This window comes from Haloarcula sp. H-hyl6 (assembly GCF_056934455.1).
On the sequence record NZ_JBRIIK010000001.1, the window covers coordinates 1 to 57671 of the forward strand.

The 57671-nt window shown below is 65.7% G+C and carries 49 protein-coding genes (1 of these 49 running past the window's edge); 15 read left to right on the plus strand and 34 right to left on the minus strand.

Features of this window, described 5'->3' with window-relative positions:
• The 3 genes from Hhyl6_RS00005 to Hhyl6_RS00015 all read right to left on the minus strand — a co-directional run.
• Window positions 1–180, minus strand: a 180-nt coding sequence (locus Hhyl6_RS00005; RefSeq protein ID WP_483737162.1) for a DUF8022 family protein, incomplete at its 3' end; no start/stop codon positions are given.
• Window positions 180–1760, minus strand: a complete 1581-nt coding sequence (locus Hhyl6_RS00010; RefSeq protein WP_483737163.1) for an acyl-CoA carboxylase subunit beta — start codon at window positions 1758–1760, stop codon at window positions 180–182. The genes Hhyl6_RS00010 and Hhyl6_RS00005, both read right to left, overlap by 1 nt.
• Before the next feature lies 1 nt (window position 1761).
• Entirely contained in the window at window positions 1762–2505 is a 744-nt protein-coding gene (locus tag Hhyl6_RS00015; protein WP_483737164.1) for a beta-ketoacyl-ACP reductase, read from the minus strand.
• A gap of 247 nt (window positions 2506–2752) precedes the next feature.
• On the opposite strand from Hhyl6_RS00015, the gene Hhyl6_RS00020 reads away from it, so the two are divergent.
• The 6 genes from Hhyl6_RS00020 to Hhyl6_RS00045 are packed head-to-tail and all read left to right on the plus strand — an operon-like array spanning window position 2753 to window position 10420.
• On the plus strand, window positions 2753–3916 hold the full coding sequence (locus Hhyl6_RS00020) for an alpha-1 4-glucan-protein synthase (RefSeq protein ID WP_483737165.1): 1164 nt from the start codon (window positions 2753–2755) through the stop codon (window positions 3914–3916).
• Window positions 3917–3958: 42 nt separating this feature from the next.
• Window positions 3959–5125 carry an extracellular solute-binding protein gene (locus Hhyl6_RS00025; protein WP_483737166.1) on the plus strand — a complete coding sequence of 389 codons (1167 nt, stop codon included), beginning with the start codon at window positions 3959–3961 and terminating at the stop codon, window positions 5123–5125.
• A 1-nt stretch (window position 5126) separates the two neighbouring features.
• On the plus strand, window positions 5127–6743 hold the full coding sequence (locus tag Hhyl6_RS00030) for an ABC transporter permease (RefSeq protein WP_483737167.1): 1617 nt from the start codon (window positions 5127–5129) through the stop codon (window positions 6741–6743).
• 1 nt (window position 6744) lies between these two features.
• A complete protein-coding gene (locus Hhyl6_RS00035) occupies window positions 6745–7881 on the plus strand; it encodes an ABC transporter ATP-binding protein (RefSeq protein WP_483737168.1) in 1137 nt (378 codons plus the stop codon).
• Complete coding sequence (locus tag Hhyl6_RS00040) at window positions 7878–9881, plus strand: ArnT family glycosyltransferase (protein ID WP_483737169.1); 2004 nt, start codon at window positions 7878–7880, stop codon at window positions 9879–9881. The genes Hhyl6_RS00035 and Hhyl6_RS00040 overlap by 4 nt, the downstream gene beginning before the upstream one ends.
• On the plus strand, window positions 9878–10420 hold the full coding sequence (locus Hhyl6_RS00045; RefSeq protein ID WP_483737170.1) for a gluconate 2-dehydrogenase subunit 3 family protein: 543 nt from the start codon (window positions 9878–9880) through the stop codon (window positions 10418–10420). The genes Hhyl6_RS00040 and Hhyl6_RS00045 overlap by 4 nt, the downstream gene beginning before the upstream one ends.
• A gap of 1 nt (window position 10421) precedes the next feature.
• Here the strand turns inward: Hhyl6_RS00045 and Hhyl6_RS00050 are convergent, their stop codons facing one another.
• The 14 genes from Hhyl6_RS00050 to Hhyl6_RS00115 all read right to left on the minus strand — a co-directional run bounded on the left by Hhyl6_RS00050 (window position 10422) and on the right by Hhyl6_RS00115 (window position 25906).
• Window positions 10422–11135 (minus strand): dolichyl-phosphate hexose transferase, encoded by a 714-nt coding sequence (locus Hhyl6_RS00050; RefSeq protein ID WP_483737171.1) that lies wholly within the window; start codon window positions 11133–11135, stop codon window positions 10422–10424.
• Between the two features lie 50 nt (window positions 11136–11185).
• Window positions 11186–11962: a helix-turn-helix transcriptional regulator gene (locus Hhyl6_RS00055; protein WP_483737172.1), complete on the minus strand. Its 777-nt coding sequence runs from the start codon at window positions 11960–11962 to the stop codon at window positions 11186–11188.
• Between the two features lie 307 nt (window positions 11963–12269).
• Window positions 12270–13322, minus strand: a complete 1053-nt coding sequence (trmB, locus tag Hhyl6_RS00060; protein WP_483737173.1) for an HTH-type sugar sensing transcriptional regulator TrmB — start codon at window positions 13320–13322, stop codon at window positions 12270–12272.
• Window positions 13323–13368: 46 nt separating this feature from the next.
• Window positions 13369–14514 (minus strand): ABC transporter ATP-binding protein, encoded by a 1146-nt coding sequence (locus tag Hhyl6_RS00065; RefSeq protein WP_483737174.1) that lies wholly within the window; start codon window positions 14512–14514, stop codon window positions 13369–13371.
• A gap of 147 nt (window positions 14515–14661) precedes the next feature.
• Window positions 14662–16035, minus strand: coding sequence for an ABC transporter substrate-binding protein (locus Hhyl6_RS00070; RefSeq protein ID WP_483737175.1), 1374 nt, complete (start codon window positions 16033–16035; stop codon window positions 14662–14664).
• A 271-nt stretch (window positions 16036–16306) separates the two neighbouring features.
• On the minus strand, window positions 16307–17371 hold the full coding sequence (locus tag Hhyl6_RS00075; protein WP_483737176.1) for a glucose 1-dehydrogenase: 1065 nt from the start codon (window positions 17369–17371) through the stop codon (window positions 16307–16309).
• Between the two features lie 57 nt (window positions 17372–17428).
• Window positions 17429–18514 carry a Gfo/Idh/MocA family protein gene (locus Hhyl6_RS00080; protein ID WP_483737177.1) on the minus strand — a complete coding sequence of 362 codons (1086 nt, stop codon included), beginning with the start codon at window positions 18512–18514 and terminating at the stop codon, window positions 17429–17431.
• Window positions 18515–18554: 40 nt separating this feature from the next.
• Window positions 18555–18761, minus strand: a complete 207-nt coding sequence (locus Hhyl6_RS00085) for a DUF8005 family protein (RefSeq protein ID WP_483737178.1) — start codon at window positions 18759–18761, stop codon at window positions 18555–18557.
• A gap of 9 nt (window positions 18762–18770) precedes the next feature.
• On the minus strand, window positions 18771–19967 hold the full coding sequence (locus Hhyl6_RS00090) for an ABC transporter ATP-binding protein (protein WP_483737179.1): 1197 nt from the start codon (window positions 19965–19967) through the stop codon (window positions 18771–18773).
• A gap of 7 nt (window positions 19968–19974) precedes the next feature.
• Entirely contained in the window at window positions 19975–20973 is a 999-nt protein-coding gene (locus Hhyl6_RS00095) for a carbohydrate ABC transporter permease (protein WP_483737180.1), read from the minus strand.
• 1 nt (window position 20974) lies between these two features.
• On the minus strand, window positions 20975–21955 hold the full coding sequence (locus Hhyl6_RS00100) for a carbohydrate ABC transporter permease (RefSeq protein WP_483737181.1): 981 nt from the start codon (window positions 21953–21955) through the stop codon (window positions 20975–20977).
• Window positions 21956–22032: 77 nt separating this feature from the next.
• Window positions 22033–23556 carry an extracellular solute-binding protein gene (locus tag Hhyl6_RS00105; RefSeq protein ID WP_483737182.1) on the minus strand — a complete coding sequence of 508 codons (1524 nt, stop codon included), beginning with the start codon at window positions 23554–23556 and terminating at the stop codon, window positions 22033–22035.
• A gap of 241 nt (window positions 23557–23797) precedes the next feature.
• The gene (locus tag Hhyl6_RS00110; RefSeq protein ID WP_483737183.1) at window positions 23798–24874 is read right to left on the minus strand and encodes a TrmB family transcriptional regulator; all 1077 of its coding nucleotides are present in this window, start codon (window positions 24872–24874) and stop codon (window positions 23798–23800) included.
• A 57-nt stretch (window positions 24875–24931) separates the two neighbouring features.
• Window positions 24932–25906 carry an aldo/keto reductase gene (locus Hhyl6_RS00115; protein ID WP_483739650.1) on the minus strand — a complete coding sequence of 325 codons (975 nt, stop codon included), beginning with the start codon at window positions 25904–25906 and terminating at the stop codon, window positions 24932–24934.
• Window positions 25907–26023: 117 nt separating this feature from the next.
• Between Hhyl6_RS00115 and Hhyl6_RS00120 the strand changes: the two genes are divergently transcribed.
• The 3 genes from Hhyl6_RS00120 (at window position 26024) to gfcR (ending at window position 27790) form a co-directional block, all read left to right on the plus strand.
• A complete protein-coding gene (locus Hhyl6_RS00120) occupies window positions 26024–26830 on the plus strand; it encodes a DUF8054 domain-containing protein (protein WP_483737184.1) in 807 nt (268 codons plus the stop codon).
• 147 nt (window positions 26831–26977) lie between these two features.
• Window positions 26978–27118 (plus strand): hypothetical protein, encoded by a 141-nt coding sequence (locus Hhyl6_RS00125; RefSeq protein ID WP_483737185.1) that lies wholly within the window; start codon window positions 26978–26980, stop codon window positions 27116–27118.
• 24 nt (window positions 27119–27142) lie between these two features.
• Window positions 27143–27790, plus strand: a complete 648-nt coding sequence (gfcR, locus tag Hhyl6_RS00130; RefSeq protein ID WP_483737186.1) for a transcriptional regulator GfcR — start codon at window positions 27143–27145, stop codon at window positions 27788–27790.
• On the opposite strand, the gene Hhyl6_RS00135 is transcribed toward gfcR, so the two are convergent.
• From Hhyl6_RS00135 to Hhyl6_RS00165, 7 genes are all read right to left on the minus strand, one after another.
• Window positions 27791–29494, minus strand: a complete 1704-nt coding sequence (locus tag Hhyl6_RS00135) for a glycoside hydrolase family 13 protein (RefSeq protein ID WP_483737187.1) — start codon at window positions 29492–29494, stop codon at window positions 27791–27793.
• 75 nt (window positions 29495–29569) lie between these two features.
• Complete coding sequence (locus tag Hhyl6_RS00140) at window positions 29570–31285, minus strand: glycoside hydrolase family 13 protein (RefSeq protein WP_483737188.1); 1716 nt, start codon at window positions 31283–31285, stop codon at window positions 29570–29572.
• A gap of 3 nt (window positions 31286–31288) precedes the next feature.
• Window positions 31289–32944, minus strand: a complete 1656-nt coding sequence (locus Hhyl6_RS00145) for a glycoside hydrolase family 13 protein (RefSeq protein ID WP_483737189.1) — start codon at window positions 32942–32944, stop codon at window positions 31289–31291.
• 111 nt (window positions 32945–33055) lie between these two features.
• Window positions 33056–34135 (minus strand): M24 family metallopeptidase, encoded by a 1080-nt coding sequence (locus tag Hhyl6_RS00150; RefSeq protein ID WP_483737190.1) that lies wholly within the window; start codon window positions 34133–34135, stop codon window positions 33056–33058.
• A 49-nt stretch (window positions 34136–34184) separates the two neighbouring features.
• The gene (locus Hhyl6_RS00155) at window positions 34185–35294 is read right to left on the minus strand and encodes a Gfo/Idh/MocA family protein (protein ID WP_483737191.1); all 1110 of its coding nucleotides are present in this window, start codon (window positions 35292–35294) and stop codon (window positions 34185–34187) included.
• A 12-nt stretch (window positions 35295–35306) separates the two neighbouring features.
• On the minus strand, window positions 35307–36275 hold the full coding sequence (locus Hhyl6_RS00160; protein WP_483737192.1) for a sugar phosphate isomerase/epimerase family protein: 969 nt from the start codon (window positions 36273–36275) through the stop codon (window positions 35307–35309).
• Window positions 36276–36317: 42 nt separating this feature from the next.
• On the minus strand, window positions 36318–37808 hold the full coding sequence (locus Hhyl6_RS00165; RefSeq protein ID WP_483737193.1) for a methyl-accepting chemotaxis protein: 1491 nt from the start codon (window positions 37806–37808) through the stop codon (window positions 36318–36320).
• A 103-nt stretch (window positions 37809–37911) separates the two neighbouring features.
• Between Hhyl6_RS00165 and Hhyl6_RS00170 the strand changes: the two genes are divergently transcribed.
• From Hhyl6_RS00170 to Hhyl6_RS00185, 4 genes are all read left to right on the plus strand, one after another.
• Window positions 37912–39111 (plus strand): ABC transporter substrate-binding protein, encoded by a 1200-nt coding sequence (locus tag Hhyl6_RS00170; protein WP_483737194.1) that lies wholly within the window; start codon window positions 37912–37914, stop codon window positions 39109–39111.
• 51 nt (window positions 39112–39162) lie between these two features.
• The gene (locus Hhyl6_RS00175; protein ID WP_483737195.1) at window positions 39163–40413 is read left to right on the plus strand and encodes a mandelate racemase/muconate lactonizing enzyme family protein; all 1251 of its coding nucleotides are present in this window, start codon (window positions 39163–39165) and stop codon (window positions 40411–40413) included.
• Between the two features lie 190 nt (window positions 40414–40603).
• Window positions 40604–43372: a PAS domain S-box protein gene (locus Hhyl6_RS00180; RefSeq protein ID WP_483737196.1), complete on the plus strand. Its 2769-nt coding sequence runs from the start codon at window positions 40604–40606 to the stop codon at window positions 43370–43372.
• Between the two features lie 46 nt (window positions 43373–43418).
• Window positions 43419–43931, plus strand: a complete 513-nt coding sequence (locus Hhyl6_RS00185) for a hypothetical protein (protein WP_483737197.1) — start codon at window positions 43419–43421, stop codon at window positions 43929–43931.
• Here Hhyl6_RS00185 and Hhyl6_RS00190 read toward each other — a convergent pair whose 3' ends face one another.
• The 9 genes from Hhyl6_RS00190 to Hhyl6_RS00230 all read right to left on the minus strand — a co-directional run bounded on the left by Hhyl6_RS00190 (window position 43932) and on the right by Hhyl6_RS00230 (window position 53359).
• Window positions 43932–45500, minus strand: a complete 1569-nt coding sequence (locus Hhyl6_RS00190; protein WP_483737198.1) for an AMP-binding protein — start codon at window positions 45498–45500, stop codon at window positions 43932–43934.
• On the minus strand, window positions 45493–46296 hold the full coding sequence (locus tag Hhyl6_RS00195; protein WP_483737199.1) for an alpha/beta fold hydrolase: 804 nt from the start codon (window positions 46294–46296) through the stop codon (window positions 45493–45495). Before Hhyl6_RS00195 ends, Hhyl6_RS00190 begins: the two co-directional genes overlap by 8 nt.
• 55 nt (window positions 46297–46351) lie before the next feature.
• The gene (locus Hhyl6_RS00200; protein WP_483737200.1) at window positions 46352–47365 is read right to left on the minus strand and encodes a 3-oxoacyl-ACP synthase; all 1014 of its coding nucleotides are present in this window, start codon (window positions 47363–47365) and stop codon (window positions 46352–46354) included.
• Window positions 47362–48498, minus strand: coding sequence for a branched-chain amino acid ABC transporter permease (locus Hhyl6_RS00205; protein ID WP_483739651.1), 1137 nt, complete (start codon window positions 48496–48498; stop codon window positions 47362–47364). The genes Hhyl6_RS00200 and Hhyl6_RS00205 overlap by 4 nt, the downstream gene beginning before the upstream one ends.
• A 184-nt stretch (window positions 48499–48682) precedes the next feature.
• Window positions 48683–49672, minus strand: a complete 990-nt coding sequence (locus Hhyl6_RS00210) for a branched-chain amino acid ABC transporter permease (protein WP_483737201.1) — start codon at window positions 49670–49672, stop codon at window positions 48683–48685.
• The gene (locus Hhyl6_RS00215; RefSeq protein WP_483737202.1) at window positions 49669–50367 is read right to left on the minus strand and encodes an ABC transporter ATP-binding protein; all 699 of its coding nucleotides are present in this window, start codon (window positions 50365–50367) and stop codon (window positions 49669–49671) included. The genes Hhyl6_RS00210 and Hhyl6_RS00215 overlap by 4 nt, the downstream gene beginning before the upstream one ends.
• The gene (locus tag Hhyl6_RS00220) at window positions 50364–51164 is read right to left on the minus strand and encodes an ABC transporter ATP-binding protein (protein ID WP_483737203.1); all 801 of its coding nucleotides are present in this window, start codon (window positions 51162–51164) and stop codon (window positions 50364–50366) included. Before Hhyl6_RS00220 ends, Hhyl6_RS00215 begins: the two co-directional genes overlap by 4 nt.
• Window position 51165: 1 nt before the next feature.
• Window positions 51166–52587, minus strand: coding sequence for an ABC transporter substrate-binding protein (locus Hhyl6_RS00225; RefSeq protein WP_483737204.1), 1422 nt, complete (start codon window positions 52585–52587; stop codon window positions 51166–51168).
• Between the two features lie 67 nt (window positions 52588–52654).
• A complete protein-coding gene (locus Hhyl6_RS00230; RefSeq protein ID WP_483737205.1) occupies window positions 52655–53359 on the minus strand; it encodes a helix-turn-helix domain-containing protein in 705 nt (234 codons plus the stop codon).
• Window positions 53360–53609: 250 nt separating this feature from the next.
• Between Hhyl6_RS00230 and ppc the strand changes: the two genes are divergently transcribed.
• Together ppc and Hhyl6_RS00240 are read left to right on the plus strand one after the other, a co-directional pair.
• Window positions 53610–56306 (plus strand): phosphoenolpyruvate carboxylase, encoded by a 2697-nt coding sequence (gene ppc / locus Hhyl6_RS00235; protein ID WP_483737206.1) that lies wholly within the window; start codon window positions 53610–53612, stop codon window positions 56304–56306.
• 94 nt (window positions 56307–56400) lie between these two features.
• A complete protein-coding gene (locus tag Hhyl6_RS00240) occupies window positions 56401–56850 on the plus strand; it encodes a universal stress protein (protein ID WP_483737207.1) in 450 nt (149 codons plus the stop codon).
• A 145-nt stretch (window positions 56851–56995) separates the two neighbouring features.
• Here Hhyl6_RS00240 and Hhyl6_RS00245 read toward each other — a convergent pair whose 3' ends face one another.
• A protein-coding gene (locus tag Hhyl6_RS00245) for an anaerobic glycerol-3-phosphate dehydrogenase subunit C (RefSeq protein WP_483737208.1) crosses the window boundary here: on the minus strand, window positions 56996–57671 show its 3' portion. Its footprint extends 692 nt past the window's final position; 676 of the gene's 1368 nt are visible here — the last part of the coding sequence; its start codon lies off the right edge, out of view — the gene reads right to left on this strand; the stop codon is at window positions 56996–56998.

A 57671-nucleotide genomic window follows, 5' to 3' on the forward strand; every position in this document is an offset into this window, starting at 1 on the left:
CGCACGCTGTCGGTCGGAGAGGTGTGCGCCGACGGCCGCGGAGATGGCGGCCGCTTCCGACGGCGAGGCGTCGTGGGGTATCGAGACGGCCAGTTCCTCGTCCTCGACAGTGACGGTCACCGTCTCGGGTGCCCCCTCTGGGGACTGTTCGGCCGCTTCGGGTGGTTCGAGCGACGACATCAGAGCGGGATGTTACCGTGGTCCTTCGGCGGCGTGTCTTCGCGCTTGCGCTTGAGCAGGTCCAGGTCGTCGATGAGGCGCTTGCGCGTGTCCTTCGGTTCGATGACGTCGTCGAGGTAGCCTCGCTTGGCCGGTCCGTAGGGGTGGGCGAACTCCTCGCGGAAGTCGTCCATGAGTTCCTGCCGTTTGGCGCCCGGGTCGTCGGCGTTGGCAATCTCGTTGCGGTAGAGGATGTTGACGGCCCCCCGCGGTCCGAGCACCGCCATCTCAGACCCGGGCCACGCGTAGTTGACGTCGCTGCCGAGGAACTTCGAGGACATGACGATGTACGCCCCACCGTAGGCCTTCCGGACGACCACCGAGAGCAGCGGTACCGTCGCCTCGGCGTAGGCGTAGATGAGTTTCGCCCCGCGGCGGATGATGCCGTTGTGCTCTTGGTCGGTGCCCGGCATGAACCCGGGCACGTCCACGAACGTCAGGATGGGGATGTTGAACGAGTCACAGAACCGGACGAATCGAGCGCCCTTCTCGGCCGCGTCGATGTCCAGCGTCCCCGCGCTGACCCGCGGTTGGTTGGCGACGACGCCGACCGACTGGCCGTCCATCCGGGCGAACCCGGTGATGACGTTTCGCGCCCAGTTGCCGTGGACCTCGAAGAACGACTCCTCGTCCACGATGCTGCCGACGACCTTACTCATGTCGTAGGGTTTGCGAGGGGCCGAAGGGACGATGTCCGTCACCTCCGGCACCTCGCGGTCGGGTTCGTCCCACGGTTCGACTCGCGGCGGGTCCTCCATGTTGTTCTGCGGGAGGTACGACAGCAGTCGTCGGATGTTCTCCAAGGCCTCCTCCTCGGAGGGGTACGAGAAGTGGGCGACGCCGGACTTCGTGGAGTGGGAACTCGCGCCGCCGAGTTCCTCCTTGGACACCTGTTCGCCGGTGACCGTCTCGATGACGTCCGGTCCCGTGATGAACATGTGGCTGGTGTCCTGCACCATGAAGGTGAAGTCCGTCAGTGCGGGCGAGTACGTCGCGCCGCCGGCACACGGCCCCATGATGGCCGAAATCTGGGGGATGAGGCCGCTGGCCTTCGTGTTGCGCTCGAAAATCTTGGCGAACCCGACCAGCGAGTCGACGCCCTCCTGAATCCGGGCCCCGCCGGAGTCGTTCAGGCCGATGACCGGGACGCCGTTCTCGATGGCCTTGTCCATCACCTTGCATATCTTGTCGGCGACGACCTCTCCGACGGACCCCCCGAGGACGGTGAAGTCGTGCGCGAAGAGGAACACCTTCCGGCCGTCCACCTCGCCGTAGCCCGTGACCACGGCATCGCCGGGGAAGCGTTTCTCCTCCATCCCGAAGTTCGTCGAGCGGTGTTCGACGAACGGGTCCACCTCGTTGAACGACCCGTCGTCGACGAGGAAGTCGATGCGCTCGCGGGCGGTCATCTTGCCCTTCTCGTGCTGGGACTCGATGCGCGCCTCGCCCCCGCCGAGTTCGGCCTCCCGTCGCTTCTCGCGGAGTTCCGCTATCGGGTCGCTGGTCGCCTCGTCCTCGTCTGGCTCTTCTTGCTGGCTCATCTTACCACTCCATCCCGCCGTTGACGCCGAGTACCTGTCCGGTCATGTAACTGGACTCCTCGCTCGCGACGAACCGCACGATGCCCGCGATGTCCTCGACGGTTGCGAAGCGGTCGAGCGGAATCTCCCGGAGAATCTTCTCCTGTACCCGTTCCGGGACCTCCTCAAGCATGTCCGTCTTCACGAACCCCGGTGCGACGCAGTTGGCCGTCGACCCGGTGTGTGCGAGTTCGAGGGCGAGCGTGCGCGTGAAGCCGAAGAGACCCGATTTCGTCGTCGCGTAGTTCGCCTGCCCGATGTTGCCCTGTTGGCCCACGACGCTGGAGATGTTGATGAGACGGCCGTGTTCGGCCCCCATGATGTCGTCGTAGAACGCGTCCGTGCAGTTGAACACGCCGCCGAGGTTGACGTTGATGACCGTGTCCCAATCCTCGCGGGTCATGTTCTCGAACTTCTTGTCGATGGTGATGCCCGCGTTGTTGACGAGGACGTCGGCCGGCCCGAACTCGTCGGCGACCCGTTCGCGCATGGCCTGCACTTCGGCGGCTTTGGCGACGTCCGCCTGTGCGGCGATGGCGTCCCCGCCCTCCTCGCGGATACTCTCGACGACCGCCCGGGCCTCCGCCTCGGAGGAGCGGTAGTTGACGACCACGTTCGCACCGTGCCTCCCGAGGTCCTTGGCGATGCCCCGTCCGATTCCGCGTGACGACCCGGTGACCACGCAGGTCTGATTGTCGAGGTTCATGATTCGTCGGTGTGACCCCCGTTACTTGATGCACTCATCTCTCGACTAGGTGGGCAAAGCACAGCCAAATAATAGTTCGCCTTAGACGCCTTTAATCGGCGTCGCGTGAATATAATGACCTTGGGTCGGGTTCACAACGTGACGGCGGAGTTACAGACCCACGAGGGAAGCAAACAGCGCCGCCGCACGTCTTCGGCCGGCCTAAAACGACACGCTCTTTAGGGCGGCCTAAAGACGTTGGCCCAAGATGAGCGAAGACATCTGCGTCGTAGTGCCGACCATACGGAACCACGAGTGCATGCGCACGTACTTCCAGAACGCGCGAGACCACGGCTTCGACCTCGACAGACTGTTCGTCGTCCTCGTCACGGAGGACTTCTGTGACACCGACGCCATGGCCACGATGCTGGACGAGGAGGGCGTCTCCGGTGCCGTCTTCGACGGGGAGGCACGCGACGCGTGGTTCGAGGAACGGGGCGTCGCCGAGTACGACCACCTGATTCCAGCGGCCAGTCACGCACAGACCTCGTTCGGTCTCCTGTACCTCTGGGCGAACGACTTCGAGTACGGCGTGTTCATCGACGACGACACTCTCCCGCACGAGGACGTGGACTTCTTCGGGACGCACATGGAGAACCTCGCCTTCGAGGGCGAAATCGAGGCCGTCAGCTCCGACGAGGACTGGGTGAACGTTCTCTACCAGAACGAGGACGACCACGGCCTCTACCCACGCGGGTACCCCTACGCCGCGATGGACGAGACGGTCGAGACGGAGCAGAGCCACGTCGACGAGGTGGTCGCTTCGCAGGGCCTCTGGACGAACGTCCCCGATTTAGACGCCGTCCGCATCCTGATGGACGGGGACCTGCGGGGGCAGGCACAGACCCGGACGGACGCCGGCGACTTCGGCGAGGACTTCGTCGCCGCGGAGGGGAACTACCTCACGGTCTGTTCGATGAACCTCGCCTTCCGACGCGAAGTCGTCCCGGCGTTCTACCAGTTGCCCATGGACGACAACGAGTGGGACGTCGGCCGCTTCGACGACATCTGGTCGGGCCTGTTCCTCAAGCGGGCCTGCGACGTCCTCGGCAAGCAGATTTACAACGGCGACCCACTGTGTGAGCACAACAAGGCCCCGCGCTCTACGTTCTCCGACCTCACCAACGAAGTTCACGGCCTCGAACTCAACGAACACGTCTGGGAAGAGATAGACGCGGTGGGCGAGGACGCGGACTCCTACGAAGCGGTGTTCGAGGCGATGGGTGAGCGACTCGCCGAGGGCGACTACGAGGACTGGGAGAACGGCGCCTTCCTCAACTACTGCGGGGAGTTCATGTTAGACTGGCTGGACTGTCTCGACGAACTGGCGACGGCCGAGGCGGACCGTGTCCCGGCCGCTGCAGACGACTAAAACGCAAACCATTTAGGTAAACCTAAAACAATACAACAAACGATGACTGACTCTCACGACGACACGGGGACGTCACGACGGCGGTTCCTCGCGCTGGGCGGTGCCACGGCCGCCACCGCCGTCGCTGGCTGTTCTAACCTCTCTCTGGGCGGTAGCGACGGGAACGGCGGAACGGGTGCGGTCTCCCTCTCGGACTTCCGGGGGTCCGGCCCGATGGTCCAACAGCGAGACGCGCCGGGCGGCACCTCCATAGAGGACCTACCGGACCTCGATGGCGAACTGACGGTGTACCTCGGCGGCGGCGAAGGTGGACTCTACCTCGACCTCATCAGCCTGTTCGAGCGGAAGTACGAGAACTTCACGACGAACCACCGCCTCGAACCCTCCAGCGACCTCGCGAACACCATCATCGAGGAGAACGAGGCCGGTGCGAGTCGCGCCGACGTGTTCATGTCCGTCGACGCGGGCTCTCTCGGTGCGGTCGCCAACGCCGGGGCGACGGCGGCGCTCCCGGACCAGGCCCTCTCGGCGGTTCCGTCGGAGTTCCAAGACGACCAAGGGCGCTGGGTCGGCATCGCCGGCCGTGCGCGTGCGGTCCCGTACAACACCAACCGACTCTCGGCTTCGGACATCCCCAGCAAGGTCCAAGAGTTCCCGAACACGGCCGCGTTGCAGGGCGCGATGGGGTGGGCGCCCACGTACAGCGCCTTCCAGTCGTTCGTCACCGCGATGCGACTCATCCGGTCCGACGAGGAGACGAAGTCGTGGCTGCAGGGGATGCTGAACCACGGCGTCACCGAGTACGACAACGAGTTCCGCGTCTCGAACTCCGTCGCCGACGGGGAACTGGCCGCCGGGTTCGCCAACCACTACTACGCGCTCCGCGTGCAGGCCGCCCGAGAGTCGACGCCGCTGGAACTGGCCTTCACCGAGGGCGACGCCGGCGCACTGGTCAACGTCTCCGGTCTTGAGATAATCGACGGCACCGACGCCTCGGACCTCGCGGCGAACTTCGTCCGCCACGTCCTCTCGGCGGAGGCACAGGAGTTCTTCGCCACCCGGACGTTCGCCTACCCGATGATTCCGGGCGTGGACCCGGTCGGGGACCTGCCGCGCATCGACGAACTGAACCCGCCGGACATCGACCTGACCGAACTGGCCGGCGTCGCGGATACGGTCGACCTGATGCGGGAGGCGGGCGTGCTCTGACATGGGCGCCAGTGACCGCTTCGAGCGGATACGGGAGCAAGCGGCCGTCGAGGAGAGCGACGGGTCCGCGCCGACGACGCTCGCGGTGGTCACGCTCGCCATCTCGCTGCTGTTGTTGTCCCCCATAATCTGGGTGCTCATCCACGCCGCGGAGATGCCGTTCGGTCGCATCGTCGACCTCGTCCTCAGCGAAACGGCGACGAGTGTCACCGTCAACTCGCTTGTCCTCGTCGCGGCGGTCACCGGCGTCTCCGTCCTCATCGGGGTGCCGCTGGCGATTCTCACGGTCCAGACGGACCTCCCGTTCAAGCGCTTCTGGACGGTCACCTCCGCGCTACCGCTGGTCGTGCCGAGTTACATCGGCGCGTTCGCCTTCGTCTCGGCGTTCGGGCCGCGCGGGGAACTCGCAGACCTCCTCGCGCCGCTCGGCGTCGAACAGATACCGACTATCTACGGACTGCACGGCACCGTCCTCGTGCTGACGCTCTTTACGTACCCCTACGTGTTTCTCACCACGCGCGCGTCGCTCCTCTCGTTCGACGGGACGGTCGTGGAGGCGGCCCGCACGCTGAACCACACGCGCTGGCAGGCGTTCAAGCGCGTCACCTTCCCGCAGATTGCGCCCGGTATCGCCGCCGGTGCACTGCTGGTGGCGCTGTACGCGCTCTCGGACTTCGGGACGCCGGCAATCATGCGCTACGACGTGTTCACACGCATGATTTACAACGAGGAGCAGGCCCGGAACTTGGACGCCGCCGCCGTCCTATCGATGCTCTTGTTGGTGATGGCGATGGGCATCCTCGCCGTCGAGTCCCGCATCAACGCGAGTCGGGACGGAGCGTACGTCAGCAGCGGAGACCGACGGCCCGGCGAGATTCGCCTCGGCTACTGGAAACTGCCGGCGATGCTGTTCTGTGCGGCCATCGCGAGCCTGTGTCTGGTCCTCCCCGTCGGCATCCTCACCCAGTGGCTCCTTCGGTCGGGGTCCCCCTCCGGCGGCGGATTCTCCTTCGGTCTCTCCCACGTGACCAACTCGGTGCTGTTGGCGGCCGGGGCCGCGGCCATCTGCGTGGTCGTCGCTCTCCCCATCGCGTACCTCTCGGCCCGCGGTGACACCGGCATCTCGTCGCTCCCGGAACGGGTCTCGTACGTCGGCTACGCCGTCCCGGGCGTGGTCATCGGCCTCTCGCTCATCTACCTCGCGCTGCGGTTCGTCCCGTTCCTCTACCAGAGCGTCATCGTCCTCGTGTTCGCGTACGTCGTCCGGTTCCTCCCACAGGCCGTCGGGACGACCGAATCCTCGATACTGCAAGTCGACCCGAGCTACATCGAGGCCGCTCGGTCGCTGGGCTACGCGCCGGTTTCGGCGTTCCGCGAAGTCGTCTTGCCGCTGGTCGCCCCCGGTATCGCCGCGGGCGCGGCGCTGGTCTTCCTGACGACGATGAAGGAATTGCCGGCAACGCTGATGTTACGCCCGACGGGGTTCGAGACTATCGTCACGTACATCTGGCTCGTCCGGGGCGCGGCGTATCAGGGACAGGCGGCCGTCCCCGCGCTGATTCTGGTCGGCGTGTCGGGACTATCGATGCTCGTCATCTTACGACAGGAGGGAAGCTAACATGGCAAAACAACAGACATCCCAACGGCTCGCTGAGTTCGAGACGGTCGAAACCGCCGTCTCCGACCCCGAAAGCACGGTGTTGGAGATGGACGGCGTGAGCAAAGACTACGGGCAGGAAGTAGCCGTCGAGAACCTCTCCCTGGAGGTCAAAGAGGGCGAGTTGCTGACCTTGCTCGGCCCGTCCGGGTGCGGGAAGACGACCACGCTCCGGATGATTGCGGGCCTCGAAGAACCGACGGAGGGGACAATCTCCATCGCCGACGAGACGGTGACCGGCGACGCCGACGGCGCCTTCCGGAAACCCGAGGAGCGCGACGTCGGCATCGTCTTTCAGGACTACGCGCTGTTCCCCCACCTCTCCGTCGCCGAGAACATCGCGTTCGGCCTGACCGAGATGGACGAGGTGGACACCGACCGCCGGGTCGACGACCTGCTGACGCTCGTGGACCTCGAAGCCCACCACGACAAGATGCCCAGCCAGCTATCGGGCGGGCAACAACAGCGGGTCGCGCTCGCACGCTCGCTCGCGCCCGAACCGGACGTGCTCCTCCTGGACGAACCGTTCTCGAACCTCGACGTCCGACTGCGCGTCGAGATGCGCGAGGAGGTCCGCAAGATTCTGAAGCGGGCCGGCGTCACCGCTATCTCCGTCACCCACGACCAAGAGGAGGCGCTGTCCATCAGCGACCGCGTGGCCATCATGAACGACGGCAACATCGCGCAGGTGGGCGACCCGGCGAAGGTGTTCGAGAACCCCGAGAGCCGCTTCGTCGCCAGTTTCCTCGGGCAGGCGAGCTTCCTCTCGGCCCGCGTCACCGAAGACCAGCTAGAGACGGGCCTCGGGTCGTTCGACCTCGAACTGCTCAACGGCCCCATCGAGGCCTACGACGGGGCGATGATAGACGTCCTCGTCCGCCCCGACGACCTACAGGCGGTCCCGACCAGCGAACCGAAGGCCGACGGCTACGTCGTCCACCGTCAGTACAACGGCCCGTCGTTCATCTACCGGGTCGAACTCCACAGCGGCGACGTCGTCCACTGCATGCACAACCACGTCGAGACGTTCGAGGCCGGCCAGCCAGTCGAAGTCGACCTCGCCGCCGACCACGAACTGGCTTGGTACCCGACGGAATGAACCGGTTGCGGCGACCGCGGGCGCAGGCCGCGGTCGTCGTCGTCCTCGGTGGCCTCCTCGTCTTCGCCGTCTCGAACCTCGTCTTCCCGTACCACACGAGCAACCACGACGAGGCGGTCTACCTCCAGCAGGCCGCCATGTTGCTGGAGGGGCAGGTGTTCCTCCACCCGCCGGTCGACGGCGCGTTCCGCCCGTGGTTCTTCGTCGAGAGCGACCGGGGCCTCTACTCGAAGTACACGCCGGTCCCCGCGGCGATGTTCGCCGTCGGGAAGCTACTGGGGGGCTACCGCCTCGCCCTCGCAGCAATCGCCTCCGGAACGCTCGCCGCGACCTACCACACCGTCCGCGAGGCGTTCGACCGGCGGACCGGCGTCGTCGCCAGCGCCCTCATGCTCGCGTCGCCGCTGTTCCTCGTGAACGCCGCCGTGTTCCTCTCGTACGTCCCAGCGACGTTCTGGAACCTCGCGTTCGCCGCCAGCTACCTCCACGCGGACCGAACCGGGAGCGGACGGACTGGGGCACTCGCCGGGGCCTGCGTCGGCGTCGCCTTCTTCACCAGACCCTATACGGCCGTGTTGTTCGCGACGCCGTTCGTCCTGCACGCGCTGTGGTCGCTCCGGTCGTTCGACCGCCCCGTGGTCGAGCGAGTGGGTCTCACCGCGCTGTTCGGCCTCGTCGGAGTCCTCGTCGCGCTGGGTTACAACGCCCTCACGACGGGCGACCCGCTGGTCTTCCCCTATCAGGCGTTCGCCCCGAACGACGGCCTCGGATTCGGAGAGCGGTCGATTCTCGGCTACTCGCGGCAGTTCACGCCGGCGCTGTCGCTCACGGCGAACGCGGAACTCCTCTCGAAGTTCGCCACCCGCTGGGTGGTCGCCGGACCGCTCGGGACGCTGGCGGCCCTCGTGGGACTACTCGCCGTCCACCGGCGCGGGTTCGACGCACGGCAACTCGCTCTCGCCGGGGTCTTCCTCACCGTCCCGCTGGGGAACCTCTACTTCTGGGGGACGGTCAACATGCTCGGCTCGCTCTCGGACCCCACGGACGGCCTCGTCCGATTCCTCGGCCCGTACTACCACGTGGACCTGCTCGTCCCGTCGGTCGCTTTCGCCGCCGTGGGCGTCCTGTGGTTCGCTGGCTGGCTTCGGGCGGTGGCCGGGCGTCGTGTCTCCGACGGCCGGGTTCGGCCGGTCCTCGCGGCGCTCACGGTCGTCTGTGCAACGGTGGGCGGGGGTGCGGCGGTCGCGGCCGCCGCGGAGCCGGTAGGTGACAACTACACAGTCACCCAGCAGTACGAAGAGGCGTACGCCCCATTCGAGGACCTCGACGTCTCGAACGGCGTGGTGTTCCTCCCAACGCCGTACGGCGACTGGCTGAACCACCCGTTCCAGCCGCTTCGCAACGACCCCGGCTTCGACGGCGACACGGTCTACGCCATGCAGGAGCGGCAGTTCGCCGTCGTGGACAGCTATCCCGACCGGCGGTACTACCGGTACGCCTACCGCGGCGAGTGGGTCCCCTACCTCGGCCAGCCAGTCGAGCCCACGCTCCAGCGCGTCCGGCACGCCGAGGGGGAGACCGTGACGACCCGAATCGAGGCGACGGTGCCCGAGCAGGCGATTCTCACGTCCATCCGCCTCACGAACGGCGAGGAGAATAGCTACACGACGATTCGGGGGACGGCCCCGCTCGACCTCCGTCTCGTGACCGACGCGAACGCGACCCGGCTCCGGGGGCGCGGCGTGAACCAGACGGTCGCCGTCCCGACGCCGGACCGGGGGACCGTGACGCTCGTGGCGTTCGTCGACTACGGAACCGGGTCGGGATTCAAGTACCGCGTCGCGCTCCCGGTCGACCAACGGGGCGGCGGAGTGCAAGCGCTGACGCCGCGACTGGAGGTCTGTTGGTCCGAACGGCGCTGTGGCGGACAGGCCGCCTACGTCCCCGGCACGCACCGCTACGGCATCGAGATGAACGCGACGGTGGAGGGAACCTCGTGACGGACTACGAACTGACGAGGCGCGACGCGCTGAAAGCCCTCGGCGCGGCGGGCGTCACCGTCGCCGGCGGCGCGGCCGCTCTGTCTTGGGCGGACGCGCCCAAGGAAGAAGGCCCGGCCTTCGGTGACCACGAGGGCCGGACCGTGCAAGCCGTCGCGTCGGTCGTGTACCCGAGCGAGGTCGAGGGCGTCGAGGCGTTCGTGGAGTCCTACGTGGCCGGCCGACTCCGCGAGGACCCGACCCGGGCCGCGGCGATGGCCGACGCCGTCGCGGCACTCGACGGGTACGCGCGGGAGTGGGAGGGCGGCGACTTCGCCTCGCTTGACCCGGACGAACGGGACGAGACGCTCCGGGGGATGGGCGTCCACGTGACGACGCCGGACCCGAACGGCGACCCGCGACAACGGGTCCGGTACTACCTCGTGAACGACCTGCTGTTCGCGTTGTACAGTTCCCCGACGGGCAGCCGACTCGTCGGCATCGAGAACCCGCAGGGCCACCCCGGCGGTACCAGAAGCTACCGACAGCCGCCGGAGTGAGTCAGCGGAACCGCTCTTGCAGGGCGACGCGGACGATGGACTTCGCGATTGCGGCCCCGCCGGAGAAGGGGTCGAGTTTGGTCTCGCCCTTCCGCTCGTCGTACTCGATGGGGCGTTCACGCACGTCGTAGCCACGCATCAGCGGCCGCATCAGTAGCTCCGCGGAGAGACCGGTGTTCTCCGTCCACCGTATCTTCTGGACGACCTCGCGCCGGTAGGCCCGCATCCCCGTCGTCGTGTCGTGGACGCGCCTGCCCATCAACACGCTCGCCAGCAGTGCGAACAGTTCGTTGCCGAGTTTGTTCATGCCGGGCATCTCGTCGGCTCCGTAGTAGAGGCGGTCACCGCTGACGACGTCTGCGCCGTCGTTTATCTCCTCTAAGAAGTCCGGCAGGCGCTCCATCGGATACGTGTCGTCGCAGTCGGTGGTGACGACGACTGGACGGTCTGGAGTCAGGACGGCCTCCCGGACGGCGACGCCGTACCCCTGTGGCTCCTGTTCGACGACGGTGGCACCGTGCTCGCGGGCTATCTCGGGGGTCCGGTCGCTCGACCCGTCGACGCAGACGACTTCGGCCCGCCCGTCGGTCACGTCGTGGATGTCTTCGAGAACGGTCCCGATGGCCTCCGCCTCGTTGTACGTGCCCATCACGACCGCCAAATCGTCGAACGTGTACGCCGTCTCTTCGGCCGTATCGGCCCTCTGAACACTCATTACCGGTGACTCTCTGCTGGGGCCCCTTGAGCTTTTAGGTTCGCCAAAATCTAATCGTCCGACAGGTACGCCGAGAGCGGGGTCGCCCCATCCCAGACGGACTCGAACAGTTCGCGACCCCACGTGACTGCGTCGTCGGACTCCGAGAAGACCTTCGCGTCCGGCCAGTGTCTGCCGTGTTCGGGCAGAGTCAGGATGGTCCACTCGTCGGAGACGCCGAGGGCGAACGGGACTGTGGTGACGCGGACGGACGTCTCCTCGTACGTCCGGGGAAACGGTCCATCGTCCATCGACAGCAACACCTCCTCTACGACCCGTCGGCCGACGAGCAACCGAGACGCCTCGTTGTCGGGCATCGCCTCCTGATACTCCTCGTGGTAGACGGGCGAGATAATCTCGCAGTCGTCGACGCCGCTTACTTTCTCCACCACCCACGGGACCAGTCCTCTGAGGTCCCGTTCGGTACTACGCACCACCTCGTACGGTCCTAGTTCGGGGAGGCGACAGCGAAACTCCTGTGGGAGCACGCTCGTATCGTGGTGCTCCCAATACGTGGGTTCGGCGGCGAGCAACCTGTCGGTCGCTCGCTGTCGCTCCAACGTATCGCCGACGAGACGTCCCGTCCCGGTCAGTCGCCACCCGTCCGTCGTCTCGGTGACGACGCCGCGCGTTTCGAGGTTCGAGAGCCCCTCGTAGACTGCAGACTCGCTCGCGTCGATGTCTCGAAGCAACTCTTCGGTCGGGCGAGCGCACTCACAGAGTGCATCGACGAGGGCCGACCGAACCGAGGACGAACCAACGTAGTCGACGCGCGAATCTGTCGGCATCGTTCGTACCGAATCGGTGATGACCGCGATGATACATATCAGTTTCCATCAGGTTCGGACTGTTCCACGCCTCGCGAGTCACTCCACGCCGCGTAGAGAGTTCCTGTTGGCGATAGTCCTATCTTTTTGTTTGGGTAGTGTCTACTTTCGGTGCTGTCCGACCAAGGCCACGTCCCCGCTGACTCCGAGGACTGACTGTGGTCTCTCATCCACCGGGATGGCGGGCAGTGGCTGCGGCAGTACTCGGACGCCGTTTGCCCGACGGCGGCCGGCTGTGGGTTACCCCACGGCCCTCATTGTCCTTCGGTCAGGCCGTCGGCGGTTCGTCGCGCCCGACTTGAATCTCGTAGGCCTCGATGTCTTCGTAGGTCGCCACCTGTCCGCCGACGTCGACGGGACCGTCGTCCGTCTGGACGACGAGCGTCGCAACCTCCCGGTTCGGTCCGAAGGACGCTTCTTCCACTTTCCCCTGAACCACCCAGTGGTCGCCCGTCTCCACGTCGCGCCCTTCGATAGTCGCGTAGAACTCGCCGTCCAACGCCGTCAAGTCGGAGATACAGCGCCTGATGGTGCCGTACCGCCGCGGGAAGGGCAGTTCCATGCCGTCGGAGGCGATGACCTCCGCGGTCGTCCAGAGGACTGTGTTGAGGAACCCGGAGACCAGAAAGCCGAGTTCCGAGCGGTTGAAGATGACGCCGTACCGGTCGGTGTCGCCGCGGATGGACTCACGCGTGGCGTACATGGAGTAGTTCCCGTCTGCGACGGCGACCATCGGCGTCGTGATACCGCGTCGGCCCTTGACCGTCGTCGCGACCGACTGATAGTCGAACGAATCGGGGTCGGGGGCGTCGGACGCCGGGGAGAGCAGAATCTCGGTGGCGATGCCGTCCGCCCGTCGTTCGGACAGTTGCGGTTCGAAGCGCTCCAACAGCGACGGGGTGAGCGAGAGAGTCAGTTCGTACTCCGCCGACTCGATGATGTCGTCGAGGTAGCGGAGGATGGTCGGCCGCGACTTCACGAGCGAGACGGCCTCCGGTTCGCGGGCCGGCGCGGTGTAGCGAGTCGAGAGGTCGTCGACGAGGTCGTCGAGCGAGTCCTGAATGTCGCCGAAGGCCTCTCTCGGGTCGATGGCGAGCACCTTCATCGGGCGGGACTCCTTGAGTTCGACGAGGCCGACGTCGCTCAGACTCCTGACCGTGTCGTACACGCGTGGTTGCGGGATGTCGGTGTTCTCCGATATCTCCGAGGCTGTCAGTTCGCCGTGTTGGAGGACGGCCAGATACGCCGCAATCTCGTACTCACCGAGATTGAAGCGTGTGATGACCTGCTCTAGTGACGCCTCCAAGTCGTCACCTGACATGGCCGGCAGTTCGCCGGTCCACTACAAAGAAGTTCGGCTATCGCCTTTACCGCACGGGCGGCGACTCGGCGGCTTCGAGTTCCCGGTTGTGCAGTGCGGTTCCCGAGGACCGGTCGAAGACGTGAATCGCGGACTCGGGGAACTCCGCGACGAGGTGCTGACCGGAGTCGACGCTCTTCATCCCGTCGAGGACGGCCGTGAAGGGGTTGCCCTCGGTGACGTCGCTCCCTTCGAAGACGAGGTGGACGACGTTCTCGTCGCCCATCGGTTCGACGACGTCGACCACCGCACGGTACTCGTGGGCCGACTCGGCCGCGGACTTCAGCCGCACGTCCTCCGGTCGGATGCCGAGGACGAGGTCCGTCTCCCCACCGAGAGACGACCGGGTCGACTCCGAGAGTTCGTACTCGAAATCGTCGGTGACCAGCGTTGACCCCTGCAACTCCGCGTCGAAGAAGTTCATCGACGGTTCGCCGATGAAGCCGGCGACGAACAGGTTGTTCGGCTGGTGGTAGCACTCCAGCGGAGTCGCACACTGCTGGAGGATGCCGTCGTCGAGGATGGCGACGCGGTCGGACATCGTCATCGCTTCCACCTGATTGTGGGTGACGTACACCGTCGTCACGCCGAGGTTCTCCTGTAGCTGCTGGAGTTCCGTCCGCATCTCCGCCCGCAGTTTGGCATCCAGATTCGCCAGCGGTTCGTCCATCAGGAACACCTCGGGGTCACGGACGATAGCCCGGCCCAGCGCGACCCGCTGTTGCTGGCCACCGGAGAGGTCGCTCGGCGGCCGTTCGAGGAGTTCGGGGATGCCCAACAGTTCCGCGGCCTCCTCGACGCGCGTGTCGATTTCGTCGTCCGGCATGTCCGTGGACTCCTCCAACCCGAAGGCCATGTTCTCCCGGACGGTCATGTGCGGGTACAGCGCGTAGGACTGGAACACCATCGCCACGTCCCGCTCACGCGCGGAGACGTCGTTTACCACCTTGTCGTCCAGTCGAATTTCCCCCTTCGATATCTGTTCGAGGCCCGCAATCATCCGGAGCGTCGTGGACTTCCCACAACCGGACGGGCCGACCAATACGAGAAACTCGCCGTCGTCGATGTCGATGGAGACATCGTCGACGGCGACTATCTCCTCACCGTCGTCGTCGAATATCTTGGTTACGTTGTCGAGTGTCAGACCTGCCATCGCTACTTCCCCATTGAGTTACGTCGGTATGTAATCTTTCGATGCCGTCTGGACGCTCCCAGACTCGTGCCGTCTGAACGCCACCGGTGACCGTACATTCCCTTCGCTATCCCGGTCGCGTCGAAAGAATCGGAGTTCGAGACGGCCTTACAGGTTGCTGTAGGCGTCGACTATCTGGCTGATGACCTCGTCGTTCGAGGAGCCAGTGATGAGCGCGCTGATGGCCGAGGCGACGCCGGACTTGACCGACGGCTTGACCGCCAGACCGTGCTGGAGGGACGGCGGCTGCGCGTCGGAGTTGCCGAAGTCCTCGATCTGGTCCTTGGAGAACTCGTTGAACGGCTCGGTGTTCGCGTCGGTGCGCGGCGGGATGGACCCCTTCTTGGGGTTGAACAGCTCCTGCCCCTCCGTGGTCCCACAGTAGCGGCACCACTTGGTCGTCGCGTCGGGCGACGGGTTGGCGGTCGGGTAGGGGAACGAGTCCATGTTCAGCATGTAGTTCCCGTCCGTGCCGGGGAAGGTGATGTGGTCCCAGTCCTCGCCGTAGTTGAAGCCGTCCGTTCCGACGTAGGTGCCAGCCGCCCAGTCCCCTTGGTGGATGAAGCCCGTCTCGCCGTTGATGACGCCGCTGTTGGCCTCGGTCCACGAGATGGACCCGGCGTCGCTCGGGTAGTACTCGCTGTAGTCTCGGACGATGTCCAGCGCGCTCGCGATGGCGTCGCGGTTGGCCTCGATGTTGCCCTCGACCCACGTCGCGTTGTAGGTGTCGGCGTCCGTCAGACCGAGGAAGATGGTCGCGAACATCTGGACCGTGGACCACGCAGAGCCGGTCTGGTGGGCCATTCCGGTGTACCCAGCGTCGGAGACGGCCGCCAGCGCGTCCGTCACGTCCGACGGCGTCTCGAGGGAGGACGGGTCCACACCCGCGTCCTCGATGACGCTGACGTTGTAGAACAGGTTGTTGATGCGGTGGATGTTCAGCGGGACGGTGACGTAGTTACCGGCCGGCTGAGCCGCGTCCTTGACGCCGCCGAGGTAGGCGTCCTTCATGCCGTTCTTGCTCCAGACGGACTCCTCGATGTCTTCGAGGAGGTTCGCATCGGTGAACGGGATGAGCGCCTTGCCGGGCCACTGCTGCCACGTGCTGGGGTGGCTGCCGTTCTGGACGCGCGTCCGGATGTTGGTCTGCAGGTTGCTCCCTGCGCCACCGGCGACGAGGTTGTCGTCCGTCGCGACGTTCGGATAGGCCTCCTTGAAGCCCTCGAACAGCGCGTTGATTGCCTCGTTCCCGTCACCCTCGCCCCACCAGTGGGCGACTTCGAGGGTGGCCGTCTGGGTGGTCGTGTCGCTGCCACCGTCACTGCCGTCGCCACTGGAGCCGTCACCACTGGAACCGTCGCCGCTGCTGCCACCGTCGCCGCCGTCGCCACCACAGCCAGCGAGCGACGCGGCACCAGCCGCGCCAGCGATGCGAAGAGCGTTCCGTCTTGTAAGCCGCTTGTCAGAGTTTTCGTCAGTCATGGTTGCACCAATACCTCACCATTTCTTATTGAGGATTCACACTTAATACTTCTGTATGACAACAGTGTCTATTTTACCCTCCGATTTTCGCTCGAAATACGCACGCTGTCTTGCGGTTACGTCTTTATTCCCGGCCGAGTTAATAATTCAGATGACAGGATATGTAAAGATAGTTACTATTAATTCCGAATCGTGGGGCGTGGAATTTGGACCTCCCTACCCTGATACTCAATGCCCGACCGGGAGCGCAGACCGCTCGGGGCGCGACTGATTACAGCGCGTCGAACTCGACGACCGCCTTGATTTGCTCGTCGTCGTCCTCGAACGCGGGCGCGACGTCCTCCGGGTCGGCGACGGTCGTGATGAGGTCGTCGAGAAGCCACTGCGGCATGTCTTCGAGCGTCTCGACGGCGTACTCGAAGTGCTTGATGTGGGAGTTGACTGTTCCGACGAGGCACTTGTTGTGCAGGACGATTTCGTTGTGGAGGGACCCGCCGTCCACTTCGAAGTCCCACGGTTCGGGGATGCCGAGGAGGGCACCTACGCCGTTCGGCGCGAGGGCGTGGACAGTCTCGATGGCGTGCGGTGCGAAGCCGGTCGCCTCGTAGACGTAGTCGAGGGGTTCGTGAGCGTCGGGAATCTCGTCGACGGACGTCTGCCGGGAATCGACGTACGTCGCGCCGAGTTCCTCGATGAGGTCGATAGTCGGGTCCGGTCGGTCGCGGCGGCCGACGCAGTAGGTCCGGTCGAACTCCTCCCCGAGCATCCACAGCGTCAGCAGACCGAGCGAGCCGTTCCCGAGGACACAGGCCGCCTCGGGGCGCCACTCGAAGGGTTCGCGGGTGGCGAAGGCGTGTTCGTTCGCCTTCTCGGTGATGGATATCGGTTCGACGAAGAGGCCGTACTCCGCGAGGGACTCCGGAATAGGGACGAGGTAGTCCGCGGGCGACGTGAAGTACTCGGCCATGTAGCCGTGGCCGCCGACGATGCCGCGTTCGACGTACTCGCCCTCCGGAGCCATGTCCGGTTCGCCGCGACGGAAGTACTCGTTCGTGCGGCCGTCGGGTTTCCGTCGGACGGTCGGGACGACCACTTGTCCCTCGTCCAGACCGGTGCCGTTGGGGTCCTCGACCACGCCCACCGCCTCGTGACCGAGCACCATGTAGTCCTCACCCTCGGGAAAGCCGCCGTGTGCACCGGAGATGACCTCGTGGTCGGTCCCGTCGACACCGACTCGGAGCGTCCGGACGAGCGCCTCACCATCGCCCGGGACGGGTCGGTCCACGTCGAGCAACTCCGGTTCGTCCCCCTCTTTTGTCACACCAATCGCTTTCATAATCTATCGGACTGTGAGAGTACTCGGGATTAAGTCTTTCTTCACCGCTTGCGAGGCTCACTCGAAGGAGACGGCGCGGCCGTCTTCGCTCGACCGATAGATGGCGTCCATCACCCGCTGGACGGTCAACGCCTGTTGGACGGTGTTGGTCTCCGGGGGGTCGCCGCTCGCGACAGCCTCCACGAAACGCTGCTGTTCGAGTGCGTGCGGTTCGTCGTCTCGCGTCTCTATCTCGCTCGTCCGGTGGTGCATCACGCCCGTCGTCTCCGTCTCGTACAGTTCCAGCGAGCGGTCGGCGAGGTCGAGGCCCGCCCCCGCCTCGTCGCCCCGGACGTAGTACTGCTGGCTGTCCGGGCGGTTGGTGGCCCACGCGACTTCGAGGGTGACCGTCGACCCGTCGGCACAGCGGATGAAGGCGCTCGCCGAGTCGTCGACGGAGAACTCTGCGGCCCCGTGGTCCTCACCCCACATCGAGACGTACGCGTAGTCCTCCTCGGTACCGAACTGGGCCCGGGTCTCACCCGCGACTTCGACCACGTCGGGATAGCCGAGGATGTAGAGGGAGAGGTCGATTGCGTGCGCTCCGATGTCGATGAGGGACCCGCCGCCGGCGATGGGTTCGCGCGTGAACCACGACCCGCGGCCCGGGACGCCGCGCCGGCGGATGTAGTCCGCTTCGACGTGGCTGACGGTCCCCAGCGTCCCCGCGTCTCGGTACCCGACGAGGGCTTGCACGGGGTTCGCGAACCGGTTGTGGAACCCGACCATGCAGAACCCGCTGGCAGAGGCGGCCGCCTCGGCGATTCGCTCGGCGCTCGACAGCGTGTGCGCCAAGGGCTTCTCGACGAGGACGTCCAAACCGGCGTCGAGTGCCCCGACGACGTACTGCTCGTGGAACTTGTTGGGCGTGGTCACGACCACCGCGTCGACGGTGGCGTAGAGGTCAGCCGGGTCCTCGTAGACGGTCGCGTCGAACTCGTCTGCGAACGTCCGGCGTGCCTCCGCGTCGACGTCCATGCCCGCGGCGACGACGTCGCCGAGACCGGCTTGCTGGAGGCGGTCACAGTGGACGTGTGCGATGTTACCGAGGCCGACGAACCCGAGTCGGACTGCCGAAACGTCTGTTGTACTGTCTGCTGTCACGGTCTGCACGCAACAGACGAGGCGAGAAAAGCGTCTCGGGTCAGTACAGCTGTTTCTCTCGTTCCTCGCGCTCCTCTTCGCGTTCCTGCTTGGCCTTCTCGGCCCGCATGCCGCGCCGGTACTTGACGAGCCCCGGAATGATCTTGTTCTTCAGGTCGAGGACGAACGACCCGATGCCGTACGCCCAGAAGAAGAACAGGACCAGCATGAGGGTGAACCAGACGAGGCCGGGTAGCTGGTCTTGCATCGTGTGTTCTCAGTCGTCGGATTCCGCCTCGCTGCCGGCCGCGCCGCCGCCCGTTCCGACCGGTTCTAGCTTGTGGACGATGGCGTCGCCGGAAGCGGTGTCGAAGATGTGGATGTTCCGTCGGTCGATAGCCACCTCTATCTCGTCTTCCTCCTGAATCTCCGAGTCCGGTTCGATGCTCATCAGGAGTTGGTTGTTGGTCGTCAACTCCTGGTCCATCGACGTCTCGCTCTCGTCCAACAGCATGTAGGCGAATATCTCGTCGCCCATCGGTTCGAGGATGTCCACGCGCGCCGAGATGAGGGACGTAGGGTCCCTGACCTCGGTCCGCTGTTCGCCCGGATAGATGTCCTCCGGGCGGATGCCGATGGTCACCTCGTCGCCGACGCCGACGCCGTCTACCGTCGCCGGGTCGAACGCCAGCGAGAAGTTCGGCGTCTCGATGGCGTTCTCGGAGACGGTCCCCGAGACGAAATTCATCGACGGCGACCCGATGAAGCCGGCGACGAACAGGTTGTCGGGTTCGTTGTAACAGGTCAGCGGCGGGTCTATCTGCTGGAGACTGCCGCTGTTGAGGACGGCGATGCGGTCCGAGAGGGTCATCGCCTCCTCCTGGTCGTGCGTGACGTAGATGATTGTGGTGTCCAGTTCCTTGTGCAGGCGCTGGAGTTCCGTCCGCATGTGGACTTTGAGCTTCGCGTCAAGGTTCGCCAGTGGCTCGTCCATCAGGAACACGTCCGGTTCACGGACGATTGCACGGGCGATGGCGACGCGCTGGCGCTGGCCGCCGGACATCTCGTCGGGCATCCGGTCGAGCATCCCCTCTAGCTGGACGATTTCGGAGGCCCGCTCGACCCGGCGGTCGATTTCGTCCTGCGGGTAGTCCCGCAGACGCAGGCCAAAGGAGATGTTGTCGTAGACGTCCATGTGGGGGAACAGCGCGATGTTCTGGAACACCATCGCGATGCCGCGGTCCTTCGGCGGGAGGTTCGTCACCTCGCGGTCGCCGATGTAGACCTCTCCCTCGGTGGGGATGGTGAGGCCGGCGATTGTCTCCATCGTCGTCGACTTCCCACACCCGGAGGGACCGACGAAGCAGATGAACTCACCGTGGTCGATGTCGAGGTTCATGTCGTCGACGGCGGTGACGATGTCACCTTGGTCGTCGTAGCGTTTCGTGACGTGTTCGAGTCTAACTCCTGCCATTGTTGTATTACTCCTTGAGTGCGCCTGAGGTCAGTCCACTGACGATGCGTTCCTGTGCGACGATGACGAGGATGACGACGGGGAGGACCCCGACGATGCTCGCGGCCGCCATGAGGTTGTACTGCGTGGTGTACTGGGTCTGGTAGCTCAGAATCCCACCGACGATGGGCGACCACTTCGCCGCCTCCGGCGACGTCGCCATGATGGAACTGAAGAAGTACTCGTTGTACACCGCGATGAAGGTGAGCACGGACGCGGTGGCGACGCCGGGCGCCGACAGCGGCATGATGACCCGGAACAGCGCCCCCAGTCGCGTGGTCCCTTCGACCCGTGCGGCGTCCTCCAGTCCATCCGGAATCTGGCCGTAGAACGTCGTCAGGATGAAGATGGACAGCGGCATGAACAGCGCGCTGAACGGCAGCACCATCGACCCCGGCGTGTTCAGCAGGCGCGGCGGCGTGAACAGCGGGATTTCCGTGAACGGAACCGTAATCGGTGCGTTCCCGGCGAACGCCTGGAAGAGCGGGATGACGAACGCGGCCGGCGGGAAGTAGCTAATCGCGAGGATGCCCAGCATCAGGAGCGCGCGGCCGGGGAACCGGAGCCGACCGAACACGTAGCCCGCCAGACTCGCGACGAACAGCACGATGACGGTCGTCGTGACAGCCAGCGCGAAGCTGTTCAGCATGTAGAGGTGGAACGGCACCTGCTCGAACACCGTGACGAACGCGGCCGGATTGAACCCCTTCGGCACCGGCAGCGGGAACGTCCCGCTGACGCCGAACAGGTTGATGGTCGGGAGGTAGCTCCCTGCCAGCAGACTCCCTTCGGGGGTCACCGCGAGGACGGCGAGCCAGTAGAAGGGGAACAGCGTCGTCACGAGGAAGAACACCATCGCTGCGTAGAACAGCGCTCGGTACACCTTGTCCGGGTTCTGGATGGCGCTCTGGGTCCACCGCGCCAGCGGGCCACCGCTGTCGTCCGAGTCTTGGGTTGTCGTAGCCATGTTAGATCGCGTCCTCCCCTTGCCACACGATGATGCCCATCACGACGATACCGATGATGGCCGCGGTCACGAACGCGATGGCGGCCGAGGTCCCCTCACGGGTGTTGAACGTGGCGACGACCATACAGGACAGCGACGGGACGACGGCGCAACTCGACACGGTGTCGATGATGCCGTAGACCCGCATCGCTTGGACGGAGCGGAACAGCACTGCGACCCCGATGGTCGGCAGGATGAGCGGGAAAGTGATGAGTTTGAACTGCTGCCACTTGGTCGCGCCGGCGACCTTGGCCACGTCGTAGAGGCCGCGGTCGATGCTCTGCAACCCGGCGAGGATGAGCAGGGCCATGAACGCCGACGTCTTCCAGATGTCGGCGACGATGATGATGAACGTCGCACTCGGCGTGTCGTTCAGCGTGTTCGTCGGGGCCAAGAGGCCGAGGTCGGCGAGCGGCGGGGTCGCGAACCCGACGTTCGAGTTGAACATCAGGAAGAAAATCATCCCCTGAATGACGATTGGCACCGCCCACGGGATGATGATAGCGGCGCGGACCCATCGGCGACCGTAGAAGTCCTGGTCGAGGATGAGCGCCTGTCCGAGGCCGATGAGCGTCTCGAAGAGCACGCTCACCACGGCGAAGATGATAGTGATGACCAGCGCGCTGTTGAGCAGGCTCCTGAACTGCAGGTTCGCCGGCAGGAACGTGGTCCCACCCGGGAGGAACCGGTTCTTCTCGCCCGTGAACAGGCCCACGTAGTTGTCGATGCCGACGAACTGGATGCTGGTCAGGTCCGTCGAGACGGCGTACAGCGACAGCTCGAACGTTCGTAACAGCGGATAGAGTGCGACGACGCCGAGCAGGACGAACACCGGAATCAGCAACAGGTACGCGTACTGCGTGTCGCTCAAGTTCTCCATCCACCGCATCAGGTTGACGAGAGCACCCGAGCGTTGCGACTCTCTGCCTGTCTCTGTACTCATCCGTTCACGTCCCTCCGTGTTGGGTCCGCTCCATAATCAATAATCACTTAGGTCTGTTGTAAAACTAGGCGCTGGGATTACGACGACTCGGTGGCCTCGAGGTCACTCTGGAGCGTCGCCATCGCCTCTGCGGAGGAGGTCTCCTGACCGACCGCGCGGTTGGCCTGCTGGGCGATTTTGCTGGACTGGTCGCTCCAGACGGCAGTGACCGGGCGCGGCATCGTGTTGTTCCCGGCGACCTGCAGGGTGTCCATGTAGCGGCCGACGACGGGCACGTTCCGGGCCTCGTCGGAGTTGAACAGTTCGGGCCGCGGCGGCAGCCACCCCTGAATGGACAGGAGGGTGAGCTGGAAGTCCGGCTGCATCGCGGCGCGGACGACTTCGGTCACGGCGTCCTTCTGGCCGCTGTTCGGGTTGACCGTCATGTGCCAGCCACCGAGAGCGGCCGTCGTGCCGCCCGTTCCGGGCTGTGCGGCCTCGCTCTCGGGGACGGCGTACGGAATCGGCATCGCGCCGAGGTTCTCGCCGAGCGCGGGGTCCTCGGTCTCCTCGGGGTTCCGGCCGGTGAGCGCGAGCGAGTAGGGCCAGTTGCGGTGGAAGACTGCGTTCCCCTCCGCGAACGGTGCGCGGGCGGACTCCTCGGTCCAACCGAGAATCTGCGTCGGCGTGAAGCCGCCGCCGTAGCTGCTGAACTGACCGCCGAAGTCCTCGTCGTGAACGAACTTCCGCATCATGTTCAGCGAGTCGATGACCTCGGGTCGGTCGACCGTGATGGGGCGCTCGCCGACCGGACCGAACAGGTTCTCGCGGCCGCCGAAGTAGGCGCCGCCCCACGAGGACATGACCTCGTTGAACGTACAACAGGAGGTCCCCTCGTAGATGTCCCACTGGGTGGTGAAGCCGAAGTCGACGTCGGAGTTGGACTGCACGTCGGCGGCGATGTTCGACCACTTCTCCCACGTCATCGGCTCGGTGGCCCAGTTGTTCGACTCGGGGCTGTAGCCGGCCTCCTCGACGAGGTCCTTGCGGTACTGCATCGTCGGGAAGTCCGGGAACACCGGCACACCGTACAGGTCGCCGCTGCTCGGGTCACGCGCGGTGTCGGTGAACGAACTGAAGTAGTTCTCCGAGACGTCCGACAGGAGTTCGTCCGAGAGGCTCTCGCTGAGGTTCTGGAGTTGGCCCCGCTGGATGAAGATGTTCGTCCACCCGTTGTCCATCAGGAACATGTCCGGGTCCGTCTCCTGTGCGCTCAGGAGTCGGTTGTAGTTAGCCCGGGCCTGTCCAGTGTCCTGATTACGCGGGACGAACTCGACTTCGATGTCCTCCGGGAGGCCGTTCTCGCGGAGCGCCTCCTTGATGGCCGGCCCGTTGTTCTGGACCGCCACCGGGTCGAAACCCCAGCGGACCGTCGTCGCGCTCCCGCCGCCGCCGTCGCCAGTGGACCCCCCGTCGCCGCCACCGCCGCCGTCGCCACCACCGACGAAATCGGCACAACCTGCGAGCCCCGCGGCCACGCCAGTCGCACCTGCTGCCCGGACGAATCGTCGCCGGGAAACGCCTGATGAGCTGTCACCGTCGTTCGTGCCATTGTCCGACATGTCTACTCTGTGGTTACCGGGCCAGCACTTAAAGGTTATCCATAATTAACCACAGGTGTTGTTAATAGACTGTGAGCGGACCGTCAAAAACGAACATTCCTGACAGTTCAGCGGTGAAGACAACTGTCGATATATAATATTTTGGTAATACAAAACGATAGTTTGTGACTACGCGCCGCTCAAACGCGTGAACTTTCGTACTGTTTATTCGACCACACGGCCGGGACCGTGGCGGTCCGGGTCACTCGTACTCGACGCTCTCGATGGTTATCTCGGTGGCTTCGATTTCCTCTAGTACGGCACCCCAACCACCGATTTCGTACGTCTTTCCGTCGACGTCGAGCGTCGCGCTGATGCGTCCGGCGAGTTGTGCCAGCGGAACCGGGTCTGTCCGGCCGAGGGAACTACCGGTGTAGTCAACTCCGGTGAGAACCCCGGTCAGTTCCACTTCCGCCTTCGTGTCCGTCTCGTACCCGCGTACGGTGGCCGCTATCCGCGCGCCCTCCTGCAAAAGCGGTTCGATGTCGCGGACGGCGTGGCGGAGGTCCACGTACGTCGTCGGCGTCTCCGGCGTCCGCTCCGTGTAGAGGGTGTCCCATATCTCCCAGAGACAGGTGAGGAAGAACCAGTGGAACAGGTAGGTGTGGGTCCGGTCGTTCACGAGGACTCCGTACTCGTTGACGGAGTGGCGGTGCGGGGCGAAACACGTCCACGTCCGGTCGACCAGGACGAGGAACGGCGCGGGGATGTCCCGGTGGCGGGCCTCCGTACAGGTCCCCTCGATGTCCGCGACGTCCGGGACGTCGTCGTCGGGTTCCGTACAGATGCTGAGTTTGATGTTGACGCCCCGTTCGTGGGCCGCCCGCAGTTCGGACCGTAACTCGTAGAACTGCGCTGGGTCGACGCCGAGTTGTATCTGGTTCTCCGCCGATTCGATGAGGTCCCGTGCCCTGTTGAGGACGGTGTCGAACCGCTTGACGATGCTCACCTCGTGGTCGGATATCTCCGGTTCGTTCCATCGGTCCTCGATGGTCTCGGCGGCGTCGAGGTACTTGTCCGAACGCGACCGGAGGTCTTCGAGGACGCCCTCGGGGTTCCGTGCTCGGGCCGTGAGGCTGTCCTGCTGGAACGTCTCGATGTAGCCCTTCGATTCGAGGTCCCTGAGAACGTCGTAGATGCGCGGGTCCGGGACCTCGCAGGACTCGGCGACGTCGGTCGCTGACGCCGTCCCGAGTTCGAGTAACGTGACGTAGGCCTCCGCCTGATAGGGCGAGAGACCGGCGTCTTCGAGTATCGATGTCAGTTCGTGGTCGTCCATGTGTTTGTGGGGGGTCGTTGTCTGGGTTCGGGGTAGGTATCCATCTGTCAGTTCCTGTCAGTCCTTGCCCTTCACAGGCCATTGGGGGTACTTCGGCCCTTCGATACGGTCGAGTTCGTCCGGAGAGAGGTCGACGTCGACGGCGGCGACGTTCTCCTCCAGATGTTCCATAGTTCGGGGACCGACAATCGGCGCGTCGACGACGTCCTTGTGGAGCAACCACGCGAGACTCACCTGTGCCGGGGTCGCGTCCTTCGCCTCGGCGACAGCGCGTATCTCGTCGAGGACGGCCCAGTTCTCCTCGGTGAAGCGGTTCGCGGTGTACTCGTCGTCGCTCGCCCGTCCCGACTCGGGGGCGCTGTCTCTGTCGTACTTGCCGGCGAGGAAGCCCCCAGCCAGCGGAGACCACGGAATGACGCCGACGCCCTCCTCGGCACACACCGGGAGCAGGTTCGCCTCCTCGTGTCTGTCGACGGCGTTGTACTCCGGTTGCATACAGACGAACCGCTCGTAGTCCTCGATGTCGGCCGTGTAGAGCGCCTTCTGGAACTGCCAGTTGGCCATGGTGCTCGCTCCGATGTACCGGACGTAGCCCTCGTCGACGAGGTAGGTGAGGGCGTCGAGTGTCTCCTCGATAGGCGTGTCCTCGTCCCACCGGTGTATCTGGTAGAGGTCGACGTAGTCGACGCCGAGGCGATCCATGCTCGCGTGACACTGGTCGATGATGTGCTTCTTCGAGAGGCCGCCGCCGTTCGGTCCGTCGAACATGTCGAAGTAGACTTTCGTCGCGAGAACCAGTTCGGACCGGTTGTACGAATCGACCACGCCGCCGACGATTTCCTCGCTCTCTCCGCCGGAGTATGCGTTGGCCGTGTCGAGAAAGTTGACGCCGAGGTCGAGGGCGCGACGGAGTATCTCTCGACTCCGGTCCTCGTCGTCGAGCATCCACGGTTCACTACTGCCGAAGTTCATCGTGCCGAGGCAGAGTTCGGACACCTCCAGTCCCGTCGAACCCAGCCTCGTATACGACATCTCTGTATCAGCCATGAGGGTATGTAACAACACCTGTTGTTAAAAAGTTTGGTGGACTGTCACACGCCACCGCCCCGAGGGGAAGGCTAATACTGCGGCGCCGACAGAGATTCCCTGATGCCGGATTTGGACTCGTTCCGAGAACCCGAACACACCGGGTCGAACAGATGCTGGCCGTGTACGCTGGTAAACGCGTTGTTCGTCGCCCTCGTCGTCGTCTGGATGCGAGTCCGAGGACGACGGTTGGCGAGCCTCGCTGTGGCGACGGTGGGCGTCGCGGCGATATACCTTCGCGGGTACGTAGTCCCCTATACGCCCCAGTTCGCTCCGCAACTGGTCGACGCCTCGCCGCTCCCGAACGACCTGTTCCACGACGCGGACCGACGAGCGCCGTCGGAGGAACGGGAGTCGCTGACGGAGGCGGAACTGGACGGCGAGACGGTGTTGTCGGAACTGGCGGCGGCGGGCGTCCTCGAAGCGGACGCCGAGATGCTCCTGCTGTCGGACGCCGTCGAGACGGCGTGGCGGGAGGAGATGGACCGGCTAGCGACGCTCTCACTCGACGCGCTGGCCGACGAGGCACGCCGGACGATTCCGGGCGTGTCGGAGACGGCGACGTTCGAAGACGGGGCCGAGTGGGTCGTCGTGGGAGAGGGCGGGGAACTCGTCGCCCGCCCGGTGGTCGTCGCCGAACTCGCCGCCTACCGCGCCCTCGACGGCTACGTCGCCGACGAGGGCGTCCGTCTGGCGGGGGCACAGTCTTTCCGGATGTTCCTAGACGACTGCCCGGTGTGTGACACGCCGCTCGTCGAATCGTCCGAAGTGTCGTGCTGTGGGGGGTACACCAAGCCGAACCAGTCGCCGGACGACATTCTGGTCTGTCCCGACTGTGAGCAACGCCTCTTCACGTTTCCCGGCGAGTGAGAGTGACGTCGGACCCGGCGGGGGAGAACCCCGTCCGGGTACGGCGAACTGGTGACAACCAAGGTATCCGGCCTGACGGACCGGAGTGGTGGGTGGTGGGGTGGCCGGGTGTGCGACGGTGGTGGGGAGAGCGAGGACGTGGGAGCGATGGCAGTCGCAGACGCCCTCGGTGGTGCCGTCCGCGCCGTTCGGCCACGAACGACGGACACGACCCAGCCGGTGCTGACTATCAACGGCTGTTGTAAAAAGATTTCGGCGGGTGAATCGGCCGAGAGCATTGCCTATTAAGTCCTGCCACTCGGAGAGACGTGTATGAAGAACATCGACGACCTCGTCGACAGCGCCGCGGACTTGGCCGAGCGTGGCCTCTCCAAGGGTGAAATCGCGGACGAACTCAACGTCTCCCGTGAGACCGCCAGTTGGCTGGTCGAGCGGAGCGGCGCGGGGACGGCACCGAGTCCGTCGACGGCGAGCGGCCCCCACGACATCCACGTCGACTGGTCCGCGGTCGGCCGTGACAGCAACCGCCTCCACCACGTCGGGTGTGCGATGGCCGACCTCCTCTCGAAGCAGGGCGAAGACGTCGACCTGACCATCGGCATCGAGAAGGCCGGCGCACCGCTGGCGACCACGGTGGCCCGGCAACTCGACACCGACCTCGGGACGTACGCCCCGACGAAACACCAGTGGGACGACGACGACAGCGGGACGAGCGACGGGACGTTCTCCCGGAACTTCGCCCAGATTCGCGGACGCGACTGCTACGTCGTCGACGACACCATCACCAGCGGCAACACGATGTCCGAGACGGTGGACGCGATTCGAGAGCAGGGCGGCAACCCCGTCGCCTGCGTCGTCCTCGCGGACAAGCGCGGCCTGGAGGACATCCGCGGCGTTCCGGTGTACTCGCTCCTGCAGGTCATCCGCGTCGGGAGCGACGACGAAGAGGTCGAAGAGTAACTAGCCGAGGTCGTAGATTCGCGCCTCGTAGGGCTGGAACGTCGTCCCGTCTCGCTGGTCGTAGTTCCCGAACAGGACCGGACTCTCAACGCCAGATACGTCCCGCGGTTCGTCCTGCCAGTTCAACACCACCAGCACCACGTCGTCCCCCAGCGTCCGCCGGTGGGCCCAGACGTTCGGGTACTCGTCGTCGGGGAGGACGTACTCCGTGTCGCCGTAGACGAGGACGTCCGATTCGGAACGCAACTCCAGCAGTCGGCGGTAGTAGTGGAAGATGGAGTCGGGGTCGGCCATCGCTCGCTCGGCGTTGATGCGGTCGTAGTCGTCGTTGACCTGAATCCACGGCTCACCGGTCGTGAACCCGGCGTTCTCCGAATCGTCCCACTGCATCGGCGTGCGGGCGTTGTCGCGCGACCGGTTCCTGACGAAAGGGGCGATGGTCTCGTAGGGGACGTCGTGGTCCCGCGTGAGGATGTCGACCTGTCCGCGGGCCTCGACGTCCCGTATGTCGTCGGGACTCTCCCAGTCGGCGTTGGTCATCCCTATCTCGTCGCCCTGATAGAGAAACGGGGTCGCTCGCTGGGTCAACAGGAAGGTGGCGACGAGTTTCGCAGACTCGCGGTGGTAGTCGTGGTCGTCGCCGAACCGGGAGACGGCCCGCGCCTGGTCGTGGCTGCCCATGTAGAGGCAGTTCCACTCGTCGCCGACGCCCTCGTCCCAGTGGCGGATGGCCTCCTGGAGGTCCGCGAGGTCCATCGTGTTCAGCATCTCGTCGAGTTCGGCGTCGCTTGCGGTGCCGAGTTGCTCCATCCCCACGTAGTCGGGACTCCACTTCCCGCCGGGGCCGTAGGTGACGTCCATGTGGTCGAAGTGGACCACCATGTCGACGCCGTCTTCGTAGTACTTCTTGGCCTCCTCCGGGTCGGCACCGGGCGTCTCGCCGATGAGCATGACGTCGTAGTTGCCGTACGTCTCGTCGGCCATCTCCTGCATGAACTCGTGGATTCGCGGCCCGTTGAAGTACAGGTCCATGTCGAACCAGTCCTCGCCGGTGTCGGCGTCCGGCAGGCCGTGCGGTTTCGAGATGCAGGAGATGGCGTCCATCCGGAAGCCGTCGATGCCCTTCTCGAGCCAGAAGTTCATCATGTCGTAGATGGCCTCGCGAACGTCCGGGTTCTCCCAGTTGAGGTCCGGTTGCTTCTCGTCGAAGAGGTGGAGGTACCACGCCCCCCGCGTCTCGTCGTACGACCACGCAGGGCCGCCGAACAGCGAAATCCAGTTGTTCGGCGGGTCGTCCGGGTCGCCGTCGCGCCAGACGTACCAGTCGTCCTTCCCGCCGTCTGGGTCGCGTGACTCCTGAAACCACGCGTGTTCGTCCGACGTGTGGTTGACGACGAGGTCCATCACCAGTTTCAGCCCCCGGTCGTGGACGTCGTCGAGGAGGCCCTCCCAGTCGCCCATCGTCCCCATCTCGTCCATGATGGAGCGGTAATCGCGGATGTCGTACCCCATGTCGACGTTCGGGGAGTCGTAGACGGGGCAGAGCCACACGACGTCGACGCCTAACTCGTCGAAGTAGTCCACTCGGTTCCGGATGCCCTGCAGGTCACCGACGCCGTCGCCGTCGCTGTCGTTGAAGCTCCGGGGATACACCTGATAGACGGACGCCTCCTTCCACCACGCGCGGTCGATTTCACTGCTCATCGTCGGTGTGATTGGTACCGTGTCTCATGCGTTCGGTCTGTCTGATACTGGAGTTGTCAGTCCAAAAAAGTGCGCTCAGTCGAGTTGATAGATTCGCGCCTCGTAGGGCGACAGCGAGACGACCCCGGGGTCGTCGTCCGCTCGCTCGTAGTTCGACACGACGAGGGTCGCGTCCTCGTACTCCACAGGGACGTCGACCGTCGGTTCCTCGTCGAAGAAGTTCAACACGACGAGGAATCGCTCGGTGCGCCCGTCCTCGACGAGCGTTCGCGTGTAGGCGTACACCGACTCGTGCTCCGGGAGGACGTCCTCGTAGTCGCCGTAGACGAGGGCGTCGTGGGCGTCCCGCAGGTCAACGAGGTCACGGTAGTAGTTCAGTACCGAGTCGGGGTCGTCTTCGGCCGCGGCGACGTTGACGTCGTGGTGATTCGGGTTGACCTGAATCCACGGTTCACCCGTCGTGAAACCGGCGTTCTCCGAATCGTCCCACTGCATCGGCGTTCGGGCGTTGTCACGCGAGCGGTACCCCACGACGTCTTTCACGTCGTCGTAGCTCTCGTACTCCTCGGCTTCGAGGAGTTCCTCGGCGTGGTTGATGGCGTCGACGTCGCGCATGTCGTCTATCGACTCCCACGGCGCGTTGGTCATGCCAAGTTCCTGCCCCTGATAGATGTAGGGCGTCCCGCAGAGAGTCAGCATGAACGTCCCGAGGAGTTTCGCCGACTCCCGGCGGTAGTTCACCGGGTCGCCGTACCGCGAGACGACGCGCGGTTGGTCGTGGTTCTCCCAGTAGAGCGCGTTCCACCCCTCGTCTTCCAGACCGTTCTGCCAGCGGCCGATGATGGTTTTGAGTTCGGTCAGGTCCCAGTCGCCGACGGCCCAACGTTCGTCGCCGTCGTAGTCCAGTTTGGTGTGCTGGAAGTGGAAGGCCATGTCGAGGGGGCCGTCCGCGTCGGCGTACTCCCGGGCGTCCTCGACCGTCAACTGCGGCATCTCGCCGACGGTCATGACGTCGTAGTTCGAGAGGACCTGTTCGTCCATCGCCTCCAGGTAGTCGGTCATCTCCGGACCGTCGATGAAGTGTTCGGAGCCGACCCACTCGCTGTCCGGGTCGCCGTCCGGCAGGCCCTCCGCCTTCGAGAGGAGGTTGATGACGTCCATCCGGAAGCCGTCGATGCCCTTCTCTAACCACCACTCGATGGTGTCGAAGACGTCCTGCCGCACGTCCTCGTTCGTCCAGTCGAGGTCGGGTTGGGAGGTGTCGTAGAGGTGGAGGTAGTACTCCTCGCGTTCCTCGTCGTACTCCCACGCAGAGCCACCGAAGAACGACTCCCAGTTGTTCGGCGGCCCCTCCCCGTCGGCGTCGCGCCAGATGTAGTAGTCCTCGTACTCTGGGTCGCCCTGTCGTGACTGGAGGAACCACTCGTGGTTTCGGGAGGTGTGGTTGACGACGAGGTCCATGATGAGTTTCATGTCCCGGTCGTGGACCTCCTCCAGCAACCGCTCCCAGTCCGCCATCGTCCCGAACTCCTCGTAGATGGCGCGGTAGTCGCTGATGTCGTACCCGTTGTCCTCCTGCGGGGAGGCGTAGACGGGATTGAGCCAGATGACGTCGACGCCCAGCGAGGCCACGTAGTCGAGTCGGTCGACGAGACCCTGTAGGTCGCCGACGCCGTCGCCGTCGCTATCGTTGAAGCTCCGGGGGTAGACTTGATAGACTACCGCTTCCTTCCACCAGGCACGTTCGTCGTCCGATACCGTCTCGTCGGGTGTCGTCCGTTGGATAGACATAGTTCAGTTCAGGGTGTGGACGCGCGCTTCGTAGGGTCGCAGAGTGAGGTCGGCGTCCGTCACGGTGGGGGCGTCGTCGTAGTTCGCGATGAGGAGGTCGCCGGTCTGTGCCGCGTCGTCGACGCTCACGCTCGTCACCGTGTCCGAGAAGTTGAGCGTCACGAGGACGGCCTCCTCGTCCAGTTCCATCCGGTAGGCCCAGACGGACTCGTGGTCGGGGAGGAGCAACTCGTAGTCGCCGTAGACGAGGACGTCGTGGGCGTCCCGCAGGTCCACGAGGTCACGGTAGTAGTGGAGGATGGAGTCCTCGTCGGCCTCCGCCGCGGCGACGTTGACGTCCTCGTGGTCGGGGTTGACCGAGAGCCACGGGTCGCCGTCAGTGAACCCGGCGTTCTCCGAGTCGTCCCACTGCATCGGCGTCCGGGCGTTGTCGCGCGAGCGTGCGCGAACGATGTCTGCAACCTCGTCGAACCCGTCTATCTCCCCCGCTTCGATGGCCTCCTCCACCTTCCCGATGGACTGGAGGTCGTCGAGTTCGTCGAGGCTCGACCACGGGTAGTTGGTCATCCCTATCTCCTGTCCCTGATAGACGTAGGGCGTCCCGGAGAGGGTGAACAACAGCGTCCCGAGAAGTTTGCCCGACTCCCGCCGGTACTCGTCGTCGTCGGCGAACCGGGAGACGATTCGTGGCTGGTCGTGGTTCGTGAGGTACAGCGAGTTCCAGCCGTCGAGTTCGGTCTGCCAGTGTGACACGATGGCTTTCAGGTCCGAGAGGTCCCACTCCGCCGGCGAGAGCCATCGGTCGCCCATGTCGACGAGCATGTGTTCGAAGTGGAACACCATGTCCATCGGGCCGTCCTCGCAGACGTAGTCGCTGGCCGTCTCGACGTCGATGTCGATGCACTCGCCGACGGTCATCGCGTCGTAGTCGTCGTAGGTCGCCTCGGCCATCTCCTCGAGGTAGGCCTGCGCGTTCGGACCGTCCGCGAAGTGTTCGATGCCGACCCAGTCCTGAGAGGGGTCGCCGTCTGGCAGTCCCTCGGGCTTGGAGACGAGGTTGATGACGTCGAGTCGGAAGCCGTCGATGCCCTTCTCCAGCCAGAAGTTCATCAGGTCGTGGACGTCTTCGCGCACGTCGGGGTTGTCCCAGTTGAGGTCGGCCTGCGTCTCGTCGAACAGGTGGAGGTACTGCATCCCGGCCTCCTCGTCGTACTCCCACGCGGACCCGCCGAACCCGCTCTTCCAGTTGTTCGCGGGAGTCTCGCCCTCGCGCCAGAAGTAGTACTCCCGGTAGCCGTCCTGGTCGCGGCGGGACTTCTTGAACCACTCGTGCTCGGTCGAGGAGTGGTTCACAGCGAGGTCCATGATGAGTCGCATGTCCCGGTCGTGGACCTCCTCGAGGAGTCGCTCCCAGTCCTCCATGGTGCCGTACTCCTCGTGGATGGCCCGGTAGTCGCTGATGTCGTAGCCGTTGTCCTCCTGCGGGGACTCGTAGACGGGGTTCAGCCAGATGACGTCGGCGCCGAGCGACGCGACGTGGTCGAGTCTATCGATGATGCCTTGCAGGTCACCGACGCCGTCGCCGTCGCTATCGTTGAAGCTCCGCGGATAAATCTGGTAGACGACCGCCTCCTTCCACCACGCGCGTTGCTCGTCCATACACCTCTGGCTAGTCTAATCCGTCACTTAAATCTATGCATTGCACAACAACGGGTGTTGTAAACAGATTCGGTGGCGGGCGGCGCGGTTTCCCGATGCAGTATCCGGTGTCTACCGCGAGAGCACCCCGTGCCGCGAGAGTTCGAGGTCGTAATCGACTGCCTCGACGGTCACCGTGGGCCAGTCGCCCGTCGCAGAGAGCGTCTCGACGCCGGTTTCGCCGACGAGGTGCGTGTCCTCGCTCTTGGCTCCCTGGACTGTCGGGTTCCACGCGTACCCCTGCGGGAGGACGACTGGTGCCTCGTGGTCGGGCGTACCGATCCACTCGCGGCCCGCGAACCCGGCGGCGCCCCCTTGGTGATGGTTGCGCCACTCGCCGTCCCATCCCACGGCGTCGTAGGCGGTCTGGACGGCCTCGAACACGGCGCCGGCGGTGCCACCGACCGACCCCACGGCCTGCGTCGCGGCCAGCGCCGTCGTCTCGACGCGCATCGCCGCACGGGTCCGCTCTTCGAGCCACGACGGGGCGTCGAACGCCACCGTGCGGGTGCAACTGGTGTGCAGGCCGCCCCGTTCGGCGGTCACCGAGAGGAGCGCGTACGACCCCAGTTCCTCGTCTTTCGGCGTGTAGTGACGGTACGTCTGGGCGCGCTCACCGCCACCGACGAGGACGACGGGCGCGGACGCGTCCGCCTCGGACAGCGCCGTCCGCAACTCGGTGGCCACCGCTCGCTCCGTATCGTCCGGGGCCGTCCGGCGTGCGACGGACTCGACGGCGGCGGCCACGTCTTCGCTCAGGGCTCGGTACTGCTCGACTTGAGCGTCCGTCAGCGGTTGCCGGAGCGCGCTGGCGTCGACTGTCTCGAACCCCGGCACGTCGAAGTCGGCGGCGGCGGGCGTCGGACTCACCGACGCGACGGCGTCGGCAAGGCCGCCGTCGTACCACTCGAACGTCTCCACGTCCACCCCCGAATCGAGTTCCTCGTCGCGGAGGCGCGGGGCTTCGATGTTGTCGGTGACGACGGTCACGCCGTCGCCGTCGTAGCCAGCGGCCGCGACGCCGATGTCACCTGCGGCGTCTACGACGTTGTCGCCGCCGGTCAGCCACGCGAAACTGCTCGGTCGTGCGAACCACACTGCCTCCAGTCCCTCGTCGGACAGGTACGCGTCGAGACGGGATTCGTTGGACATACCGCACCAAGGGAGGGGACGAGACAAAAATGGGGCGGCCGGCGACGCGTCAGGCCACGTCGACCCACTCTCGGCGGTCGTCGCTCCGCTCGACGGCGTCGAGGACGCGCTGAACCGCGAGTCCGTCGGCGAAACTCGGCGTGTAGGCACCCCCCTCGGCCACCGCCGAGAGGAACTCGTAGTTCTCGTGGACGAACGTGTGCTCCCACCCGATGACGTGCCCCGGCGGCCACCAGTGGTCGAGATACGGGTCATCCGGGTCGGTCATCAGTATCGTCTCGAACCCGCGTCCGTCCTCCCGCAGGAGTTCGAGTTCGTTCAGGCGTTCGAGCGAGAACCGCAGACTCCCCTTCGAGCCCTCTATCTCTATCGTGTGGTCGTTCTTGTGGCCGTTGGCGAACCGCGACGCCTCCAGCGTCCCCATCACGCCGTTCTCGAAGGCGACCTGCGCCGAGTAGGCGTCGTCCACCGTGACCGGGCGCGTCTCGTCACCGCCCTCGACCGGCCGCTCGTCGACGAACGTCCGCAGGTGCCCGCTCACGCTCTCGACGTCGCCGACGAGGAACCGTGCGAGGTCGATAGTGTGAGCGCCCAAGTCACCGAGTGCGCCGCTGCCGGCCATCTCCGCGTCGTTGCGCCACGACCACGGCGCCTCGGGGTCGGTCAGCCAGTCCTGCAAGTACCGCCCGCGGAAGTGGCGAATCTCCCCCAGTTCGCCCGCGTCGATGAGTTGCTTCGCGTACTGGATGGCCGGGATGAACCGGTAGTTGAACGCGATGCCCGCCGGCACGTCCGCACCGGCGGCGGCCTCAGTCATCCGCTCAGCCGTCTCCAGCGTCGGTGCCAGCGGCTTCTCGCAGAACACCGGCGTCCCGGCCTCCAGCGCCGCGATAGACGGTTCGGCGTGGACGTGGTTCGGCCCCAGATTGTAGAAGACGTCCACGTCGTCAACGACGTCGCGCCAATCGGTCGCCGTCCGCTCGAAGCCCAATCGGTCGGCGGCGTCCGCGAGGGCGTCCTCGTCGCGCCCGACCAGCACGTCCCGGTTGACTGCGGGCGCGTCCTCGAAGAACATCGGCAGGCGCGCGAACGCGTTCGCGTGCGCCTTGCCCATGAAGCGATACCCCAGTACGCCGACGTCGAGTGGTTCTGTGGTCATTGTCGGGAATGGTTATTCGGCCCAGTAGGCGTCGCCGGGTTGCGTTTCGAAGACGGCGCGGTCGAGGACGTCGACGGCCTTCTCCAGTCCCTCGCGCGCACTCGTGAGCGAGTCCTCGTGTTCGATGGAGAGTGCGCCGTCGTAGCCGACCATTCGCAGGGTGGAGACGACGTCCTTCCAGTGGCTCTCGTCGTGGCCGTAGCCGATGGAGCGGAACAGCCACGAGCGGTCCGCTTCCTCCGTGTAGCCCGTCGTGTCGAGGACGCCCTTCTCGCGGGCGTTCTCCTCGTAGACTTTCGTGTCCTTGGCGTGGAAGTGGTGGATGGCGTCGTGCTCTCCGAGCAGTCGGATGGCTGCGGTGACGTCGATGCCCTGCCAGTAGAGGTGCGAGGGGTCGAAGTTCGCGCCGATGCGGTCGTTCGTGGCCTCCCGAAGTTCGAGCATCCCGTGGGGTTCGTACACCAGCATGTTGGGGTGCATCTCGATGGCGACGTCGACGCCGTGCGCGTCGGCGTGCGCTGCGAGGTCCGACCAGTACTCGACGGCGACGTCCCACTGGTACTCGTGGGCGTCGGCGTGTTCGCCGGGCCACGGCGCGGTCACCCAGTTGGGCACCTCGTCGTTCGGGCCGCCGGCGGGGAGCCCCGAGAAGCAGGTGACGGCGTCCACGTCGAGTTGGTCGGCCAGTTCGATGGCTTCCCGGAGCTCCGTGTCGGCCTCGCTGGCCCGCTCCTCGTCGGGGTGGAGCGGGTTGTTGTGTGTCGCCAGCGCGCTCACGTCCATGTCGTACTCTGCGAGGAGGTCACGAAGGTCGGCCTGTGCCGCCTCGTCGTCCAGATACTCCGCACGCGGGAGGTGGTCGTCGCCCGGGAACCCGCCACAACCGAGTTCCACCGCCCCGACGCCGATGCCGTCGAGATAGGACAGTGCGTCTTCCAGCGATTGCCCACCGAGTGGTACGGTCAGTACACCGATTTGCATACGGCGATTTACAACAGGTGTTGCGATAAAAATTCGGGGCCGTCAGTCGGACGTCTCGTAGCGCTCGAACAGCGTGCTGAGTTGCTGGGCGCGCATGGTGAGCATCCGGACGTTGACGTACATCTCGCCGAGCGCGAGGTTCTGCTCCTCGGCGATGGCCGCGACGTGTTCGGCCTCCTCGACGTTCTGCCGGGACGTCTTCGCCACGTCGTCCGCGATGGAGGCGACCTCCTCGGAGGTGGCCGCTTGGTCGTCCGTGGCGTTGCTAATCTCCTTGACGCCGGAACTGGTCTCTTGGACGTGCTCCATGATGGACTCCAGCGCCTCCAGCCCCTCGTCGACGGCTTCCTGTCCCTCCTCGACGGACTCCTGCATGTCGGTTATCTCGTCGACGGCGTCGTCGGTCTGGTCCTGGATGTCCTCGATGAGGTCCTCTATCTGGTTCGTGGCGTCTTTCGTCTCCTCCGCGAGCGACTTCACCTCGTCCGCGACGACGCCGAACCCGTTGTTCTCCGCGCCGGAAGAGGCGTGTGCGGCCTCGATAGAGGCGTTCAGCGCGAGGATGTTCGTCTGCTCGGCGATGTCGTCGATGAGGTCGACGATTTTCCCCACCTCGTCCATCCGTTCGTTGAGCGTCTGGACCGTCTCGACGACGTCGTCGGTCCGGTCGACGGTGGTGACCATCGTCTCGTGGGCCTCGCGGCCGGCCTCGATGCCCTCGACGGTCCGCCGTTCGGTCTTGTCGGCCATCTGGGTCACTTCGTTCGAGGAGGCCGCAATCTCCTCGATGGTCGCGGACATGTCGGACATCTCCTCGCTGATGGTCGAAATCTGCTGGTGCTGTTCGTGGAACACGTCCGCTATCTCTTGGACGGTCCCGGCGACGCTCTCGGAGGCCTCCTTGACCGCCTGCGTCGCGGCGGTCACCTGCTCCGAGGAGTCGGCCACGTCGTCGGAGAACTCCCCGGCCGTGTCGATGGTCTGTTCGAACGCGGCGGCCATCTCGTTGAACTCCTCTGCGAGTTGGTTCAGGGCGACCGACGGCGTCTCCCCGTCCATCCGCCGTCTGAGGTCCCCCTCGCTCGCCGCGTCGAGGGTCGCACAACACGCGTCGAGGTAGCCGTCCAGTTCGTCGGCCGAGAGGTCCCCCGAGGTAGCCACGCCGCCATCCGTCGTGGCCGTCGGCCTGCCGCCCCTCGGCGTGACACCCGTCCGCAGGTCTTTCAGTTCCGCGCGCGCCGCGGTCAGGTCCGCGACGAGTTCGTCGCGGGTCGTCCGGGTACGCGCCAACTCTGCTTCGAGTTCGTCACGCTCCGCGGAGAGGGCCGCCGATTCCCCGTGGAACCGCTCACGTTCGGCGCGAACGTGACGGACGGTGTAGGCCGCACCGCCACCCGCGGCCACGACTCCCACCCCCGACAGCAGGGGTTCCACGCCGGCCGGTGCCCATCCGACCACGAGTATCTGATACAGTGCGTGGACGAACTGTCCCACCACGGCCAGTTCCACGCCTCGCTGTTGCCAGTCAACCATACGCCCCATTTTACAATGGGTCATATAAATCATCATGTCCGAATAATCACGTGTGAGAACGGGCGGGGAAATTTCATAACGACTCGATAGAGACAACGCCAGTATGTCAGGCTCAACGCCGGCCCGTGGTGGGGCGAGCGGTGTCGAGTTGCTACACCGGTTGGTGGGTGGCGACGGCGGCGCGGCGCTAGACGCGCTGTTAGAGGGGTTCCAACGACGACATCCGGACGTCTCGCTCGGCGACGTTGCCGACGAGAACCTCAGTCTGGAGGTCAAGAGTCGCATCCTCAAGGAGACTCCCCCGGACGTCTGGATAGAGTGGCCCGGGAAGAACCTCGTCCCCTACGACGACGCGGGCGTACTGGGGGACGTCACGCCTGTCTGGGAGCAGGGGGACATGGAGTCGAACTATCTGGAGGGGCCCCGCGAAGCCTCGAAGTTCGACGGCACGTACCGCGCCGTCCCGCTGAACATCCACCGCATCAACAACCTCTTTTTCAACGTCGACCTCGCCGAGTCGGCGGGCGTGGACCCCGGAGCCATCGACAGTCCGCGTGCGCTGGCGGAGGAACTCGAGCGTATCGAACAGGAGACGGCCCACACGGGGATGCTGTTCCCGATGAAGAACCCGTGGACGGTCCTCCAGATGTGGGAGACGGTCCTGCTCGGCGAACACGGACACGACACGTACCGCGGCATCACCGACGAGTCGGCCTCGGCCCACCGGCGGGCCATCGTCGACGCCCTCGACATCGTCAAGCGGTACGCCGAGGTGGCCACCGACGACAAACTCTACATGGCCCTGACCGACGCAAACGACCGCTTCACGGACGGCGAGTCCGTGTTCTTCCATCAGGGTGACTGGGCCGCCGGGGCCTACACGGAGTCCGACCACTTCGACTACCACGACGACTGGGACCACGTCCCGTTCCCGGGCACGGAGGGCCTCTACGCGATGAACATGGACGCGGTCATCGCCGCCGACGTGACGGAGAACCCGGAGGCAGTCTCGACGTTCCTCGCCTACGCGGGGTCCGCCGACGGACAGCAGCGGTTCAACCAGCGGAAAGGGTCGATACCACCCCGGACCGACGTGGACACGGGCACGTTCACGCCGTTCCTGCAGGAACAGCAGTCGGCGTTCCAGCAGTCCCGCGCGCAACCCCTCTCGATTACCCACGGCCTCGGCGTCAGGCCGGGCCAACTAATCGAACTCAAGACGGCCATGTCCACGTTCGTCTCGACGTGGGACGAGGAGGCCGTCGCGGACGACGTCGTCGCCGCATTCGACACCAGAGCGTAGGCCGCGACTGATTCCTCTACACTTTTGTAACGGGCGTAGCAAGCCACCCCCATGGGACTGGCGAACGACATAGATTACGCTGACCTGCACGACCCCAACGCCGAGTACACGATGCGAGACCTCTCGTCGGAGACGATGGGGGTCACGGCCAAGCGCGGTGGTGGGCGAGACGTCGAGATTACCGACGTCCAGACGACGATGGTCGACGGCAACTTCCCGTGGACGCTCGTCCGCATCTACACCGACGCCGGCATCGTGGGTACCGGCGAGGCCTACTGGGGCGCGGGCGTCCCGGAACTCATCGAGCGAATGAAGCCGTTCGTGGTGGGCGAGAACCCGCTCGACATCGACCGCCTCTACGAACACCTCGTCCAGAAGATGTCCGGCGAAGGCTCCGTCGAGGGCGTCACCGTCACCGCCATCTCCGGTATCGAAATCGCTCTCCACGACCTCGCCGGCAAGATTCTCGAACTGCCCGCGTACCAACTGCTGGGCGGGAAGTACCGCGACGAGATGCGCGTCTACTGTGACTGCCACACCGAGGAAGAGGCCGACGCCGACGCCTGTGCCGCCGAGGCCCGCCGCGTCGTCGACGAACTGGGCTACGACGCCCTGAAGTTCGACCTCGACGTTCCGAGCGGGTTCGAGAAGGACCGCGCGAACCGCCACCTCCGTCCCGGCGAGATTCGCCACAAGGCCGAAATCGTCGAGAAGGTCACAGAGGAGGTCAAAGACGAGGCCGACGTCGCCTTCGACTGCCACTGGACGTTCTCCGGTGGGTCGGGCAAGCGCCTCGCCGAGGCCATCGAGGAGTACGACGTCTGGTGGCTCGAAGACCCCGTGCCGCCGGAGAACCTCGAAGTCCAAGAGGAGGTCACGAAGTCCACGACGACGCCCATCACGGTCGGTGAGAACCGCTACCGCGTGACCGAGGAGCGCCGCCTCATCGAGAATCAGGCGGTCGACCTCATCGCGCCCGACATGCCGAAGGTCGGCGGCATGCGCGAGACCCGCAAGATTGCGGACGTCGCCAACCAGTACTACGTCCCGGTGGCGATGCACAACGTCTCCTCGCCCATCGCGACGATGGCGAGCGCTCAGGTCGGTGCCGCCGTGCCGAACTCCCTTGCCGTCGAGTACCACTCCTACGAACTCGGTTGGTGGGAGGACCTCGTCGAGGAGGACGTCATCGAGAACGGCTACATCGAGATTCCCGAGGAACCGGGCCTCGGCCTGACCCTCGATATGGACGCCGTCGAGGAGCACATGGTCGACGGCGACACGCTGTTCGACGAAGCGTAGTGAAACGACTCGTCGAGCCTGCCGAGCTCTGCTCGGCATCGTTCGACGAAGCGTAGGCGCACCGAGCCTCTCCCGCCCGTCTTTTGCGCTCCTCGTAGTGAGCCCACACGTTGGGCCGTCTCTCTGTCGTGGTTATCAAACCGTGTACTGAGACAACACATTATTGTTGATTGCGGTGAATGTTTGTCCCATGGGTGGGCCAATCGAAGTGCTGTACGTCTGCGGCGAGGCGACACCACCCACGTCGACGGCCGGTCACCTCGAACGAGCGGACGACTCTCTCGACGTGGAGACGGCGACGACAGTCGAGGGGGCCCTCGACGCGTTGGACGGTCATCGGTACGACTGCGTCGTCTCGGCAGTCGCTCTCGCCGACGGGGACGGACTCGAACTCCTCGACGCCGTCCGGTCGGACTACGACGACCTCCCGTTCGTCCTGTTCGCCGCCGAAGGGTCTGAGGCCGTGGCGAGCGAAGCTATCTCGCTCGGAGCGACCGACTACGTCAGACGGACCGGCGACCCCGACCAGTTCGACCGCCTCCTGGCCCGGGTCCGAACCGCGGTCGAGGACTCTCGGGCCGCCAGTCCAGGCACGCAGGAGCGAGTGAGTTCCGTCGTGCGGGCGGTCAACCGCGCGCTGATTCGGGCGGATTCACGGGACGAGGTCGAGCGACGCCTCTGTGAGATACTCAGCGACGCCGACCCGTACCGGTTCGCGTGGGTCGGCCGTCCGACGGACGACGACGCCCGAATCGAACCCACGAACTGGGCGGGTGCCGACGCCGAGTATCTGGACGGACTCGTCGTGACGACCGACGAGACGGCGACCGGACTGGGGCCCGCCGGTTCCGCGTTCCGCGAACGCCGGGTCGTCGTCTCGCAGGACGTCGCGGAGGACGAAACGTTCAACCCGTGGCGCGACGACGCACTCGACTCCGGGTTCCGCTCCGTGGCGGCGATTCCGCTGGCCTCCGAGTCCACCTGCTTCGGCGTCCTCGCGGTGTACGCCGACCGCCCGTACGCGTTCGACGCGGACGAACGGAGCCTCCTCTCGGAACTGGGCGCGGACGTCGGGCGGACGCTCCAGAGCCAACGCGACCGGCGGGAACTCGAACGGAGCAACGCCAGACTCGAAGCGCTGTTCGTCGACTCGCCGGACATGATAGGCGTCCACGACGCCGAGGGGCGGATAGTCGACGCGAACCCCGCGTTCTGCGAGGCGCTGGGATACGCTCCGGACGAACTGGTCGGTATGCGCGTCTGGGATATCGACGACGAAATCAGTCCGGCACAAGCACGCGAGGTCTGGGCGTCCCTCGACACCGGTGACCGACACGAGTTCGAGACCACCTTCTGCCGCCGCGACGGGACCACCTTCCCCGTCTCTGTTAACCTCCGTCAGATTCGCGTCGACGGCACCGACCAGTTCGTGGTGAACAGCCGTGACATCTCCGACCACGTCGAACGCCAGCGGAAACTCCAGCGTCGGTCGAAGGCGCTGACCTCGGCGACGGACGGTATGGCCATCCTCGACGAGAGCGACGAGTACGTCTTCGTGAATCAGGCCCACGCCGACGTCTACGGATACGACGACCCGGAACAGCTTCTCGGAGAGAGCTGGCGGCTGTGTTACACGACGGCGGAAGCCGAGCGGTTCGAGCGCGAGGTGTTCCCCCACCTGCGCGAGGACGGTGAGTGGCTCGGCGAGGCCACCGGACTGCGGGCTGACGGCCGGACGTTCCCACAGGAGGTGTCGTTGACTCGTCTCGACGACGGCGGACTCATCTGCGTCGTGCGCGACGTCACCGAGCGAAAGGAGAACGTGCGGAAACTCGAAGAGGTACAACGTCGCACCCAGATGTTGATGACGACGCGGACGGTCGAAGAGACCGGGAACGTCGCCGTGGAGACGGCGCAGGACGTCCTCGACGCCGAACTCAGCGGCTATCACGCCCTCAGCGAGGACGGCCAGCGACTTCGACTGCTGACCGAGACCAACCCTATCGAAGCGGCGTTCGAGCAGGGCCGGACGTACGACCGAACGAGCGACGACCCGGTAGACGCCGTCGTGTGGGAGGTGTTCGACGCCAGCGAACCGCTCTACGTGCAGGACTGCACCGAACACGACCGACTCGCGGGGAACACGCCGTCGAAGAGCGCCATCGTGTATCCGGTCGCCGACCACGGCGTGTTCATCGTCTCGGCCACCGAACGGAACGCCTTCGACGAGACGGACAGAGCCATCGTCGACATCCTCGCCTCGACGCTCGCCGTGGCGCTCCAGCGCGTCGAACGGGAGTCGCTCCTCCGAGAGCGGGAGGACGAACTCACCCGGCAGAACGAGCGACTGGAGGAGTTCGCGAGCGTCGTGAGCCACGACCTGCGCAACCCCTTGACCGTCCTCGAAGGGTCGCTGGAACTGGCCGCGGAGACGGGCGACGCCGAACACTTCGAGCGAAGCCGACGGGCGCTCGACCGCATGCAGCAACTCGTCGAAGACCTGCTGTCGCTGGCGAGACACGGGCAACGAGTCGAGGAGACGGAGGTCGTCGACGTCGGAGTGCTGGCCGGCGACTGCTGGCGGAACGTCGCGACCGGCGAGGCGTCGCTCCACGTCGAGCGGACGGTCCGCCTCCGTGCCAGCGAAAGCCGACTCAAGCAACTGCTCGAGAACCTGTTCCGCAACAGCGTCGAGCACGGTAGCGAGGCGATAGCGGTAACCGTCGGGCCCCTCGACGGCGACGCCGGCTTCTACGTCGAGGACGACGGCCCGGGGATTCCGCCCTCCGAACGCGAGCGGGTGTTCGAGAGCGGGTACTCGAACAACTCGGAGGGGACCGGGTTCGGTCTCGCAATCGTGGCCCGCATCGCGGCCGCACACGACTGGTCCGTCGAGCTAAACGCGAGCGATGCCGGCGGCGCGCGGTTCGAGTTCAGCGGCGTCGAACTCGTCGAGTGAGCGTGCGCCGACAGTCACATATCACGCCGGAGCGAACCCACGCCCCGTGTCGCCCGCCCCGCTCGCTGCCCTCTCGAACGGACTCGTCACGCTCGCCGTGGGTCCGGGCATCCTCCTCCACGAGTACGCCCACTACGCCGCGTGTAGACTCGTCGGCGTGGCCGTCCTGCGACCGCCGGCGCTCCGCCCGTTCGAAGACGACGCGGTCCTCGAACACGAGGCGGTGTCGGCGTTCGGCCCCGACTTCGCCATCGCGGTCGCACCGTTCGTCTCGAACTCGCTGCTCGCGTTCGCGTGTTTCGCGGCCACGGACGCTCTCACTGGAGCGCCGCGGTGGGTGTTACTCTGGTTGGGAATCGCGTTCGGGTTCACGTCGTTCCCCAGCGACGCCGACACGGCGACGCTGTTCGAGACCGTCGAGACGCTCCCCGCGGCAGTCAGGCCGTTCGGCTACGTGCTGGCTGCGCCGGTCCGGGCGGCGTCGTGGTCGACGACGGTCGCCGGCGTCCTCACCTTCGCGTGGACGAGCGCCCTGTTCACCGCGAGCGTCGCCGCGTAGTCACTCGCCGAACCGGTCGGTGACGGTCTGGCGGTCTATCTTCTCCGGTCCGCTCGTCGGCATCTCGTCGACGAACGCGAGGTGGTGTGGGTGTTTGAAGCGGGCGAGGCGTCCGTCGAGGAACGAGCGCAGGTCGGAGAGCGACACCTCCTCTGCGCCGGCCGACAGTTCGACCACTGCCTTTCCGACCTGCCCCCACTGGTCGTCGGGGACCGGGACGACGACGACTTCGGCGACGGCGTCGTGGTCGGCGATGGCGTCCTCCACCTCGGCGGGGTAGACGTTCTCCCCACCGCTGACGAACATCTCCTTCTTCCGTCCCTCGATGTGGTAGTAGCCGTCCTCGTCCACTCGGGCGAGGTCACCCGTGGCGACCCACCCGGACCCGAACGTCGCTTCGGTCTCCTCGGGGTCGTCGAGATAGCCGTCGGCGGCGTGGGGCGAGCGCAGTTGGAGTTCGCCGATAGCGCCCGGGTCGACCGGTTCGCCCTCCGCTACGACTCTGGCGTCCACGTGCATCGCCGGCGTGCCGACGGCGTCGGCCTTCTCGCGGGGCCACCCCTCGGGCATCGCGAAGTTGTTGGGACCGCACTCGGTGAGGCCGTAGCCCTGCGAGAGGTCGACGCCGCGGTCCCACCACGCCTCCATCACTGACTGGCGACAGGGCCCGCCGCCGGACTTGACGAACCGCAACGTCGAGAGGTCGGTCTCCGCCCATCGTTCGTGCTCGGTCATCATCCGCAGGACGGCCGGCACCGCCACCAGCACGGACCCGCCTTCCTCGGCTATCACCCGGAGCAACTGGCCGGGGTCGAACTCCCGGGCGACGACGACTGTGCCGCCCATGTGCCAGAGGGGGACCGTGACGACGTTCCACCCGCCCGTGTGGAACATCGGGAACACCATCGGCGTCACGTCGTCGTCGCGCAGGCCCCACGCGGTGATGGTGTTGACCGAGTTCCAGACGACCCCGCGGTGGGTGACGACCGTCTCCTTGGGCGTCCCCGTCGACCCGCCGGTGTGGAGCAAGAGGTGGGGGTCCTCGGGGGAGAGGGTGGCCGTCTCCACGCGGGAGTCGTCGTCTGGAAGCGACGCACCGTAGGTCGGCACGTCGACGCGGCTCTCGTCTCCGGTCCCGTCGTCCGTCTCCACGGCCAGCACGTCCGTATCGAGGCCGGACACCTCGTCCAGCGCATCGCGCACGTCCCCCAGAAACGGCGTCTCGACGACCACGAGTTCGGGCGTCACGCGGTCGAGCAGTTCGCCCAGTTCCGGCGGTGCGAGACGGTGTGAGAGCGGTGCGAGGACGCCACCGGTCTTCCCCGTGGCGAAGAACAGGTCCACGAACGCTGGCCGGTTGCGCGAGACGACGGCGACGCGCCCGCCCGCTGTGACCCCGTACTCGCGGAGGAGGCGTGCGGTCCGGTTCGCCCGGCGGTCGAGGTCGGCGTACGTGTATCGCTCGCCCGTCGTCGCGTCCACGAGGCCCTCGCGGTCCGGCGTCAGCGCGGCGCGCTTCTCGCTCCACGCGCCGACCCACGCCTGCGGGCCGCTGGCGAACTCAGACATCGGCCAAGAACCCCGTCAGGAGGTCGTTCACGTCGTCGGCCCGTTCGAGGAACAGGAGGTGGGGTGCCCCCTCGACGGCGACGAACTCGGCGTCGGGCAGGCGCTCGGCCAGCAGTTCGCCGTTCTCGAACGGGACGACCCGGTCGGCAGTGCCGTGGAGGACGAGCGCCGGGACCCGAATCTCGCCTAGCCGGTCGGAGACGTCGAATTCGGCGACGGCCGCGCCCTGCCACTCCCGAGCCCGGTCGCTGGCGTCGCTGTCGAGTCGCCAACCCACGATACGCTCTATCAGGTCCGGGTTCTCGTCGGCGAACTCCTCGGTCAGCGCGGGGGCCATCTTGTGCCGGATGGCCTCGCGTTCGTCGTACTCCTCGGGCACGGCGTACATCCGCTCTCGGGTCTCCTCCGGGACGGGGACTGCGTCGGGGCCGCCGGGCGACGTACACATGAGCGTCAGCGACTCGGCCCGGTCGTCGTCCAGTGCGAACCGCTGTGCAATCATCCCGCCCATGCTCGCGCCGACGACGTGGGCCGATTCGACGCCGGCGTCGTCGAGGACGGCCGAGAGGTCGCTCGCCATCGCTTCGACGGTGTACGGTCCCTCTGGTTCGCTCGATTCGCCGGTGCCGCGGTTGTCCCACAGAATCGTGTCGTACTCGTCGACGACGGCGCGACGGGTCCAGCGCCACATCCATCGGCCGTACCCCAACCCCTCGACGAACACCACCGTCTCAGCGTCGGTGGGGCCCTCGCGCTCGTAGGCGAGGCGGACGCCGTCGTTGTACGCGTCTGGCATACAGTAGGGTAGTCACGGAACCCCTTTCAAGGGGGACGTTACCATGTGAACGTCGTCAGTCACGCCACTCCAGCACCGAGGCCGCCCACGTGTAGCCGGTGCCGGCGGCGAGACAGAGGACCACGTCGCCGTCGGTCAGGTCCTCGCGGACCGCGTCCAGCGCCAGCCCTTGGTCACAGCTCTGGACGTGGCCGTACTCCTCCAGATACAGGTGCTCGTCCGGACCGAGTCCGAAATCCGCACACAGCGTCTCGTGGAACGACCGCTTCATGTGGGTGATGGCCGCGAAGTCGATGGCCTCGCGGTCGTATCCCGACCGGTCGAGGGCCTCGTCCGCCACCTGTCTGAAGTTCGGCAGACTGACCGCGGCGAGACGGCGCTTCATCCGCTCGTGGTCGGGGACCCGGAGGGTGTGGTCGCCGTCCGCGACGGAGGCTTCGCTCGGCGGCCGACGGGTCCCGCCGGCCGGCATAATCACGTCCTCGCTGAAACTCCCGTCCGTCAGCGAAGCGCTCTCGCGGACCCGGGCGAGCGCGCGGTCGGGTGCATCCGCTTCGAGGACCAGCGCCGTCGCGCCGCTCCCGAAGTTGAACATGAACGAGGTGTCGGGGTCCGTGTAGTCCACGAGGTCCTCCTCGCGGCTGGCCGCTACGAGGAGAATCCGGTCGAGGCCGGGGTCGGCCTCGATGAGCGCCTTGGCCTCCCGAACCGCGACGGGCAGGCCGGCACACAGCGCGTAACTCTCGGTCGCCGACGCGCCGTCCGCCCCGAGGCTGTCGGCGACGGCCGCGGCGGCGTTCCAGACGACGTAGTCCTTGAACTCGCTCCCGTGGTAGCGCACGGCGTCGAGTTCGTCGGGTCGGAGGGCCGCGTCAGCGAGAGCGTCTTCGGCGGCGGCGACGCACATCTCCGCCGGGTGGTCTTCGTCAGGGGGACAGACGTGTTTCTGCGTGACGCCCATCTTCTCGACGAGGACGTCCTCCGGGATGGCGCTCCGGGAGGCTATGTCCGCACCTGTGAGGACGACGTCCGGGAGGTACGTCCCGAGGCCGGTGACGTGGACGGTCACTGGTCGTCACCTCCAGTCGCGTCCTCGGTCGTAGCCCCTTCGGCCGCCCCGTCACCGAACCGGGCGGTCGACACCTCCGCGAGGGTGCCGCCGACGCGCTGTCGGACGGTGCCGAGCAACCCGTCGGGGACGTAGAGGACGAACAGGACGAAGACGATGCCGACGTAGAGGCTCGCGTGGCCGTTGAGGAGCGTGTCGATTAGCACACCGAGACTCGTGTCGCCGACGACGGGCGTCGACAGCGTCTCCTCGCCGAGACCGGCCCGGAGGTAGGGGAGGAGACCGCCGCCCTGTCCAGACTTCGAGAGGAACTCCCGGACCGTCTCGTCGAACAGGCGACCGAACAGGGGGCCGGCCAGCGTCCCGAACCCGCCGATGATGCTCGCCAGCAAGGCGTCACCGGTGGTCAGGAAGTAGAAGGAGTTCTCGGGGCTCGCAGAGCGACGGAATCCGGCGAACAGGCCGCCGGCGACGGCGGCGAAGAAGCCGCTGATGGCGAAGGCCGCCAGTTTGTACCGGTACGTGTCGTAGCCGATGGCCACGGCCCGCTCCTCGTTCTCGCGGATGGCAATCATCACGCGACCGAACGGGGAGTGGATGATGCGCTGCATGGCGAAGTAACACAGGAGGACCACCGCCCCGACGGCGTAGTACGAGACGGCGGTGCCCCCCAGTGTGTGGCCCAGCAGCGTCACCTCGTCGCCGGTCAGGATACCGATGGCGACGTTCAACTGGTCGACGCCGGGGACGCCGATTTGGAACCCCTCGGGGTGGGTTGACCCGACCGAGGGACCGTCCCGCGGGTTCCTCGCCACGTAGTCCCACCCGCGGACGAACACGTACAGCACCTGCGCGAAGCCAAGCGTAATCATCGCGAAGTAGACGCCGGAGAGGCGGAAGGAGACGAGGCCGACGACCAGTGCCAAGAGGACGGCGAGCAGACCGGCGACCAACAGCGAGACGACGAACGGCGTCCCCGGCCCCAACAGCGGCACGGCCCCGTTCGCCACGAGGATGACCGTGTACGCGCCGGTGCCGTAGAACGCCGCGTGGCCGAACGAGAGGTAGCCGGTGTAGCCGCTGACGAAGTCGAAGGACATGGCGAACACGCCGAAGTACAGCACGGCCGTCATCGTCTCCACGCCCGGAAGTAGAATCTCGGCCTCGTAGAGGGAGAGCGACTCCGCCAGCAGGTGATAGATGGAGGGGTACAGCGCCAGCAGGGACACTATCGCGACGTGAGGCAGGTGCGCGCGCAGGTACGCCGTCGGCCAGTCGAGCCCAGTCGCGGCGGCGGACTGGGTGTCGGTGTCGGTGCTAATGGCCGCCCACCTCCTCGACGCCGAACAACCCCTGTGGCCGCACGATTAGGGTGACGACCAACACGAGGAACAACATCAGTTCGGGCAGACCGGTGAACGTGATGTAGTTCTGGAACCACCACGTCATCGTCGAGTCCGTCATCCCGACGACGAGGGAGGCGACGACGGTGCCCCGGAACGTGCCGAGACCGCCGACGATGACGACGATGAACGCCGGGAGGAGCGTCTCCGCGGCCAGCGGGACGCTCGCGCCCCACGCCACGTCCCACATCAGGAGGGTCCCCGCCGCGCCGGCGAGGCCGATTCCCAGCGCGAAGACGACGGTGAACACCTGTCGCACGTCGATGCCCAGCGCCGACGCCATCTCCGCGTCCTCGCTCCCGGCCCGGATGTAGAGGCCGTAGCGAGTCCGGGTCAGGAACGCCCAGATGACGGCGACTGTCAGGACGCCCAGCGCGATTTCGAAGACGGAGAGCCACCGAACGTCGATGGGGCCGAGGGCGGCCGGTTCGCGGAGCACCTGCGGCTTGGTCGCGAGCGCCGCGTTCCAGTCCGAGAGCGGTTGCATCCCGTACAGGCCGAGGACGATGCGTACCACCTCGTCGACGACGAGGGTGAGCCCGAACGTGAGCAGAATCTGGTAGATGGGCGGCCGGTCGTACAGCGGCCGGATGAGCGTCGTCTCGATTGCGCCGCCGACCAGCGCCAACGCGCCGAAGACGACGACGATGGCGACGAAGAACAGGCCGAGGCGGCCGACCAGTCCCGTGGACTGGCCGACGGTCAGCACCATGACGAGGCCGCCGAGGTACGCCCCGACCATCGTCAGCGACCCGTGGGCGAAGTTCAGCACTCCCATCAACCCGAAGATGAGCGTCAGACCGCTCGCAATCATCACGTACAGGGCTGACTTTGCCAGTCCCTGCACGACGACGCTCCCGAGTTCGGAGACGGTGAGGAAGTCCGCGAGCGTCTCCAGAATCATGCCGAGAGATACCTCCTGAACCGCTCGTCGTCGGCGCTCGCCGCGTCGGCGTCGCCGTCGTCCACGACGCGGCCGTTGTCCACGATGTAGAACCGGTCGGCGATGTCCAGCGCCAGCGGGAGGTTCTGCTCGACGAGGAGCATCGTCGCGTCCTCGCTCGCGTCGGACAGGGCTTCGGCGACGTCGGCGACGATTTGTGGCGCGAGGCCCTCGCTCGGTTCGTCGACGAGCAAGAGGTCGTTCTCGCCCACGAGGCCCCGAGCGATGGCGAGCATCTGCTGTTGCCCGCCGGAGAGGGTCCCGGCCTCCTGTCGCCGCCGCTCATCGAGGATGGGGAACGCGTCGAACGCCAGCGACAGACCGTCGTCGACGGCGTCCGCGTCCGGGATGGCCGCCCGGAGGTTCTCCTCGACGGTCAACTGCGAGAAGATTCGACGGTCCTCCGGAATCCACCCGACGCCGCGCTGGGCCACCTCGTGGGTCTCGAGGCCGACGAGGGACTCGTCGCGGAACCGTATCTCGCCCTCTCTCGGCGGCGTCAACTGGAGAATAGACCGGATCGTCGTCGTCTTGCCGACGCCGTTGCGACCGACGAGGGCGACGACTTCCCCGTCTTCGACGGACAGGTCGACCCCTTCGAGGATGTGGCTGTCCCCGTAGTAGGCGTGGACGCCGTCGAGTTCGAGGAGGCTCACGCGAGACCCCCCTCTGACTCATCGCTCTCTGCGGCGTCGTCGAGGGTCCCCGGTTCGTAGCCGCCGAGATACGCCGACTGCACGTCCGGGTTCGTCCGCACGTCCTCGGGCGGTCCGTCGGCGATGACGGCCCCCTGATGGAGGACGACGACGCGTTCGGAGACGTCCATCACGATGTCCATGTTGTGTTCGACCAGCAGGACGGCGTGGTCGGTGGCGACGTCCTCGATGAGGGTCCGCACCTCGTCGACGCTCTCCGAGGAGACGCCGGCGTTCGGTTCGTCCAGCAGGAGGACGGCCGGGTCGCCGGCGAGGGCGACGGCCACCTCCAGTTTCCGCTTGGCACCGTGACTCAGCGTGCTGGCCGCTTCGTCGGCCCGGTGGGACAGTCCCACCCGGTCGAGTTTCGCGTAGGCGCGTTCCGTGTACGCCTCGAAGTGGTCGACGTTTCGCCAGAGCGCCGTCGAGTCGTCGCCGGCGGCCTGCTCCGCGATGCGGACGTTCTCCAGCACCGTGCTGTTCGGGAAGACGTTCGTCACCTGATACGAGCGGTGAATGCCCCGCTGGGCCGTCTCGTGGGGCGAGGCGTCGGTGATGTCCTCCCACGCGTCGCCTTGCCTGAGTTCGACGGTCCCCTCGGTGGGTTCGAGCACCCCCGTCAGGAGGTTGAAGAACGTCGTCTTGCCGGCGCCGTTCGGCCCGATGAGCGAGCACAGTTCCGACCCGAGTTCGAAGTCCACGTCGTCGACGGCGACGAGGCCGCCGAACGATTTGGTCAGCCCCCGCGTCCGGAGCATGTTACAGCGAGCAACCCATCTGGTCGCTGTCTGCGGGAATCGTCGTCTCGCCCGCGTCGATGCGCGCGAGCGGTTCTCCCGGCATGATTGCCGCACCCCACTGGTCCGCCCACTCATCGGTGGTCGGGATGGGGTTGGCGACGGTCATCGCGGACCGGGCCTGATTGTTGTACCCTTGGAAGGTGTACGCGCCCTCCCCCTTGGGCGTGTCCGTGACGGTCATGCCCTTCAGGGCACCGGCGATGTCCGCGCCGGCGGTCGACCCGCCCTCGGTGATAGCCTGATGGATGGCCGACGCGCCGGTGAACATCCCCGCAGTGAACAGGTCCGGGACGACGCCGTAGGCGCTGGTGTAACTGTCGACGAACGACGCGTTGATGTCGTTGTCGTACTGGTTCCAGTGATACCGGGTGGTGAACGGCCCGAGTTGGGAGTTCTGAATCTTCTCCTGCGTCAGCGGTTCGCCCAGCACGTTCTGCATCGTCCCGCCGACGACGCTGTTGGTGATGCGCGTGGCGAACCCGCCGAAGACGCGGTAGGAGTACTCCCCCGAGAGGAAGGCGTTGAACATGCTCGGGAGCGTGGCGACGGTGAACCCGCCGACGACGCCCTCCGCGCCGGCCTCCTCGGCGTTGTCCAGCAGTCCCTCCCACTCGGCGTAGCCGCTCTCGACGAACCGCTTGCCGACTATCTCGACGCCCTCGGCTTCGAGGACTGCCTGATAGTTGTTCACGACGGCCCGGCCGAAGGAGTAGTCCGCGCCGAAGAGATACACCTTCGAGACGTCCGTCTCGGTGGCGACGTACTTCCCGCCCGAGCGAGCGTCCATCGCGGTGTTCTCGCTGGCGCGGAACACGAGGTCGCTGCACGTCTCGCTGTTGGACGTGATGCCCGCCGACGCCGCGGGCCCTATCATTATCGGGACGTTGACCTGACTGACGACGTTGCTGACCACCCGGCCGGCGGCCCCGGACGAGGTACACCCAGCCAGCATGTCCACCTCCTGATTCTCGACGAGGTTCGTGGCCGCCGTCTGAGCGGTGTCGGCCGCGAACTCGGAGTCCCGGACGTACAGCGTGTACTCCACGTCACCGACGGTCATCGATAGTTCGCCGGTGCTCGGGTCCGCGGGCGGGTCCTCGCCGGCCTTGTACGCGAGGCCGGAGAGGAACCCCCAGAGCGACTGCTGACCGTAGTAGGACAGGTCCCCGGACAGCGGTTGAAGCATCCCGATGGTGACCGATTGCGTGCTGTCCGACCCGTCGCCAGTGGAAGTGCCGTCGTCTGTCATGTTCGAACCACCGTCTCCGCCATCGCCACCGTCTCCACCGTCGCTCCCGTCTTCGTTTACGCACCCGCTGAGGGCGGCGATGCCGACCCCGAGCGACCCGAGTACGCGTCGTCGTGATACGTGGTCTCGCATACGGGGATACCTACACGAACGATGACCATAGTGGCCGACGTTAACATGTTAACGGCGACGCGACCGCTCAAGAGTCGATGTCGTCCAGCGCCTCGACCGCTCGCTCTATCATCTTGCGCTCGCCGCGCCTGAGGTTCTTCGAGACCGCCGGCTTCGAGACGCCGAACTCGTCGGCGAGCGACCCCAGCGTGGTGTCACGGGGGCTCTCGAAGTACCCCGAGGAGACGGCCCGTTCCAGCGTCTCGCGCTCGGTGTCGGAGAGGTCACGGCACCCCTCCACCAGCGTCATCGCGGCCCCGGCGTTGCGGACGACGTCCTGCAGTCGAGGGAGCGTCTCGACGGAGCGTTCGATGACGTCGAACTCGTTGTCGCGGTCCAGTTCCGAGAGGGTGTCGTCGGCGTCTCTGCCTCTATCGAAGCCGACGTGCCACACCTCGCTCCCGGCCTCGATGTGGAACGGCCCGGTGATGTACCCACCGTTGTTCCGAATCGTCTGCATCGCCGCCGTCTCCTCGATGACCGTCCGTATGTGTGCCACCTCCCCTTGCCGGCGGAGCAGCGATACGTCGTTCATGTTGGCGTGGTCCCGTAGCGTCGCGAGTCCGGTGTCCAGTACGTCACGGTCGTCCGCCTCGACGACCATCCGCGTCTCCAGTTCGCGCTGGGCGCTGTCGAAGTCCCAGTGGACCGCCGCGAAGGCCACACCATGGTCTGCCGTCGTGTCGATGAACGGACAGTCGTACTGCTCCATGTCCATGGCGATGTCAATCATGAGATAGCTCCGCTACGTTACATCCTCACCTCCATAATTATAAATGATTCTTCCCTCGTGTGAACTTTCCGTGGCCGAGAGGCCGGGTCGAGTGGCGACACGCTGTTCGATACGCCGCCACGTACCCCGCTGTAATCGTCATCGAGAGACGCCCTCTGTCCCGGTTCTGTCACGAACGAACACGGACGACGGGAGCCGTGTGCCACCCCGTTTCAATAGTGTTTTAGGCCTCCACTCGGGAGGGACTGGTATGACTTTGCACGCCAGAGAGATTAATCAGGACGTCCGGGAGTTGGGCGAACTCCTCGGGGACGTCCTGGAGGCACAGTCGTCGACCGAGGCGTTCGAAATAGTCGAGCGCATCCGGACGTCGTCTATCGAGTACCGCCGCGGCGACGCCGACACCCGAGACGAGGTCGGCCAGACGCTCGACCGTCTGAACCCGGAGATGCAGGACATCGTCGCCCGCGCGTTCACGACCTACTTCGAACTCATCAACCTCGCGGAGGAGCGCCAGCGAGTCCGCGAGATTCGCGAGGGGAGTCAGGAGGGCGTCCTCGAAGACAGCGTGGTCGATGCCGTCAGGAAACTCTCGGACCGCGATGCGGACGCCGACGAGGTCGAGGACGTTCTCGACGACGTCCTCATCCAACCGACGTTCACGGCCCACCCGACCGAGGCCCGGCGGAAGACGGTGAAGGCGAAGCTTCGCTCGGTCGCACAGGACCTCGAAACGCTGGACGAGGTCCGACTGACCGACCGGGAGGAGACCCGGGTCGAACGGGACCTCTCCGCAGAGGTCACCAGTCTCTGGCAGACGCCGCAGGTTCGCGACCGACGCCCCGAAGTCACCGACGAAGCCCTCAACGTCCAGTGGTACCTCGAAAACGTCCTCTTCGACGTCATCGACGAGGTGTACGACGAACTCGAACGCGCCATCGACGAGGAGTACGAGGGCGACGTCGACGTCCCGCGCCTGTACGAGTTCCGCTCGTGGGCCGGGTCTGACCGAGACGGCAACCCCTTCGTCACGCCGGAGGTCACCGAGGAGACGCTGGAACGACAGCGCGACACGATTCTGCCGCTCTACCGCGACCGTCTGAAATCCCTCTCCGGCGTGCTGAGTCAGGACGCCTCGAACATCTCGACCGACGACGCCTTCGACGAGCGCCTGAGCGACCACAAGGACCGCCTTCCCGGCGTCGCGTCCGAGGCCGAGGAGCGCTACCCCGACGAACCCTACCGCCAGAAGCTCAAACTGATGCGCGAGTCGGTCCTGCGCGTCAGCGACGTTCGACAGGGCGGCTACGAAGGTCCCGAGGAACTGCTGAAGGACCTGCGGACCATCGCCGACAGCCTCCGTGACAACGACGCCGAGGTCATCGCGGAGTCCCACGTCGACCCGCTGATTCGGAAGGTCGACACCTTCGGCTTCTCGCTGGCCAGCCTCGACCTGCGCGACCACCGGAAGATGCACACCGACGCCATCGCGGAGGCCGTCGACCGGCAGGGCATCGACTACGCCGGGATGGACGAGGACGAACGCGTCGAGTTCCTCACCGAGGCCATCCTGCAGGACGGCACCGTCGTCGACATGGAGGACACCGAGGGTCTCTCGGACGACTCGACCCGCGTCCTCCGCCGGTTCCGCGAGACGGCAGACTGGCAGAACGAGTTCGGCGTCGACGCCATCGACACCTACGCGATTAGCTGGTGCGAGGAGTCCAGCCACGTGCTCGAAGTGCTGTTCCTCGCCGACCAGGTGGGCATCGTCGACCTGCCCGGGTACTGCGGACTGGACATCGTCCCGCTGCTGGAGTCGGAGTACGCCCTCTCCGGCGCCCGCCGCATCATGGGGACGCTGTTCGAGAACGAGGCCTACCAGATGGCGCTCGAGGCCCGCAACGGCGTGCAGGAAATCATGCTCGGCTACTCCGACTCCAACAAGGAGAACGGGTTCCTCGCCGCCAACTGGTCGCTGTACAACAACCAGAAGCGACTGGCGAACATCACCGACGATTACGACGTGGAGATGCGCCTGTTCCACGGCCGCGGCGGGTCCATCTCGCGTGGCGGCGGCCCGATGAACGACGCGATGCTCGCCCTGCCCAACGAGACGGTGACCGGCCAAATCAAGTTCACCGAGCAGGGCGAGGCCATCGCCGAGAAGTACGCCAACCACGACATCGCCGAGCGCAACTTAGAGCAGATGCTCAACGCGCAGGTCCGCGCCCGGCACAACGCCATGCACGAACCCGTCGAGGAGATTCCCGACGAGTGGCGCGACGCCATGGAGACGGCCGCTCCCGCCGCCCGTGAGGAGTACCAGGACCTGTTGGAGACGGACGGCTTCGTGGACTTCTTCGAGCAAGCGACGCCCATCACGGTCATCGAGAACCTCAACATGGGCTCTCGACCCGCCTCCCGGAGCGAGGACCGTAGCGTCGACGACCTGCGGGCCATCCCGTGGGTGTTCTCGTGGACGCAGGCCCGCTGTATCATCCCCGGTTGGTACTCCATCGCGACGGGGCTGAACGCGTACTTGGAGGACGGCGGCGACGTCGAGACGCTCCAAGAGATGTACGAGGAGTGGCCGTTCTTCCGCACGAAGATAGACAACGCGTCGCTCGCGCTCGCCCGGACGGAGATGGACATCGCCGAGCAGTACGCCGACCTCGCCGACGACGACCTGCGAGAGCGCATCTTCCCGCGCATCAAGTCCGAGTACGAGGAGACGGTCGACCTCGTCCTCGACATCACGGGCCGCGACGGTCTCCTCGCCCGTGACTGGTTGGAACAGAACCTCGAACGCCGCAACCCCTACGTGGACCCGCTGAACCTCCTGCAGGTCCGCCTACTCGCCCAGTCACACCTCACCGAGACGGAGAAGCGGACGCTCCGACTGACGGTGCAAGGTATCGCGGCGGGGATGAAGAACACCGGATAGCGGCCCAGAGAGAGCCCGTTCGGGGGTATCACTCAGTAACAACAGCAGTTGTATCTACCGAAGCATTTACTGTCGTGCCCTGTGGACACCCGCTATGGCACTTGAGAAGATTCTCCTCGCAGTGGGCCCGAACGACAAAGACCGCATCGACGAACTCGCAGAGACCGTGACCGACATCGCCGGACCCGCCGGCGCCGAAGTCGTCATCGCACACGTGTTCACCGAGGACGAGTACGAGAACGTCGTAGACCGACTGGAGTTCGCGTCCGCGGCCGAGGCCGACCCCGACGAGGTGGCCGACCGCCACACCACCGTTCGAGAACTCGAGAAACGACTCGACGAGGCGGGCCTCGAGTACAGCGTCCGCGGTGCCGTCGGCAACCACGGCGAGCAAATCGTGGACCTCGCTGAAGCGACGGCTGCCGACCTCGTCGTCGTCGGCGGCCGCAAGCGCTCGCCGACCGGCAAGGCCGTCTTCGGCTCTACGGCACAGGAAGTCATGCTCAACGCGCCGTGCCCGGTCACCTTCGTCCGCGGCGAGTAACGGAGCGGTCTCTCTCGGTTCTCTCCGGCCGGCGTCTCGTCGGCCCGGCACGTTCTGTGAATAGTCCAATCTGCCCGAAAAGTACGCTGGGACCGGCGGCGACGGGGGACCATCGAGTGGGCCCGCCGTGTGTGGTACCGCGCCGTTACTCCACTACTGCGGCCTCGACGAGTTCGAGGGGGTGACGAATCTCGTAGCCGGTGCCGTGTTCCATCTGCATCGCACAGGTGGGACACTCGGTCATCCCCGTCTGGCCCTCGGCGTGTTCCATGTGTTCGAACATCTCCTCGCCGATTTCCATGGACTTCTCGTACTTCTCTTCCTTCCAGCCGTAGGTGCCCGAGATACCGGAACAGGAGTCCCCGACGTCCTCGACGCCGACGCCGTCTAAGTCGCGGAACAGTTCGACGGCCTGCCGTTCCAGCCCCTGATTCCGGGCGTGACACGGCGCGTGGTAGGCGAACTCCTCGGCCAGTTCCCCGGAGACGTCGGCCGATTCGATTTCGCCTTTGAGGTCCTCGTGGATGCGCAGGTACTCGATGGCCTCGAAGGTGTTCGCGGCCACCTCCTCGATGCCGTCGATGTCGAACAGTTCGGGGTACTCCTGTCGGAGCGCCATCGAACAGGAGGTACACGAGGCGATGGCGTCGTACCCCTGTTCGACGAGGTCGGACATCGAGGAGACGTTGACCTCCGCGTGCCGGCGGGCGTCGTCTAACATCCCGTTGGCGAACATCGGCGTCCCCGAGCACTTCTGTTCGGGGGCGACGATTTCGTAGCCGAAGTGCTCGTAGACGTGGACCATCGCCTTGGCCACCTCC

Bases quoted from the DNA above. Each gene is read 5' to 3' on its own strand.
- Hhyl6_RS00010 (WP_483737163.1), bottom strand. From the start codon at position 1,760: ATGAGCCAGCAAGAAGAGCCAGACGAGGACGAGGCGACCAGCGACCCG.
- Hhyl6_RS00015 (WP_483737164.1), bottom strand. From the start codon at position 2,505: ATGAACCTCGACAATCAGACCTGCGTGGTCACCGGGTCGTCACGCGGA.
- Hhyl6_RS00020 (WP_483737165.1), top strand. From the start codon at position 2,753: ATGAGCGAAGACATCTGCGTCGTAGTGCCGACCATACGGAACCACGAG.
- Hhyl6_RS00025 (WP_483737166.1), top strand. From the start codon at position 3,959: ATGACTGACTCTCACGACGACACGGGGACGTCACGACGGCGGTTCCTC.
- Hhyl6_RS00030 (WP_483737167.1), top strand. From the start codon at position 5,127: ATGGGCGCCAGTGACCGCTTCGAGCGGATACGGGAGCAAGCGGCCGTC.
- Hhyl6_RS00035 (WP_483737168.1), top strand. From the start codon at position 6,745: ATGGCAAAACAACAGACATCCCAACGGCTCGCTGAGTTCGAGACGGTC.
- Hhyl6_RS00040 (WP_483737169.1), top strand. From the start codon at position 7,878: ATGAACCGGTTGCGGCGACCGCGGGCGCAGGCCGCGGTCGTCGTCGTC.
- Hhyl6_RS00050 (WP_483737171.1), bottom strand. From the start codon at position 11,135: ATGAGTGTTCAGAGGGCCGATACGGCCGAAGAGACGGCGTACACGTTC.
- Hhyl6_RS00055 (WP_483737172.1), bottom strand. From the start codon at position 11,962: ATGCCGACAGATTCGCGCGTCGACTACGTTGGTTCGTCCTCGGTTCGG.
- trmB (WP_483737173.1), bottom strand. From the start codon at position 13,322: ATGTCAGGTGACGACTTGGAGGCGTCACTAGAGCAGGTCATCACACGC.
- Hhyl6_RS00065 (WP_483737174.1), bottom strand. From the start codon at position 14,514: ATGGCAGGTCTGACACTCGACAACGTAACCAAGATATTCGACGACGAC.
- Hhyl6_RS00070 (WP_483737175.1), bottom strand. From the start codon at position 16,035: ATGACTGACGAAAACTCTGACAAGCGGCTTACAAGACGGAACGCTCTT.
- Hhyl6_RS00075 (WP_483737176.1), bottom strand. From the start codon at position 17,371: ATGAAAGCGATTGGTGTGACAAAAGAGGGGGACGAACCGGAGTTGCTC.
- Hhyl6_RS00085 (WP_483737178.1), bottom strand. From the start codon at position 18,761: ATGCAAGACCAGCTACCCGGCCTCGTCTGGTTCACCCTCATGCTGGTC.
- Hhyl6_RS00090 (WP_483737179.1), bottom strand. From the start codon at position 19,967: ATGGCAGGAGTTAGACTCGAACACGTCACGAAACGCTACGACGACCAA.
- Hhyl6_RS00095 (WP_483737180.1), bottom strand. From the start codon at position 20,973: ATGGCTACGACAACCCAAGACTCGGACGACAGCGGTGGCCCGCTGGCG.
- Hhyl6_RS00100 (WP_483737181.1), bottom strand. From the start codon at position 21,955: ATGAGTACAGAGACAGGCAGAGAGTCGCAACGCTCGGGTGCTCTCGTC.
- Hhyl6_RS00105 (WP_483737182.1), bottom strand. From the start codon at position 23,556: ATGTCGGACAATGGCACGAACGACGGTGACAGCTCATCAGGCGTTTCC.
- Hhyl6_RS00110 (WP_483737183.1), bottom strand. From the start codon at position 24,874: ATGGACGACCACGAACTGACATCGATACTCGAAGACGCCGGTCTCTCG.
- Hhyl6_RS00115 (WP_483739650.1), bottom strand. From the start codon at position 25,906: ATGTCGTATACGAGGCTGGGTTCGACGGGACTGGAGGTGTCCGAACTC.
- Hhyl6_RS00120 (WP_483737184.1), top strand. From the start codon at position 26,024: ATGCCGGATTTGGACTCGTTCCGAGAACCCGAACACACCGGGTCGAAC.
- Hhyl6_RS00125 (WP_483737185.1), top strand. From the start codon at position 26,978: ATGGCAGTCGCAGACGCCCTCGGTGGTGCCGTCCGCGCCGTTCGGCCA.
- gfcR (WP_483737186.1), top strand. From the start codon at position 27,143: ATGAAGAACATCGACGACCTCGTCGACAGCGCCGCGGACTTGGCCGAG.
- Hhyl6_RS00135 (WP_483737187.1), bottom strand. From the start codon at position 29,494: ATGAGCAGTGAAATCGACCGCGCGTGGTGGAAGGAGGCGTCCGTCTAT.
- Hhyl6_RS00140 (WP_483737188.1), bottom strand. From the start codon at position 31,285: ATGTCTATCCAACGGACGACACCCGACGAGACGGTATCGGACGACGAA.
- Hhyl6_RS00145 (WP_483737189.1), bottom strand. From the start codon at position 32,944: ATGGACGAGCAACGCGCGTGGTGGAAGGAGGCGGTCGTCTACCAGATT.
- Hhyl6_RS00150 (WP_483737190.1), bottom strand. From the start codon at position 34,135: ATGTCCAACGAATCCCGTCTCGACGCGTACCTGTCCGACGAGGGACTG.
- Hhyl6_RS00155 (WP_483737191.1), bottom strand. From the start codon at position 35,294: ATGACCACAGAACCACTCGACGTCGGCGTACTGGGGTATCGCTTCATG.
- Hhyl6_RS00160 (WP_483737192.1), bottom strand. From the start codon at position 36,275: ATGCAAATCGGTGTACTGACCGTACCACTCGGTGGGCAATCGCTGGAA.
- Hhyl6_RS00165 (WP_483737193.1), bottom strand. From the start codon at position 37,808: ATGGTTGACTGGCAACAGCGAGGCGTGGAACTGGCCGTGGTGGGACAG.
- Hhyl6_RS00170 (WP_483737194.1), top strand. From the start codon at position 37,912: ATGTCAGGCTCAACGCCGGCCCGTGGTGGGGCGAGCGGTGTCGAGTTG.
- Hhyl6_RS00175 (WP_483737195.1), top strand. From the start codon at position 39,163: ATGGGACTGGCGAACGACATAGATTACGCTGACCTGCACGACCCCAAC.
- Hhyl6_RS00180 (WP_483737196.1), top strand. From the start codon at position 40,604: ATGGGTGGGCCAATCGAAGTGCTGTACGTCTGCGGCGAGGCGACACCA.
- Hhyl6_RS00190 (WP_483737198.1), bottom strand. From the start codon at position 45,500: ATGTCTGAGTTCGCCAGCGGCCCGCAGGCGTGGGTCGGCGCGTGGAGC.
- Hhyl6_RS00195 (WP_483737199.1), bottom strand. From the start codon at position 46,296: ATGCCAGACGCGTACAACGACGGCGTCCGCCTCGCCTACGAGCGCGAG.
- Hhyl6_RS00205 (WP_483739651.1), bottom strand. From the start codon at position 48,498: ATGACGGCCGTGCTGTACTTCGGCGTGTTCGCCATGTCCTTCGACTTC.
- Hhyl6_RS00210 (WP_483737201.1), bottom strand. From the start codon at position 49,672: ATGATTCTGGAGACGCTCGCGGACTTCCTCACCGTCTCCGAACTCGGG.
- Hhyl6_RS00220 (WP_483737203.1), bottom strand. From the start codon at position 51,164: ATGCTCCGGACGCGGGGGCTGACCAAATCGTTCGGCGGCCTCGTCGCC.
- Hhyl6_RS00225 (WP_483737204.1), bottom strand. From the start codon at position 52,587: ATGCGAGACCACGTATCACGACGACGCGTACTCGGGTCGCTCGGGGTC.
- Hhyl6_RS00230 (WP_483737205.1), bottom strand. From the start codon at position 53,359: ATGATTGACATCGCCATGGACATGGAGCAGTACGACTGTCCGTTCATC.
- ppc (WP_483737206.1), top strand. From the start codon at position 53,610: ATGACTTTGCACGCCAGAGAGATTAATCAGGACGTCCGGGAGTTGGGC.
- Hhyl6_RS00240 (WP_483737207.1), top strand. From the start codon at position 56,401: ATGGCACTTGAGAAGATTCTCCTCGCAGTGGGCCCGAACGACAAAGAC.